This is a genomic window from Salinisphaera japonica YTM-1 (genome assembly GCF_003788585.1).
In the GTDB taxonomy this organism is placed as follows: domain Bacteria; phylum Pseudomonadota; class Gammaproteobacteria; order Nevskiales; family Salinisphaeraceae; genus Salinisphaera; species Salinisphaera japonica.
The window spans coordinates 1-57,671 of record NZ_AYKG01000008.1; the positions used below are offsets into that span (position 1 = coordinate 1).

45 protein-coding genes (1 of these 45 running past the window's edge) are annotated in these 57,671 nt (G+C 62.4%); 23 read left to right on the top strand and 22 right to left on the bottom strand.

Annotated features, from left to right (window positions below; genetic code table 11):
- On the top strand, positions 1-220 hold a 220-nt coding region (locus tag SAJA_RS15215), incomplete at its 5' end, for a hypothetical protein (protein WP_221180111.1).
- A gap of 67 nt (positions 221-287) precedes the next feature.
- The gene (gene mtnC, locus SAJA_RS03560; protein WP_123657287.1) at positions 288-1,007 is read left to right on the top strand and encodes an acireductone synthase; all 720 of its coding nucleotides are present in this window, start codon (positions 288-290) and stop codon (positions 1,005-1,007) included.
- 15 nt (positions 1,008-1,022) lie between these two features.
- Here mtnC and mtnA read toward each other — a convergent pair whose 3' ends face one another.
- The 4 genes from mtnA to SAJA_RS03580 form a co-directional block, all read right to left on the bottom strand.
- Positions 1,023-2,057, bottom strand: coding sequence for an S-methyl-5-thioribose-1-phosphate isomerase (gene mtnA, locus SAJA_RS03565; protein ID WP_123657288.1), 1,035 nt, complete (start codon positions 2,055-2,057; stop codon positions 1,023-1,025).
- The gene (locus tag SAJA_RS03570) at positions 2,057-3,415 is read right to left on the bottom strand and encodes a phosphohexomutase domain-containing protein (RefSeq protein WP_123657289.1); all 1,359 of its coding nucleotides are present in this window, start codon (positions 3,413-3,415) and stop codon (positions 2,057-2,059) included. The genes mtnA and SAJA_RS03570 overlap by 1 nt, the downstream gene beginning before the upstream one ends.
- Before the next feature lie 28 nt (positions 3,416-3,443).
- Positions 3,444-4,880: a mannose-1-phosphate guanylyltransferase/mannose-6-phosphate isomerase gene (locus SAJA_RS03575; protein ID WP_184999732.1), complete on the bottom strand. Its 1,437-nt coding sequence runs from the start codon at positions 4,878-4,880 to the stop codon at positions 3,444-3,446.
- Between the two features lie 107 nt (positions 4,881-4,987).
- Complete coding sequence (locus SAJA_RS03580; protein ID WP_184999727.1) at positions 4,988-5,641, bottom strand: thiol:disulfide interchange protein DsbA/DsbL; 654 nt, start codon at positions 5,639-5,641, stop codon at positions 4,988-4,990.
- Positions 5,642-5,789: 148 nt separating this feature from the next.
- On the opposite strand from SAJA_RS03580, the gene yihA reads away from it, so the two are divergent.
- Positions 5,790-6,413: a ribosome biogenesis GTP-binding protein YihA/YsxC gene (yihA, locus tag SAJA_RS03585; RefSeq protein WP_245963216.1), complete on the top strand. Its 624-nt coding sequence runs from the start codon at positions 5,790-5,792 to the stop codon at positions 6,411-6,413.
- A gap of 1,204 nt (positions 6,414-7,617) precedes the next feature.
- On the opposite strand, the gene polA is transcribed toward yihA, so the two are convergent.
- The 5 genes from polA to SAJA_RS03610 all read right to left on the bottom strand — a co-directional run bounded on the left by polA (position 7,618) and on the right by SAJA_RS03610 (position 14,674).
- Positions 7,618-10,317, bottom strand: a complete 2,700-nt coding sequence (gene polA, locus SAJA_RS03590; RefSeq protein WP_123657292.1) for a DNA polymerase I — start codon at positions 10,315-10,317, stop codon at positions 7,618-7,620.
- A gap of 811 nt (positions 10,318-11,128) precedes the next feature.
- A complete protein-coding gene (gene lysA, locus SAJA_RS03595; RefSeq protein ID WP_123657293.1) occupies positions 11,129-12,391 on the bottom strand; it encodes a diaminopimelate decarboxylase in 1,263 nt (420 codons plus the stop codon).
- Between the two features lie 6 nt (positions 12,392-12,397).
- Positions 12,398-12,655: an LPS translocon maturation chaperone LptM gene (lptM, locus tag SAJA_RS03600; RefSeq protein ID WP_123657294.1), complete on the bottom strand. Its 258-nt coding sequence runs from the start codon at positions 12,653-12,655 to the stop codon at positions 12,398-12,400.
- A gap of 47 nt (positions 12,656-12,702) precedes the next feature.
- Positions 12,703-13,551: an S-formylglutathione hydrolase gene (gene fghA, locus SAJA_RS03605; protein WP_123657295.1), complete on the bottom strand. Its 849-nt coding sequence runs from the start codon at positions 13,549-13,551 to the stop codon at positions 12,703-12,705.
- A gap of 13 nt (positions 13,552-13,564) precedes the next feature.
- Positions 13,565-14,674 (bottom strand): S-(hydroxymethyl)glutathione dehydrogenase/class III alcohol dehydrogenase, encoded by a 1,110-nt coding sequence (locus SAJA_RS03610; RefSeq protein ID WP_123657296.1) that lies wholly within the window; start codon positions 14,672-14,674, stop codon positions 13,565-13,567.
- A 170-nt stretch (positions 14,675-14,844) separates the two neighbouring features.
- Between SAJA_RS03610 and SAJA_RS03615 the strand changes: the two genes are divergently transcribed.
- The gene (locus SAJA_RS03615; protein ID WP_123657297.1) at positions 14,845-15,507 is read left to right on the top strand and encodes an alpha/beta hydrolase; all 663 of its coding nucleotides are present in this window, start codon (positions 14,845-14,847) and stop codon (positions 15,505-15,507) included.
- Between the two features lie 3 nt (positions 15,508-15,510).
- Positions 15,511-16,068: a DedA family protein gene (locus SAJA_RS03620; RefSeq protein ID WP_123657298.1), complete on the top strand. Its 558-nt coding sequence runs from the start codon at positions 15,511-15,513 to the stop codon at positions 16,066-16,068.
- A gap of 359 nt (positions 16,069-16,427) precedes the next feature.
- On the opposite strand, the gene SAJA_RS03625 is transcribed toward SAJA_RS03620, so the two are convergent.
- Together SAJA_RS03625 and SAJA_RS03630 are read right to left on the bottom strand one after the other, a co-directional pair.
- Positions 16,428-20,309 (bottom strand): translocation/assembly module TamB domain-containing protein, encoded by a 3,882-nt coding sequence (locus tag SAJA_RS03625; protein ID WP_123657299.1) that lies wholly within the window; start codon positions 20,307-20,309, stop codon positions 16,428-16,430.
- Positions 20,306-22,186: an autotransporter assembly complex protein TamA gene (locus SAJA_RS03630; RefSeq protein ID WP_123657300.1), complete on the bottom strand. Its 1,881-nt coding sequence runs from the start codon at positions 22,184-22,186 to the stop codon at positions 20,306-20,308. Before SAJA_RS03630 ends, SAJA_RS03625 begins: the two co-directional genes overlap by 4 nt.
- A 256-nt stretch (positions 22,187-22,442) precedes the next feature.
- On the opposite strand from SAJA_RS03630, the gene SAJA_RS03635 reads away from it, so the two are divergent.
- A complete protein-coding gene (locus tag SAJA_RS03635; protein ID WP_184999729.1) occupies positions 22,443-23,567 on the top strand; it encodes an FAD-dependent oxidoreductase in 1,125 nt (374 codons plus the stop codon).
- Here SAJA_RS03635 and SAJA_RS03640 read toward each other — a convergent pair.
- The 6 genes from SAJA_RS03640 to glnA form a co-directional block, all read right to left on the bottom strand.
- Positions 23,564-25,498 carry an alpha/beta hydrolase family protein gene (locus tag SAJA_RS03640; protein ID WP_123657302.1) on the bottom strand — a complete coding sequence of 645 codons (1,935 nt, stop codon included), beginning with the start codon at positions 25,496-25,498 and terminating at the stop codon, positions 23,564-23,566. The two genes, SAJA_RS03635 and SAJA_RS03640, sit on opposite strands and share 4 nt — an antisense overlap.
- A complete protein-coding gene (locus SAJA_RS03645; RefSeq protein WP_123657303.1) occupies positions 25,495-26,280 on the bottom strand; it encodes an NRDE family protein in 786 nt (261 codons plus the stop codon). Before SAJA_RS03645 ends, SAJA_RS03640 begins: the two co-directional genes overlap by 4 nt.
- 68 nt (positions 26,281-26,348) lie before the next feature.
- On the bottom strand, positions 26,349-27,824 hold the full coding sequence (gene ntrC / locus SAJA_RS03650; protein ID WP_123657304.1) for a nitrogen regulation protein NR(I): 1,476 nt from the start codon (positions 27,822-27,824) through the stop codon (positions 26,349-26,351).
- A gap of 37 nt (positions 27,825-27,861) precedes the next feature.
- Positions 27,862-28,938 carry a nitrogen regulation protein NR(II) gene (gene glnL / locus SAJA_RS03655; RefSeq protein ID WP_123657305.1) on the bottom strand — a complete coding sequence of 359 codons (1,077 nt, stop codon included), beginning with the start codon at positions 28,936-28,938 and terminating at the stop codon, positions 27,862-27,864.
- Positions 28,939-28,991: 53 nt separating this feature from the next.
- Positions 28,992-29,537: a DUF4124 domain-containing protein gene (locus SAJA_RS03660; RefSeq protein WP_184999730.1), complete on the bottom strand. Its 546-nt coding sequence runs from the start codon at positions 29,535-29,537 to the stop codon at positions 28,992-28,994.
- Positions 29,538-29,936: 399 nt separating this feature from the next.
- Complete coding sequence (glnA, locus tag SAJA_RS03665; RefSeq protein WP_123657307.1) at positions 29,937-31,343, bottom strand: glutamate--ammonia ligase; 1,407 nt, start codon at positions 31,341-31,343, stop codon at positions 29,937-29,939.
- Between the two features lie 264 nt (positions 31,344-31,607).
- On the opposite strand from glnA, the gene glyQ reads away from it, so the two are divergent.
- Genes glyQ through gmhB form a run of 3 tightly spaced genes read left to right on the top strand, consistent with a single transcriptional unit; the run spans position 31,608 to position 35,136 of the window.
- Positions 31,608-32,510: a glycine--tRNA ligase subunit alpha gene (gene glyQ / locus SAJA_RS03670; RefSeq protein ID WP_123657308.1), complete on the top strand. Its 903-nt coding sequence runs from the start codon at positions 31,608-31,610 to the stop codon at positions 32,508-32,510.
- A complete protein-coding gene (gene glyS, locus SAJA_RS03675) occupies positions 32,507-34,588 on the top strand; it encodes a glycine--tRNA ligase subunit beta (protein WP_123657309.1) in 2,082 nt (693 codons plus the stop codon). Before glyQ ends, glyS begins: the two co-directional genes overlap by 4 nt.
- The gene (gene gmhB / locus SAJA_RS03680; RefSeq protein ID WP_123657310.1) at positions 34,585-35,136 is read left to right on the top strand and encodes a D-glycero-beta-D-manno-heptose 1,7-bisphosphate 7-phosphatase; all 552 of its coding nucleotides are present in this window, start codon (positions 34,585-34,587) and stop codon (positions 35,134-35,136) included. The genes glyS and gmhB overlap by 4 nt, the downstream gene beginning before the upstream one ends.
- Before the next feature lie 797 nt (positions 35,137-35,933).
- Here the strand turns inward: gmhB and gyrB are convergent.
- The 4 genes from gyrB to dnaA all read right to left on the bottom strand — a co-directional run bounded on the left by gyrB (position 35,934) and on the right by dnaA (position 42,297).
- Entirely contained in the window at positions 35,934-38,354 is a 2,421-nt protein-coding gene (gene gyrB / locus SAJA_RS03685; protein WP_123657311.1) for a DNA topoisomerase (ATP-hydrolyzing) subunit B, read from the bottom strand.
- A gap of 151 nt (positions 38,355-38,505) precedes the next feature.
- Positions 38,506-39,579 carry a DNA replication/repair protein RecF gene (gene recF, locus SAJA_RS03690; protein ID WP_123657312.1) on the bottom strand — a complete coding sequence of 358 codons (1,074 nt, stop codon included), beginning with the start codon at positions 39,577-39,579 and terminating at the stop codon, positions 38,506-38,508.
- A 9-nt stretch (positions 39,580-39,588) separates the two neighbouring features.
- Positions 39,589-40,689 carry a DNA polymerase III subunit beta gene (gene dnaN, locus SAJA_RS03695; RefSeq protein WP_123657313.1) on the bottom strand — a complete coding sequence of 367 codons (1,101 nt, stop codon included), beginning with the start codon at positions 40,687-40,689 and terminating at the stop codon, positions 39,589-39,591.
- Positions 40,690-40,944: 255 nt separating this feature from the next.
- Positions 40,945-42,297, bottom strand: coding sequence for a chromosomal replication initiator protein DnaA (gene dnaA / locus SAJA_RS03700; protein ID WP_123657314.1), 1,353 nt, complete (start codon positions 42,295-42,297; stop codon positions 40,945-40,947).
- Between the two features lie 140 nt (positions 42,298-42,437).
- On the opposite strand from dnaA, the gene rpmH reads away from it, so the two are divergent.
- Genes rpmH through mnmE form a run of 4 tightly spaced genes read left to right on the top strand, consistent with a single transcriptional unit; the run spans position 42,438 to position 46,170 of the window.
- Complete coding sequence (gene rpmH / locus SAJA_RS03705; protein ID WP_123657315.1) at positions 42,438-42,572, top strand: 50S ribosomal protein L34; 135 nt, start codon at positions 42,438-42,440, stop codon at positions 42,570-42,572.
- A 14-nt stretch (positions 42,573-42,586) separates the two neighbouring features.
- Entirely contained in the window at positions 42,587-42,949 is a 363-nt protein-coding gene (gene rnpA, locus SAJA_RS03710) for a ribonuclease P protein component (RefSeq protein WP_123657316.1), read from the top strand.
- Between the two features lie 56 nt (positions 42,950-43,005).
- A complete protein-coding gene (gene yidC, locus SAJA_RS03715) occupies positions 43,006-44,784 on the top strand; it encodes a membrane protein insertase YidC (protein ID WP_123657317.1) in 1,779 nt (592 codons plus the stop codon).
- A 3-nt stretch (positions 44,785-44,787) separates the two neighbouring features.
- The gene (gene mnmE, locus SAJA_RS03720) at positions 44,788-46,170 is read left to right on the top strand and encodes a tRNA uridine-5-carboxymethylaminomethyl(34) synthesis GTPase MnmE (RefSeq protein WP_123657318.1); all 1,383 of its coding nucleotides are present in this window, start codon (positions 44,788-44,790) and stop codon (positions 46,168-46,170) included.
- Positions 46,171-46,184: 14 nt separating this feature from the next.
- Here mnmE and SAJA_RS03725 read toward each other — a convergent pair whose 3' ends face one another.
- Positions 46,185-46,952, bottom strand: coding sequence for a glutaminyl-peptide cyclotransferase (locus SAJA_RS03725; RefSeq protein ID WP_184999731.1), 768 nt, complete (start codon positions 46,950-46,952; stop codon positions 46,185-46,187).
- A 103-nt stretch (positions 46,953-47,055) separates the two neighbouring features.
- On the opposite strand from SAJA_RS03725, the gene SAJA_RS03730 reads away from it, so the two are divergent.
- The 10 genes from SAJA_RS03730 to SAJA_RS03775 all read left to right on the top strand — a co-directional run.
- Entirely contained in the window at positions 47,056-48,030 is a 975-nt protein-coding gene (locus SAJA_RS03730; RefSeq protein ID WP_123657320.1) for a formate/nitrite transporter family protein, read from the top strand.
- Positions 48,031-48,098: 68 nt separating this feature from the next.
- Complete coding sequence (locus tag SAJA_RS03735; protein ID WP_123657321.1) at positions 48,099-48,335, top strand: CsbD family protein; 237 nt, start codon at positions 48,099-48,101, stop codon at positions 48,333-48,335.
- A 327-nt stretch (positions 48,336-48,662) separates the two neighbouring features.
- Positions 48,663-51,353 (top strand): pyruvate dehydrogenase (acetyl-transferring), homodimeric type, encoded by a 2,691-nt coding sequence (gene aceE, locus SAJA_RS03740; RefSeq protein ID WP_123657322.1) that lies wholly within the window; start codon positions 48,663-48,665, stop codon positions 51,351-51,353.
- A 90-nt stretch (positions 51,354-51,443) separates the two neighbouring features.
- Positions 51,444-53,294 (top strand): dihydrolipoyllysine-residue acetyltransferase, encoded by a 1,851-nt coding sequence (locus SAJA_RS03745; protein ID WP_123657323.1) that lies wholly within the window; start codon positions 51,444-51,446, stop codon positions 53,292-53,294.
- A gap of 58 nt (positions 53,295-53,352) precedes the next feature.
- A complete protein-coding gene (locus SAJA_RS03750) occupies positions 53,353-53,607 on the top strand; it encodes an addiction module protein (protein WP_123657324.1) in 255 nt (84 codons plus the stop codon).
- Positions 53,597-53,887, top strand: a complete 291-nt coding sequence (locus SAJA_RS03755; protein WP_123657325.1) for a type II toxin-antitoxin system RelE/ParE family toxin — start codon at positions 53,597-53,599, stop codon at positions 53,885-53,887. The genes SAJA_RS03750 and SAJA_RS03755 overlap by 11 nt, the downstream gene beginning before the upstream one ends.
- A 91-nt stretch (positions 53,888-53,978) precedes the next feature.
- Positions 53,979-55,814: a dihydrolipoyl dehydrogenase gene (lpdA, locus tag SAJA_RS03760; protein ID WP_123657326.1), complete on the top strand. Its 1,836-nt coding sequence runs from the start codon at positions 53,979-53,981 to the stop codon at positions 55,812-55,814.
- A 112-nt stretch (positions 55,815-55,926) separates the two neighbouring features.
- The gene (locus tag SAJA_RS03765; protein WP_123657327.1) at positions 55,927-56,208 is read left to right on the top strand and encodes a type II toxin-antitoxin system RelE/ParE family toxin; all 282 of its coding nucleotides are present in this window, start codon (positions 55,927-55,929) and stop codon (positions 56,206-56,208) included.
- Between the two features lie 9 nt (positions 56,209-56,217).
- Positions 56,218-56,478 carry a HigA family addiction module antitoxin gene (locus tag SAJA_RS03770; RefSeq protein WP_123657328.1) on the top strand — a complete coding sequence of 87 codons (261 nt, stop codon included), beginning with the start codon at positions 56,218-56,220 and terminating at the stop codon, positions 56,476-56,478.
- A gap of 122 nt (positions 56,479-56,600) precedes the next feature.
- A protein-coding gene (locus tag SAJA_RS03775; protein WP_123657329.1) for a type I restriction endonuclease crosses the window boundary here: on the top strand, positions 56,601-57,671 show its 5' portion. Its footprint extends 15 nt past the window's final position; the window shows 1,071 of its 1,086 coding nt (coding positions 1-1,071); it begins with the start codon at positions 56,601-56,603; the stop codon falls past the right edge of the window.

Genomic DNA, 57,671 nt, shown 5'->3' on the forward strand with positions numbered 1-57,671 from the left:
GATTTCGAACACCCAGAAAAACCATCTAAATAGTCGGTCTCGCTGGCCTCGTAACGCTTTGTTTGGCCTCGCCGTTGCCGGCGTTTGTGGCCTCGCTGCGTTGCGAGAGATGTGTATTCTAGGGATTCAATCTCACGGGTCAACAGGTTTCTGTGAAAAAGTTGGCCGCGGCCGTCTCCAAGGCTTAAAACAAGCCGGCTTTTGGGCGATCGACGCGTGATGGCGCCCGGGCTTGTCACCTGGGCTAGCATGCATTGGTACCTCAACTGCCCTGCCCTGATAACGCTATGTATCTTGAAGGCTCTCTCTCCCCGGAAATCATTGCCATCGTTGTCGATATCGAGGGCACGCTCTCGGACGCGCGATTCACTGCCGATGTGCTGGTGCCCTACGCCGAGGCACACTTCGCGGAATGGCTGACACGCCATCGTCACACCCCGGAAGTCGCGGCAGCGGTGGATGTCTTCTGCCAGGCGGTGGATGAGCCAGACGCTGACGATGACCGTATCATCGAACTGGCCGAGGCCAGCCTGGCCCAGGGCGAGGCGGTTCCCTCGCTGGCCGAACTCGTGCGCCTGGTCTGGCTGGACGGCTATCGCAGTGGTGCACTTGAAGGCCATGTCTACCCGGACGCGGTCGTCAAGCTCCAGGGCTGGGCCGAAGATCATCGCGCCTTGTACACGTTCTCGGCGTCGGCGGCCTACGATCAGCGTCTATTGCTGGGTTACGGCGACCACGGCGATCTGACCGATCTGTTCTCCGGGTTTTTCGACCCCCGTACCGGCAAGAAGACCAACGCCGACAGCTATACCCGGATTGCCAGGACGCTGGGCGAAGTGCCGGCGGTGCTGTTGTTCGTCTCTGATCGCGCCGGCGAGTTGAATGCGGCCAAGCGTGCCGGATTTCAGACCTGTTGGATTGCGCGCGACGAGGCCACACAGGAAAAAGCGTATAACCAGCAGGATCACCCCGTGGTTGAAACCTTTGAAGGGATCGAGCTGGTATAACGCGAGGCGCCGGGGTCAGCCGAAGGCGCCCCCGCCGGCATCAAGCGCACCGCCGGCCACGTCGGTCCGGTCGAAGACATCGATATCCAGTATCCAGCTATCAATCAGCTCGGCCGGCGTGATGTCGAAGGCCGGGTTGTAGACCGGCGCATCGATCGGCGCCCAACGCAGAGCGCCGGCAGCCCCGGCCACACCCTGCACTTCGGCGGGGCTGCGTTGCTCGATCTCGATGGCTGAGCCGTCGTCGCATTCAGGATCAAGCGTGGTGTACGGCGCGGCCACTTCGAAACGCGCGCCGTGATATCGCGCGGCCACGGCTAAACCATAAGTGCCGATCTTGTTGGCGGTATCGCCATTGGCCGCAATACGATCAGCGCCGACAATCACCCGATCGATCCGGTGCGTGGCCATGACGGCCGCGGCCATGCTGTCGCTGATCAATGTGTAGGGAATGCCCAGCCGGCCCAGCTCCCAGGCCGTGAGCCGGCCGCCCTGCAGGAGCGGCCGGGTTTCGTTGACCCACACATGGATCGCCTTGTCCTGCTCGTGCGCGCGTCGGATCACGCCCAGTGCGGTACCGATCCCGGCAGTGGCCAGCGCCCCGGTATTGCAATGGGTCATGATCTGCTCGCCGTGGGCGATACGGGTCGCACCGTTATCGGCGATCGCCTCGCAGAGCATGGCATCCCGATCGGCCAGAGACTCAGCGGTTTCGATCAGCCCAGCCGGGCCATTGCGTTCGAGTGCCGCGGCCAGCCGGTCCATCGCGAACATGAGATTGACCGCCGTGGGACGGGCATCACGCAGCCGGGCCAGATCATCGGCCAGGCTGTCGGCACCCGCTCCGGCGCTGGCTTTCGTGGCCAGAAACAGCGCTGCGGCAATACCGATCATCGGCGCACCGCGTACTTTCAGGCCATGAATGGCCTCGATCATGGCCTGGGTATCGGCGATCGTCAGCCACTGTTCGGTGTGGGGCAGCTGGGTCTGGTCGATCAGCTGTAGCGTATCGTTGCTGATCTTCAGACCGATTCCGTCGCGGGCTTCCATCAGGCGGTGCCACCGATACGGGCCAACAACTCATCGGTCTTGTCCTCCATCAGCGCACGATCCCCGCGGGATTCCACGTTCAGGCGAATGACCGGCTCGGTGTTGGACTTGCGCAGATTGAATCGCCAGGCGCCGAAATCCATCGACAGGCCGTCGACATAATCCACTGTCTGGGCATCGGACTGATACGCGGCTTCCAGATCCGCGACGACCGCGTCGGCATCGCCGACCTTGCGATTGATCTCGCCCGAGGCCGGAAAGGCCGCGATGCGTTCTTCGACCAGCGTAGACAGGCGCTTGCCGGACTCCGAAACCAGCTGCGCCAGCACCAGCCAGGGCAGATGCCCGTTGTCGGCATAGGAAAACGCACGGAAATAATGATGCGCGCTCATTTCGCCGCCATAGAGCGCATCGTTGTCGCGCATGACCTGCTTCATGAATGAATGCCCGGATTTGGACTCGACAGCGCGCCCGCCAGCCGCAGCCACCTGATCCAGCGTATTCCAGGTCAGACGCGGGTCGTGGACGATCGCCTCGCCCGGGTTCATCTCCAACAGCTTGGCCGCGATCAGGCCCACGATGTAATAGCCCTCGATGAAGGCCCCGGTCTCGTCGAAGAAGAAACAGCGATCAAAATCCCCGTCCCAGGCCACACCGAAATCCGCGCCGCTTATGCGCACCTGCTCGGCGGTGGCCTCTCGGTTTTCCACCAGCAGCGGGTTGGGCACACCGTTGGGCAGCTCGCCGTCGGGCGTAAACTGCATGCGCACGATCTCGAACGGCAGGCGGGCGGCAAGCTTTTCAGCCACCAGGCCGGCACAGCCGTTGCCCGGATTGGCCACGATCTTGAGTGGCTTCATCTCGTCGGGCTTGATCTGGCCGAGCAGAAAATCGATGTAATCATCGCGCTGGTCCAACGGACGGCGCTGACCCGGCTCGGCAACGGTCACGACATCGCCGTCATGAACACGTCGCTCGATATCGCCCAGACCGGTATCGGCGGAGATCGGCTTGGCCGCCTCGCGCACGAACTTCAACCCGTTGTAATCCTTGGGGTTATGACTGGCCGTGACCATGATGCCGCCGTCGGCACCCTGCGAGAACACGCCGTAATAGACCTCTTCGGTGCCACACAGGCCGATATCCAATACGTCGGCGCCAGCGCTGTTCAGGCCCTCGATCAGCGCATCGGCCAGCTCGGGGCTGGATAGGCGCATATCCCGGCCCACCACCACCTGCTTGGCAGACAGCTCACTGGCGAAGGCCGCGCCGATGCGTCGCGCCAGATCGGCGTCCAGTTCGTCGGGCACCTTGGCGCGTACGTCGTAGGCCTTGAAGAAAGGATAGTACTGACCCATCGGCGGGCTCCTTGGAAACGAGGAAAACTTAAGTCGGTTCGGCGTCGTTGGTGTCGGCACGACCGTAGACATCGTCGTAGCGCACGATATCGTCCTCGCCGAGATAGCTGCCTGACTGCACCTCGATCAGATCGAGATCGACCTTGCCCGGGTTTTCCAGGCGATGCACGGCACCCAGCGGTAGATACGTGGACTGGTTCTCGGCCAACAGCATGACTTCGTCATCGCGCGTTACCCGTGCCGTACCGCGCACCACCACCCAGTGCTCGGCCCGATGATGATGCGACTGCAACGACAGCCGCCCGCCGGGCGTCACGCGGATGTGCTTGACCTGGTAGCGCGGCCCGGCCGCGATCTGCTGATAACTCCCCCAGGGGCGATACGCCTTGCGGTGTTCGGTGGCCTCGGCGCGGCCGGCCGCCTCCAGGCGTGCCACGAGCTGCTTGATGTCCTGCTCGCGCGAACGATCAGCCACCAGTACGGCGTCAGCCGTTTCCACCACAACCTGGTTATCGATGCCCAGCGTGACGACGAGCCGGCTCTCGCTGTAGGCCACGGTATCGCGGGTGGCCTCCAGCCAGCAGTCGCCGATCGTGGTATTGCCCTGTTCATCGTACCCGCGGGCACGGGCGACCGCGCTCCAGCTGCCCAGATCCGACCACGCCGTGGCCAGCTCGACCATCACCGCACGATCGGTACGCTCCATCACCGCGTAGTCGATCGAATCCGCGGCCAGCGCTTCGAACGGCTCGGCGGCCAGGCGCACGAAGTCGATATCCCGGGTCGAGCCGGCAAACGCCTGGGCCACGCCGGCATCGATGTCCGGCGCATAAGCGCCCAACAGCGTCAGGTAATCACGGGCACGAAAGACGAACATCCCGCTGTTCCAGAAATGATCGGGCGCGTTGGCCAGCGCCCGCGCCTGCTCGGCGCCGGGCTTTTCGACGAACGCATCCACATGGCGCAGGCCATCAGCCTGGCGTTCGCCGGCCCGGATATAGCCATACCCGGTCTCTGGCCGATCCGGGCTGACGCCGAATAGCGCCAGCTGCCCATGGCGCGTGGCATGACGGGCGCTGGCCAGCGCGGCCACGAACGCCTGGTTATCGGCCACGGCATGATCGGTGGGCAACAACAACAGCTCGGCGTCCTCGCCGTACTGCTCCAGCGCCAGCCGGGCGGCCGCGGCAGCCGCGGCGGCCGTACCGCGCGGCGCCGGCTCGAGGATGATCGGCCCGGTATGGCCGGCCTGCTGCATTTGCTCGGCGATCATGAACCGATGGGCTTCACTGCCCACCGCCATGACCGGGCCCAGCTCATCCAGGCTCGCCAGACGATCCAGGGTCTCCACGAGCAGTGATTTTTCTGTATCGATCAACGACAGAAACTGCTTCGGCCGGCTCGAGCGCGATGCCGGCCATAGCCGCGTGCCCAGGCCACCGGCCAACAACACCGGAATCAACATAGACAAAGACACCTGGACGTGATGAGTAGAGACACGTTCGACTGCTGGGCACTACCGATACAGCGCATCATACCGATCCGAGCAACACGGCCGATGACCGGTCGCCGTCAGGCGCCGTCCGGTTCGCCGCCGTCGCGCGTCTGCTCGATCAGATAATCCACGACGTCGAGCATGCGATCGTTATCGCCGGCCAGCCGCCCGCTGACCCAGTATTGCTCACCGACCGACAGGCTCGGCACCGCTGTCACCTGGAATCGTTTCATGCGCGCGGCCACGGATCGGATCTTGGCCTCGACCGCCTCGCTGTCGTAGGCCTTGTCGAACGCCTTGCCGTCCACGCCGTGCGCGATCATGAACTTGCGCTGTGCGGGCCGCGTTGCCAACGGCCGGCCTTGTTCGTGAATCGCGGTGAAGATCGCCTCGTGCAGGCGATCGGTTACGCCCAGTGCCTGCTCGGTGTAATACAGACGTGCATAAGCCGCCCCGCCCTGGCCGAACAGGACCGGTACGCGCTCGAACCGGATGTTCGGATGCGCCTTGACCCACTTGGCCAGCTCGGGATCGAAGTGATAGCAGTGCGGGCAGGTATACAAGAAAAACTCGGTCACCTGTACCGGCTCGTCGGCGTCACGCTGAGGGGCGCTCTCGACGACACGATAATCCTCACCGGGCACATAGCGGGTCACCAACGACTGGCCCATCGCCAGACTCGTCGTGCCCAAGAGGCCGATAAGACACACCACACTCAACCATCGCCGCATTACGCCTACTCCTGTCGGGGCTTGCTCGTTCAAGGCGCTACAATAGCAAGGCTTGCCCGCTCGAGCGGACAACAGCCACGGACCGCCGGCAATTGCTGCCCTGTGCGTGAGCAATCGCGCGACCCAATTCTTCTGTGAGCCCTGTTTCATGGCCGAACTCACCGTTCAAGATTTCAAGACCATGCGGTTTCTGCTCTCCGCGCCTCATCTATCCGCCCTGCCGAGCGACGGCGCGCCAGAGATCGCTTTTGCCGGGCGCTCAAACGCCGGCAAGTCGAGTGCGATCAACACCCTGTGTCAGCAGAAAGCGCTGGCCCGAACCAGCAAGACACCGGGCCGCACCCAGGCCATCAACTTCTTCGATAACGGGTATCTGCGTTTCGCTGACCTACCCGGCTACGGCTTTGCCCGGGTACCGCCCAAGGTCAAGGCACAATGGGGCGCGCTCATCGAGGGCTATCTCGCCAAGCGCGACGCGCTGGCCGGGATCGTTCTGATCATGGATGCGCGCCGGCCGCTGCTGGATTTCGACCAGCAGATGATCCATTGGGGCGGCGAGTATGGCCTGTCGTTTCATCTGCTGTTGACCAAGGCCGACAAGCTGTCGCGCAACCAACAGGTCAACACCCTGCGTGAGGCAGAAAAAGCGGTCGAGGGCGCCAGCGTGAGCCTGTTCTCGGCCACCAAGGGCCTTGGCGTGGATGACGCCCGGGCCGCCATCGGCGCCCTGCTGCCCGACACCTCGGACAGCGCAGCCGATACGCGTATCTGAGCCCGGCATCCGAGCGTGTCGACGCTCATCGACCCAAACCGACCTTTCGTCGGCTGATCAGGGGGTTGGCGTCGACGCCGGCATAAAGCTGTGCGATAAAGAGCTCAGCTAGAAACGCTCAGGGAACCGGTCGAAACGACCAAAAAAAGAAGCTCCGACGACGGGGGGAACGCCGCCGGAGCTGATTGTCCGGCTTGGGGGAGACCGAACCGTTACCGCTCAGGGAGAAAAGCGGGCAAGCGCGTTGCTTGCATAGGGTAAGACGTCTCACCGGGCGACAAGTTCCAGATTTTTTCAAAAAAAATCTGGATCCGGCCGATCAGCCGCTTGAACACAGGTGCGAACGCTCGTCGGGGGATGGGCTAATCGCAATATTCAAGGCTGATTCAGCGCCAGCGTCCTGCTCGAACGCCAGGTGGACGCCGGGGAACGAGCGGGCAAAAAAATGCCCCGACGATCGGGGGAAATCGTCAGGGCAGATCCGGTCAGGGAAAACCGGATTGACCGCTCAGGGAGAAAAGCGGGCAAGCACGTCGCCTGCATAGGGTGAGACGCCGGTTCGAACGACAAGTTCCAGATTTTTTCAAAAAAAATCCGGGAGCGGTCGGTGATGGCCTTAGACACAGGTGCGAACGCCCGTCGGGGGATGGGCCGATCGCAATACCCAGGGCCGACTTTAGGGCCGATTTCAGGGCCAGGCTAGGGCCAGCGTCTTGCTCGAACACCGGGCCAGCGCAACGAGCGGGCAAAAAAATGCCCCGACGATCGGGGGAAATCGTCGGGGCGGATCCGGTCGGGGAAACCGGATTGACCGCTCAGGGAGAAAAGCGGGCAGATCTCGCAACCTGCATAAGGTCAGACCGGGGGTTCGGCTTGAAGTTCCGCCGGTTGCGAAATTTTTTGAAAAAAATTTTCGTGCATCAATGGCAGAACGAAAATGCCTGCCGATACAACGGCCTATAAAAGAAAACCCCGGCGGTAGGGGGAAGTACCGTCGGGGCAAGTATCCGATTTCTTGGGGAAAACCGGATGGGGGTTACCGCTCAGGGAGAAAAGCGGGCAAGCAACCGAATGCTTACGAACTATCAGACCGAGCCGTTGGGCAGAGGTTCCGGCTTTTTCGTAATTTTTTTTAAAAGCCGTAACGCGTTGTTTTCCCGCGCTTCAACAGCCAGGGGCCACGGGCGGTAGCGCTTTAGCTCGATCAGTGGGCCTCTTGCCAGTTATCGGCCACACCGGCCTCGGCCAGCAGCGGCACATCCAGCGTGGCAACCGCGCCCATACGCTGGGCGATTTCCTGTCCCAGCGTCTCGGCCCGATCGGCCGGTACTTCAAAGACCAGTTCGTCGTGCACCTGCATGACCATGCGGATATCGGTTGCCGACTCGGCAAGCCAGGCATCGATGGCGATCATTGCCTTCTTGATTAGATCCGCGGCCGTGCCCTGAAGCGGGGCGTTGATGGCCGTACGCTCGGCGTACTGCCGGCGCGAGGCGTTCTTGGCGTTGATTTCCGGCAGATACAGCCGGCGCCCGAACAGGGTCTCGACATAGCCCTGGGCCTTGGCCGCCTTGCGAGTGTTGTCCATGAACTTGGCCACGCCGGCAAAGCGCTCGAAAAACTTATTGATATAGGCTCCGGCCTCTTCGCGTGACGTCTCCAGCTGCTTGGCCAGGCCGTATGAGGACATGCCATACATCAGCCCGAAGTTGATGGCCTTGGCGGCCCGCCGCTGATCGGCCGTGACGGCCGCCAGCGGCGTGTCGAAGACCTCGGCGGCCGTGGCCGAGTGGATATCGCGATCCTCGTTGAAGGCCGCCAACAGGCCCGGATCACCCGAGAGATGCGCCATGATGCGCAGCTCGATCTGGGAGTAGTCGACCGCCAGAATCTTTGTGCCCGGCGTGGCGATGAAGGCCTGACGGATCCGCCGGCCGGCCTCGGTGCGGATCGGGATGTTCTGCAGGTTGGGGTCCGACGAAGACAGCCGCCCCGTGGCGGCCACGGCCTGGTGATAGCTGGTATGAATCCGCCCGGTGGCCGGGTTGATCAACGTGGGCAGCTTTTCGGCATAGGTCGAGCGCAGCTTGGACAGCTCGCGCCAGGCCACGATGAGCGCGGGCAGCTCGTGTTGATCGGCCAGCTCGCGCAGCACGTCTTCGGCGGTCGAGGGCGCGCCCTTGGGTGTCTTGCGGATGACCGGCAGCTCGAGCTGATCGAACAGGATGGTCTTCAACTGCGTGGGCGAGCCCAGGTTGAACTCACTGCCCGCGGCGGTGAAGGCCTCGGCCTGAATCTCGTCCATGCGCGTGGCCATCTCGCCCGAGACACGAGCCAGCATATCGGCATCGACCAGCACGCCGTTGGCCTCCACGCGGGCCAGCACCGGCATCAACGGCATCTCGATCTCTTCATAGAGCGCGCGCAGTGAGCCAATCTCTGCCAGGCGGCCGTACAACAGCTCGTGGAGCTGGAGCGTGATATCGGCATCCTCGGCGGCATACGGCGTGGCTTCTTCCAGCGCCACCTGATTGAAGCCGACCTGCTTGGCGCCCTTGCCGGCCACCTCCTCGAACTTGGTGGTCGTACGATTCAGATATTTCTGGGCCAGCGAATCCATGTCGTGGCGCGTGGCCGTGGAATCCAGCACATAGGATTCCAGCATGGTGTCGTGATCGGCCCCGCGCACCTGGATGTCGTAACGCGCCAGTACGTTGATGTCGTACTTGATGTGCTGGCCCAGCTTGGCGATGGCCGGGTCTTCCAGCACCGGCTTGATACGTTCGAGCACGGTGGCCATGGGTAGTTGCTCGGGCGCGCCGATATAATCGTGGGCCACCGGCACATACCAGGCCTCGCCCGGTGTGACCGCGAACGACAGGCCGACGAGCCCGGCCTGCATGGCCGAGAGCGCATCGGTTTCGGTATCCACGCAGATCAATGAGGCCGTTTCCAGCCTGGCCATCATGGCCTCGAGCCCGGCTTCGTCCAGCACGCTCTGGTAGTTCGTCTCGATCGGGGCCGCGGCCACGTTATCGTCGGTCGCGGCCGGTTCGTCCATCTCGTCGAGCAGCTTGTAGAACTCGTAGCGTCGATAAAGTGCCACCAACGCGTCTTCGTCGACGGGCGTGCGGGTCAGTTTCTGGCCGGCCTCGCCCAGCTCCAGGGCCGTGCGGATCGTGACCAGATCCTGGTAGAGCGGCAGATCATCCAGGGCGGCCCGCAGGTTGTCGGCCACCTTGCCGCCGATATCGTCGGCGTGTGCGATCACGCCGGCCAGATCGCCGTATTTCTCGATCCATTTGGCTGCGGTCTTGGGCCCGACCTTGGGCACGCCGGGCACGTTGTCCGAGGTGTCGCCCACCAGGGCCAGATAATCGGTGATGCGCTCGGGGGGCACGCCGAACTTCTCGTTCACACGGGCCACGTCCGTGCGCTTGTCCTGCATGGTGTCCAGGAGCACCACACGATCATTGACCAGCTGGGCCATGTCCTTGTCGCCGGTGACAACGATCACCGGGCCGGGCTCGGCCACCGCCAGCGTGCCGATCACGTCATCGGCCTCGACGCCGTCGACCTGCAGGATCGGCAGGCCGAGTGCGGTGATCACATCCTGAATGCCCTGAAACTGATCGTTGAGATCCGGCGGCACCGGCGGACGATTGGCCTTGTAATCGGCAAACAGCTCGTTGCGAAACGTCGGGCCCCGCGGGTCGAAGACCACCACGATGCGATCCGAGTCGTAGTCGCGCAGAAACTTGCGCAGCATGTTGGTCATGCCATAGATCGCGCCGGTCGGCTCACCGTTACCGTTGGTGAGCGGGGGCAGCACGTGATACGCGCGATACAGCCAGGACGAGCCGTCGATGAGAATCAGCGGGCCGTGGGCGTTGGAATCAGGCATGACAAAGGCATCGTCGGCAAGCAATGCCCGCTACTGTAAGAGCGCGCCGGGTTCGGGTCTATCGCTGGAGCTTCGTTCTTTGGGGCTATCCGCAGATTTCGCAGATTGCACAGATGGGCGGTTGGGGCTGTGAGGCGTAGGCGGGTGCAGGGCGCCTTCTGCCTTATGCGCCCAACTTAGGCGCCTTGAAGACATTTATCCGCAGATGAACGCCGATATACGCAGACGGCAAACGGCGTCTGCCTCGTAGCGACGGCCGGGCGCCACGGCTTTTGGCGCTGTCGTTTCAAGGTGAACATGGGCGTTGGAAAGCAACGCCGGCCATTAGGCAGGCTTCGTTCTTCAAGGACTATCCGCAGATTTCACAGATTGCACAGATGGGCGGTTAAGCCTGTGAGGCGCCGATTGATGCGTGGCGCTTTCTGTCTTGTGCGCTCGGCTTAGGCGCCTTGAAGACATTTATCCGCAGATGGACGCCGATATACGCAGATGGCGGACGGCGTTTGCGTCGTAGAGACTGCCGGGCGCCACGGCTTTTTGCGCTATCGGTTCGGATTCGAAGTTTTTTCATCATTGCGGCTCAACCGAAGCGCACCTTTCGCCCAAAGCGCCCCGCGCCATCACCGCCCCACAGGATTAACCGCCCATCTGCGTTTATCGGCGTCCATCTGCGGATAAAAATGCTTTGAAAAGCCCGAGCAGAGCTTCGATGCGACGAGGCGCCCGGTGCTTTTTGCGCCTCGTGCCCAGACCGCCAATCTGTGCAATCTGCGAAATCTGCGGATAACCGTCTTAAAGAACACCCACCCAACTAGAACGAAGAAAGACGCCGCTCGCCGCGCATGAGGTCGGCCATGGTTTCGCGGGCACGGACTTCGTGCACGTCGCGGCCGGTCACGATGACTTCGGCCGCACGCGGGCGGGCGTTGTAGTTGGAGGCCATGGCAAAGCCGTAGGCGCCGGCGCTGCGCACGGCCAAGAGATCGCCCTGGGCGATGGCCAGTTCGCGGCCCTGGCCGAGAAAGTCGGCGGTTTCACAGACCGGGCCCACGATATCCCAGGCCCGTGGTGTGGCCGCAGGCTGTTCGTCGACGGTCACGATACGGTGCCAGCCGTCGTAAAGCGCGGGGCGGATGAGATCGTTCATCGCGCCGTCGACCACGGCGAAATGCTTGTCGGCGCTGTCCTGGCCGGGCTTCAAGTGCAGCACACGGGTGAGCAGCACCCCGGCGTTGGCCACCAGTACACGCCCGGGCTCGAAGATGAGTTTCAGATCGCGCCCGGCGACCAGCTCGCGGATGACTTCGGCATAGGCCGCCGGGCTCGGCGGGGTTTCGTCTTCGTAGGTGATGCCCAGGCCCCCGCCCACATCGATGTGTTCGAGCGTGATGCCGGCCTCGGCCAGGCGATCGATGAGCGCCAGGAGCCGTGTGACCGCATCCTTGAAAGGCGACAGATCGGTCAACTGCGAGCCGATATGACAATCCACGCCGATAACATTCAGCCCGGCGCGCGTCGCGGCCTCGCGATAGAGGGCCTCGGCCTCATCCACGGCGATCCCGAACTTGTTCTCTTTCAGGCCGGTCGAGATATAAGGATGCGTCTTGGCATCCACATCCGGGTTCACGCGCAGCGAGATCGGCGCGCGCGCGCCACGCGCCTGGGCGATGGCATCGATGCGATCCAGCTCCGAGGCCGACTCGACGTTGAAACAGGCGATGCCCACGTCCAATGCCCGCGCGATTTCATCGTCGCGCTTGCCCACGCCGGAGAACACGACCTTGGCCGGATCGCCGCCGGCGGTGATCACTCGCTCGAGCTCGCCCACGGAGACGATATCGAAGCCGCTGCCCAGATCGGCCAGCAGGCCGAGTACGCCGAGATTGCCGTTGGCCTTCACCGCATAGCAGATCTCGTGATCGATGCCGGCCAGGGCCTCGGTGAAAACCCGATAATGGCGCGTCAGCGTCGCCGCGCTATAGACATAGGTGGGCGTGCCGAAACGGGCCGCGATATCGGCCAGCGGCACGTCTTCGACGGCCAGCGCGCCTTGCTGATAATTGAAATGATCCATGCAGCCCTAGTTATCGTCGTCGGCAGCCGTATCGGCCGGCCCGTCGCTGGCGGACTCCCCGGACATATCCGAGGGCTCGTCCGTGGTCTTGGCTTCGACGGGAGACGCCAGCGGCGCATCCGCGTCGTCGTCGAGCAACGGGGTCGCCGGATTGGGGTTTTCGCCAGGCAGGAACAGCTCGCCCTTCTGGCCGCAGCCGACCAGAACCGTACCCGCGCCGGCAAGCGCGAGTACGACCCAAGCGGTCATCAATCGTTTCGTCATGGCCGGCTCATCGAGAATTGAAGGCCGCCAGTGTAACCACTTGCCTGCTACGCGCCCAGATGACGGGCCAGAAAACGCAGGTGATCCTCGATGAACGAGGCGATGAAGAAATAGCTGTGGTCATAGCCCTTGCGCCGATTGACCTCGAGCCGCGCACCGGTTTGCCTGGCGGCCGCTTCCAGCTGCTCCGGGGCCAGCTGTTCGTCGAGGAATCCGTCGGCCAGGCCCTGCTCCAGACGAATCGGCGGCAAGGCCTTCGGATTGTTCGCCGCGTGCATCAGTGCCGTGGCGTCATAGTCAAGCCAGGCCTGTTTGTCATCGCCCAGGTAGGTCGAGAACGCTTTCTCGCCCCAGGACACGGCACTCGGCGCGCAGATGGCCGAGAACGCCGAGATCGCGGCAAAACGATCCGGATTGCGCAGGCCGATGACCAGCGCACCGTGGCCGCCCATCGAATGCCCGGCGATCGCCTCACGCGCCAGATCCAGCTGATCAGCGAACCCCTCGGCCAGAACCTGCGGCAACTCGTGGGTGACGTAGTCGTACATCTGATAATGCCGGGACCACGGCGCGGCTGTGGCGTTGACGTAGAAGCCCGCGCCCTGGCCCAGATCATAGGCCGCGTCGTCGGCGATATCGTCACCGCGCGGGCTGGTATCGGGGGCCACGATGGCAATCCCCAGGTCAGCCGCGATTTCCTGGGCACCGGCCTTGTTGGGAAAGTTCTCGTCGGTACAGGTCAGCCCCGACAGCCAATAGACCACCGGCACGATCGCGGTCTCGGCCGCTGGCGGCAGATACAACGAAAACGTCATGTCACAGCCACAGACCTTGGAGGCATGAGTATGACGCTGCTGCCAGCCGCCGAATGATTTGTGCTCGTCGATCTTTTCCATTGTCTGTGCCCTGCTAGAAATGCAGCACCGAGCGGATCGCCTTGCCTTCATGCAACAGGTCGAAGGCTTCGTTGATCTGCTCGAACTTCAGGTCATGGGTGACGAAATCATCGATATTGATATCGCCGGACATATAGCGGCCCACATAATCAGGCAGCTCCGTGCGCCCTTTCACCCCGCCGAAGGCGGAACCACGCCACACGCGGCCGGTAACCAGCTGGAAAGGCCGGGTCTCAATGGTCTCACCGGCACCGGCCACGCCGATGATGGTCGACTCGCCCCAGCCCTTGTGACAGCACTCCAGCGCGCTGCGCATGACCTCGGTATTGCCGATGCACTCGAAGGAATGCTCGACCCCGCCATCGGTCATGTCGACGATGACCGCCTGAATCGGATCGTCATAGTCCTTGGGATTGACGCACTCGGTCGCGCCCAGCTGCTTGGCGAACTCGAACTTGGACGGGTTCAGATCGATACCGATGATGCGATTGGCTCCCGCCATCTTCGCGCCCTGGATCACCGACAGACCGATCGCGCCCAGGCCAAAGACCGCGACGTTGTCGCCCGGCTGGACCTTGGCCGTGTTGTAGACCGCGCCGATGCCGGTGGTGATGCCACAGCCCAGCAGGCAAACCTTATCCAGCGGTGCCTCGGGGCTGATCTTGGCCAGCGAGACCTCGGAAACCACCGTGTACTCGCTAAACGTCGACGTGCCCATGTAGTGATAGAGCATCTCGCCGTTCTTCGAGAACCGGCTGGTGCCGTCGGGCATGACACCCTGACCCTGGGTTTCGCGGACCGCGCCACACAGATTGGTCTTGCCGGACTTACAAAACTTGCACTCGCCACACTCGGCCGTATACAGCGGAATCACGTGATCACCCGGCTTGACCGACGTGACCCCGGGGCCCACGTCCTCGACCACGCCGCCGCCTTCGTGACCCAGAATACGCGGGAAAAAACCTTCCGGATCAGCCCCGGACAGCGTGTAGGCATCGGTATGACACACACCGGTGGCCACGATGCGCACCAAGACCTCGCCGGCCTTGGGCCCGGCGACCTCGATTTCTTCGACCGACAAGGGCTTGCCGGCCTCCCAGGCAATGGCAGCGCGTGATTTCATGACCTGACTCCTTGACTGTTGGGCCGCGCGATCCGTTGCCGGCCGCGCGCTCATGATGCGTCACACTGTACCATAGACACACTCGCATGCGTGCTTGACTAGGGCCTGTTGCAAGAGGCTGCGGTGCTGTCCAGACTTCGGCCCTCCTTTCCCTGCCCCGCGGTTCTTCAATGCTCGACTGTGTCGAAATCGACTCGCCCGCCACCGCCAATGCCTGTGTGATCTGGCTTCACGGCCTGGGCGCCGATGGCAACGACTTTGTGCCGATCGTGCCCGAGCTGGGCCTGGGCGAGGCGCACACGGTGCGTTTCGTTTTTCCCAACGCCCCCAGCCGGCCGGTGACCGTGAACAACGGCATGGCCATGCCGGCCTGGTATGACATCAAGGGCGTGGATATCGCCGACAAGCAGGACGCGGACGGCATCGCCGCCACTGCCAACCAGATCAACGAACTCATCGCGCGCGAGATCCAGGCCGGAATCAAGCCCGAGCGCATCGTGCTGGCCGGCTTTTCCCAGGGCGGGGCCATCGCCCTGCACGTGGGTCTACGCCAGCACGCGCGGCTGGCCGGGGTGATGGCGCTGTCGACCTACCTGCCGCTGCATGATCGTCTGGCCGACGAGGCCGCGGCCGAAAGCGCGGATGTGGCGATCTTCATGGCCCATGGCACGGAAGACCCCGTGGTGCCGATCACCCTGGGCCAGACCAGCCGGGATCAGCTCGAGACCGCCGGCTACCATGTGGCCTGGCACGAATACCCAATGGCGCACCAGGTCTGTCTGCCCGAGATCGCCACCATTGGCCGCTGGCTGCGTGAGCGTCTGGCTGTCTGATCGATGGTCGATAGCCTGTCGCAACTGATTGCCCAGTATGGCTATCTGGCGATCGCCGCCGGTTGTTTCTTCGAGGGCGAAACGGCGGTACTGCTGGGCATGGTGGCCGCACACAAGAGCATTTTGGTGCCCGTCCTGGTCTGGCTGGCCGCCACACTCGGCACGATCGCCGGCGACAATATCTGGTTTCATGTCGGCAAGCGCATGGGCCGCCCGGCACTTGCTCGACGCCCGCATTGGCATGCCAGGGCCACACGCGTGGAAGCGCTTCTGGAGCGTTACGGCGCGCTGATCATGATCGGCTTCCGGTTTCTGTATGCCATGCGCTCGGTTACGCCATTCGTGCTGGGTTCGCTGGGCGTATCGGCCTGGCGGTTCTTGTTTTACGACGTGATCGGCACGCTGATCTGGTCAACCACCGTCAGCCTCGTGGCCTGGCATCTGGCGCATGCCGTGGACAAGGCGATCGCTCATATCCATAACATCGAGCAGCTGGCACTGGTCGGGGTGATCATCGCGATCGCAATCGGTGGCCTGGTTTATTACCTGCGCCGACGCTAGGGCGTGTTGCCGTTTCATACGATTCTGCGCCAAGCGCTCCATGACATCGACTATGGGCGGCAAGACGAGGCATAGCCCATCTAGCGTGTCCTTCTGCGCAAGGGGCTAGAACGCAGGATTGCCAACACGTCTTTAATTTTCGGGCGCTTATCCCACAGGGTTGGGCCGCCCGTAAAATTGAAGATGGGCGCCGTGGCGCTGGCGAGTCTTGAACGTGGCACAGCCAGAGCCGCGAGTCGCGCCTTGCAGGACACGCCGCGGACTCTCGACGAAAGCGGCACTCGTATGAAACGGCAATAGGCCGTCGGACCGCACACATCGCCGGCCGAGCCCGCGATGTGTGCATCAGGGCCCGGTTCTTACCGATCGAACGTCCAGATGATATCGCCGCCGGTCGCCTGGCCGCTGGACGAGGTCTCCAGCGCCCAGTGTGAGGACAGGCTATAGCGCATCGACACAGTCGAGACCTGATCGAACAGGCCCAGCCCGTAGCTGACGTATAGCCGCGGTGACAGATAACGCCCCACGGTGAGTGCGGTCTCACTCGAGGACTCGCCGGCCCCGGCGCCCAGACCCACATCCACGCCCAGCTTGTCGCCGATGTTCTGCAGCACCTGGTTGCCCTTGGACGAGCCCAGCGCCAGAGCTGCCCGCGCCACCAGGCTGGATTGTTGGCCGCTGGTCTGGTCCAGCGCGCGCCCCAGCAGCAGCCAGGACAGCTGCTCGGACTGGGTCATGGTGGGGTCGGAAAACAAAGTCAGCTCGGGCGCGGTCAAGCTGCCGCGCACATGCACGCCCACGGTCACATCCGGGTCGGGATAACGCGCGGCACGGATATCCAGGCCCGGCTGGCTAACCGGCCCGCCGGCAAACAGAATCTTGCCGGACTGGATATCCAGGCTCTGGCCGTAGGCTCTGTACGAGCCGTCCACGATATTGATCGCCCCGGTGCCGGTCGGGTTGGCATCACCCGGGTTCTGTACCACACGCAGGTTGCCCTGCAGATTGGCTTTCAGGCCGAACGCCTCGATGCGCACGTCATCGCCCAGGATCACGTTCACGTTGGCTGCGATCGCCCGTGCCACGGCATCGGTGGTCTTGTTCTCATCGGTGACCATGACCTGATCGGACGACACGGTCGTCACCCCGCTTTCGGGCAGATCCTTGGGCGTGATCGCGGCCTCGGGAATCGTGACCGAGCCCGTGACAGACACCTTGTCCGGGGTGACCGATACGTTCAGATCGGGGCTGACATAAGCCGTGGCATCAGGAATATTGGCCACCTGGAACCGATCGCCGGTGATGGCCAGCTCGACCGTCTGCCCGCTTTCCTCCAGCCCGATCTGGCCGTCGGCCGACAGCGTGCCGCCACCGGAGGTCGCCCGTGCGGTGATGCCGATCGCGTTACCCCGGCCGTTGGCCGCCAGCGACACGTCGGTCAGCGTGAGGCCCGGGGTGACCAGTACGATCTTCGAGGCGTTCAGGCTGGCGTCCCCCAGCACGTTGGGCTTGGCCACGGTGCCGGAAAACGACAGATCGGCCGCCAGGCTGCCCTCGAAGCTATCCACCTCGGGCGACAGATCGGCCAGGATTCCCAGCGACTTGTTCAAGCGCAGGCTGCCATCCAGGCTGTGCTCGGTCAGCGGGGCCGCGCCCTCGGCGACCGAAACCCGGGCCTGCAGCCCGTCATCGCCGGCAAACGGCAGATCCACGCGGGCATCCACCCCGTTGTTGGCCATATTGGCCACGATGGACCCGGGCTGCATGACCAGCGCTTCGACCGTCTCGCCCGTGGGCGTGGTCACGGTCACGTTGCCGGCGGTTGTCGATAGATCCGCCTGAACGGTCGGCGCCCCGCCGGTCGGGATCCGAGCATCCACCGTACCCGAAATCGCACCGGTCACCGCCAGACCCTCAGGGAAATACGGCTTGGCATAGTCGTAGTTGAAGTTCGACAGATCGATCTTGGCGATACTGGTCTTGGCATCGTGGCTGCCGGTGATGCACAGCCGGGCATCGCCCGAGGTCAGACAGGCATCGTTGATCGACTGTGCCTCGGCCGATACCGCACCGCTGGCCGGGCCGGCCAGCGACCAGGGGGCCAGATCACCGTAGCCGGCGGTCAGCCGATTGAGCGTGAAACGCTCCTGGTAGGTCTTCTTGTTGAGCGAGCCGTTCAGGGCCAGATCGGCCGTGGCGATATCGCTGTCGAGATTCAACGACAGATCATGCCGCGCCGGCGTACCGTCGAGATTGAGCGTCACGCGACGGATATCCTGGCCGCCGGCGTTGATGCCATCGACGGCCAGATCCACGCGTGAGCGTGTGTTGCCCGACCAGTCGAGATCGGCATCCAGGCTGGCATGGGCCACCTTGTTGCCAAAGGCATCGATATCGTCGGCGGTGAGCGTGGCGTTGGCCACCGGGGCCTTCACACGGCCCTTGACCTGGCCTTCGGTATCCAGCCGGCCGGCCAGGCCCGGCATGATCGTGCCCAGATCGGTTGAGTGGATCGACCACTGGCCGTTGAGCGCGGCATCCGGTGTCCAGCCGAAGGTGCCCTTGACGTCGGCCGTGGCCGCGCCCGAGACCAGGTGCAGCGTTTCGACGTTGACGTGGTCGCCCAGATAGCGCGCGCGTGCGTTCAGATCCAGCGGCTGGCCACGCAGGGAGCCGTTGGCGGTGAGTTTGTTCACCGTGGCGGTCAAGGCCTCGCCCTCGGGCTGCTTGGCGCTCACGTCGGCCACGAGATTGAAATCACCCGGCACGTCGGCCACCACGGCGCCGGGGTTGATGTGCTGGCCTTCGACGTGGGCAGTGACGTCCAGGCTCGGCGCCCAACGCGCATCGGCGTTGGCCCGGATCGTGCCCGGCCCGCCGTCGACGGTCAGCTGGGCCAGCTTGAAGGCCTCGGTACTGCCCGAGCCTTGGGCGGCCAGCGTGCCCGCGGTCTGGCCGACCACCTGCCAATCCAGGCGCGTGTCCAGATCGTAATCCGACAGGGCGCCCTGGAGTGCCAGGCGGCCTTTCTTGGATTTGTACTGGGGCGTGGCCGACAGCGGCCAGCCCAAGTTCTTCCAGTCTACGGTCACGTCCATGGCGTTGCCTTCAGCCAAGGCGACGTCCCCGTTGGCCACGAGCTGGCCGTTAGTGGCCGGCACGCCGATCTTCAACGCCTGGATCGTGACCTGGCTGGGCGTATAGCGCACCCCGCCGTCCAGCGTGGCACGGCCGTAATCGGCGCTATCGACGTCGGCGTCCAGATTCACACCCAGATCGTCGATGGGGCCCTTGGCGCTGACGTCAGCGTTGGCGGTCAGCACCGGCAGGGAATCGGCGATCTTTTTCGTCTGTAGATCATCGACCTGAACACGGGCATCCACGGCCAGTGCCGTGAGTGCATTGGTCACGTGGCCGGTCACCGCCAGGTTATAGGGCGCGGCCACCCCGATATCCAGCGCCAGATCGTCCAGGCTGCCCTGGATATCGGCGCGTGCATCGATCGGCGCATAGTCCGGCAGGCGCAGCTTGGCGGTGGCGTGCAGATTGGTGGCATAGCCACCGCGCGGCGTGACCCCGGCCCGGGCGTCGATATCGAAAAGCGGCCCGTGGCCGGTCAGGGATTTGATCTGCCACTGGGCCTCGTCCAGACGCGCGCCTTCCAGTGCCACGCGATCAACCTTGAGCGGCTCGGCCTCGGGGGCCGTGATGGCCGTGACGTTGGCCACCGACAGCCGATCGACGATGACCGTCACCGGCAGGTCGATGGCATCCGGCAAGGAGAACGGCTCACCGGCCGGCTCTTCCGGCTTGGGCTCGCTTTCCTTGAGAACCTCGTAGTCCACCTGGTTCACGTCCAGATGTTTCACGTGGACCGTCCGGTGCCAGATGGCCGAGAAGTCCATATCGAAATCGATCGAGCCGACATGGGCGGTCATCGCATCCGTGGTGTAGTCCACACCGGCCACATGCAGCGGGCCGATGAGCTTACCCTCGAGGCGATCGATATGGATCATCTCCGGCAAGAACCGATTGGCCTGGTGCCAGGCGAACGCGGTGCCGCTGTTGGTGCCACCGATCCAGGCGATCAGCCCGATCAGCACGACCAGTAACACCAGCAGGACGATCAGCAGCCATTTGCAGAACCGACCGAAGCGGCCCAACCAGCGACGCGACGCGCTCTTCGGCTTGTCTGTCTTCTTGGCCGCCGGCTTGTTCGGCGTGTTGTCGGGCTGGCTCACAGATCCGGTCCCAGGCTGAAGTGAATCGCGAAATCGCCGCCGGCGTCATCCAGCGGATGGGCCACGTCCAGGCGAACCATGCCGACCGGCGAACCATAGCGAAAGCCCACGCCCACGCCTTTTTTCAACGCATAGTCGCTGACCGAGTTGACCACGTCGCCCGCGTCAAAGAAGGTCGCCACGCCAAACTTCTTGTAGAAGAACCAGTCGCCCTCGATATTGAAGGTCGCGACATAGCGCCCGCCGATATCCTCGTTGTCGTCGTTGGTCGGCGAAATCGACTGATAGCTGTAACCGCGCACGCTCTGTGCGCCGCCGGCAAAGAAACGCTGGCTGGGCGGCACATCCTCGAAATTGTCGGTGCCGATCGCGCCCAGGCGCCCGCGTGTGACCAGGCGCGTGCTGTCGGTGATCGGCAATACCGCGGCCCCGTTGAGCTCGGCCGAGATCATGTTGGTCGACGAGGCCAGCGCCTCGGCCGCACCGTGGACATCAGCCGAGGCACTCACGCCCTTGCGGGTAAACAGAAGATCGTCGGCCTTCTGCAGGGTTATGTTGTAGCCGGGGTAAAGCAGAATACTGTTGCGATTGCCATCGCCCAGGTCATAGAACTCTTGCTGGAAGCGCAGATAAGCGCGCTTGCGGCCCAGCTGCCAGCCGGTATCTCGCACCACGCCCACGCCGTAGTAGGTCGAGGTGATATCGCCGAACTGCTCGTTGTTGATCGTGCCCGTGAACGAGAGTTTGTCCTTGGCCACGTTTTCGATCGGAATATCGTAGGCGGCCTGCAACGAACGCTGGATCTGTGAGACACGGGTATCCAGGCGGAACTGATGCCCCTGACGGTTGAGATGACGAAACGTCACGCCGGCGCCCACGCGCGGGCCGGTGTCGGTCCCGTAGCCGGCGGAGAACTTGTAACTCTGGCCCTTGCTCGGCTGGGCCGTCACGGTCACCGGAATACGCAGCTGGCCGATGGATTCCAACGGATCGCTCGGCGGATAGATCAGATCATAGAACCAGGCGTTTTCGGACAGTTTGCGCTGGGCCCGGGCACGCTCGGCGTCGATCTCGATCTGGCTGTAGTAGTCGCTGTCGTTGAGAACCAGCTGTAGATCGATGAGCTCTTGTGCGCTGTAGGGCTGGCCCTGGCTGAACGGCACGAAGCGCTGCACGAAGTCATCAGCCAGCAGATCCTGCTTGAAGGTGACCGGGCCAAAGTAATACCGCTCGCCCGTATCCAGCACCAGATCGATCTCGGCGCGTTTTTCTTCCGGATCCACACGAATGGCCGAGGCGCTGAACTTGGCGTCCAGATAGCCGGCGTTATAGACCGCGTTGAACATCGCGCTCTTGGTGGCGGTATAACGCGACTGCACCAGCCGCTGTCCGGTGGCCAGCTCAGTGTCGCGCATCGCACTTTGCAGGGCCGACAGTTCGTCGCCGGGGCCACGGGCGGCGATATTCAGGGCCCGAATCTTCGTGGCCGGGCCTTTCTTGACCGTGAAGCGCGCCTGCCAGGTATCGGCATCGCCCGTGGGGGGCGTGAGTTCGGTGTCGATCTCGGGCGCGTAGTAACCGTAGGGGGCCAGTGCCTGCTTGATCTCCTTGGGCGCCAGACGATAAAGCGTCTGGATGCGCGCGCCGCTCCAGGTGTCCTCGTGTTTGGCAGCCACCGACAAAGATTTGCGCGCGTTGGTGCGCAACGGATTATCGATACCGGAAATCTCGACCGTTACCGTATCGGCCAGCACCGGGCCGGCCCAGGCGAGTGCGGCGACCAGCGAGCCCGTGGTCAATAATCCGGTGGCCCAGCACTTGCAGGCGCGCGTATGTTGCTTGTCCGTCAAACGATCGAAACCCGTGTCTGCTGGCATCTGGTCGAAATACGCTCGGCGACATCCCGCCGAGTCAACCACCCCAGCGTATCGCACAAGAGGTGGGTTGCCGTGCTACAGGCGCACTGGCATGTATTTTTGGTTCTGCATATCTCTTGTTTAACACGATTGCGGCCCGCGCCGAACACACATTTGTCTTGCCCATGTGTTTTCAATGGCCGCCGGGCGGCGTATGCCTCAACGCGCGATAATACGCGGCCCCGGCCGCTTCATTTTCATCCAGGGCAGAACAATCATGACGCATATCGTGTTGATCGGTGCCGGCCATACACATGTCGGCGTGCTACGGGCCTATGCCGCCAACGGCGCGCCTGATGCACGCATCACTCTCGTCTCACCGCATCCGCGGCTTTATTACTCGGGCATGCTCCCGGCCCACGTGGCCGGGCATTACAGCCGGGCCGAACTGGCGATCGAGGCCGGCGGCCTGCTGGCACAGCTGGGAGCCACGTTCATCAGCACGCACGTGACCGGTTTTGACGGCACCACGCTGACCCTGGCCGACGGGCAGCGGCTCGCCGGGGATATCGTCTCTTTTGATATCGGCACCGCCCCGGGCGCACTGGCTAAAGACCATCCTGAGCGGGTGATTCCGGTCAAACCGGTCGAGGCGCTGCTGGCCGGCCTGGCGCGTTTCGAGCACGGGCTGGATCAGGACGATCAGGCGCGTCGCCTGGCTGTTGTCGGCGGCGGCGCGGGCGGGGTGGAGCTGATGCTGTCGCTGGCTTATCGCTATGGCGGGCGCTCTGATCGCCCGGCGCTGGATCTGGTGGCACGCAGCGGCGTGATGGCCGGCGTGCCGGAGCGGGTGCGTCGCGCACTCTCGCATGCGCTGGATCGGGCCGGCGTCAACGTCATCACCGGGCGCGGCGTGGTGGATCTGGACGACACGGGCCTGATTCTGGACGACGACACCCACCAGCCGGCCGACTGCGTGATCGCGGCCACCGGGGCCCGGGCGCCGGCCTGGCTGGCGGACACGCCCCTGGCCCTGCACGACGATGGTTTCATCGCCTGTGACTGGCATCTGCGCTCGCGCTCACACCGCCATGTCTTTGCCGCCGGCGACGTCATCGCCCTGCCCGAGCCACGGCCGAAATCCGGTGTCTATGCCGTACGCCAGATCTCGGTGCTGGCCGATAACCTGGCGCGCGCGGCCTCGGCGCGTGCCCTTGTCGATTTCAAGGCGCCCCGGACCGCTCTGGCGCTCATCTCGCTGGGCGAGCGGCGTGCGCTTGCCCTGCGCGGACGCCTGAGCCTGCCGCCGTCGCGTCTGCTCTGGCAGATCAAGGACCGGATCGACCGTCGCTTCGTGGCCCGCCACGATCGGCCCGCGGGCGATGCGCCCGAGACCGGCTAACCGCCGCCGTCGAAGTTCTCGATGGTCAGGGGCTCCAGATCATCGACTTCTGCAATGCCCAGCACACGGGTATAGAACGTTCGCTCGGCCTCGATGGCAGTCATGATGTTGTCGGCATCGCGGAATCCGTGACGCTCGGACTCGAAGGCCACATAAGCCACGGCCACGCCGGATTCGCGTAGTGCCGCGACCATCGATTCGGCCTGGTCGGGCGGCACGACCTTGTCGCGCATGCCCTGTAGAAACAATACCGGGCAAGACAGCTGCTCGGCGTGATACAGCGGCGAGCGTGCCTCCAGCGTGGCTGTATCCGTACCGATCAGCCGGTCCAGATAGCGCGACTCGAACTTGTGGGTCGAGGCCAGCAGCCGTTTGAGATCGCCGATGCCATAGTAGCTGGCCCCGGCCGCCGCCAGATCGGTGAAGGTCAGTACCGAAAGTACGGTATAACCGCCGGCACTGGAGCCAGAGATCAATACCCGATCAATATCGATACGATCGGCTTCGGCCAGATGCGCCACGCCGTACTCACAGTCAGCCACGTCGGCGATGCCCCAGGCGCCGGCCAGGGCCTGGCGATACGCTCGGCCGTAGCCGGTCGACCCGCGATAGTTCACATCCAGCACGGCATACCCGCGCGAGGTCCAATACTGGATACGCGCATCGAGCGCGGTATTGGTGGCCCCGGTCGGCCCACCGTGGCATTTGAGGATCACCGGCGGGCGCTCGGTCTCCGGCGCACCGTAGCTTTCGCTGACCGGCGCATAGAACAGGCCGTGCGCCTGGCTGCCGTCGGCCGTTGCCCAGCTCACGGATTCCGGGCGTGAGAGTGCGACATCCGCCGGCAGGGAATCGGCCGCCTGCAGGATCTCGGTCGAGCCGTCGGCGTGGAACAGGCGCACATGCTTGGCCCGTGCCGGGTTGGCCGCGACCACGGCCACGGCTTCATCCAGAGCCACGATCTGCTCATAGAAATCGAAATCCTGGCGCAGCGTTCGGAACCTGCCTGTTTCGCGATCAACCTCGCCGAGCTCCCAGATACCATCGTGGGTGGCCAGCGCGAACAGCCGCCCGCTGGCGGTGAAGGCATAGGTCGACTGGCCGAACACCCACTGCGGCACAGCGAACTCCGCGGCCTCGTTGGTCAGCCGCGCAAAGCCGCCGTCGGCCTGCTCGACGTGGATATTCCACCAGTTGTCGACGTCGGCCACGATATGCAGCACGCCGTCGGGGTCGAACACCGGGCCGAACAACGACACATCGTCCGGCTGCCAGAGCGGGGCCGCCGCCCCGATGGTGCCGTCATCGGCGATATCAGCGGCCCATAGCTCGGTCACGTCCCAGGGCATGTGGGGATGATTCCAGGCCAGCCAGACCAGGCGCTGTGAACCCGGCGACAGCCGGGGGCTGGCATAGAAATCATGGCCCTCGGCCAGGGTCTCGACCCGGCCATCACGATGTACGGCCACGAGGCGGGCGACCGGCTCGTGGGTGGCCTCGTCGAGGGTCTCGGCGATCGCGATCAGGCGGCCAAAGCGCCGATCGTATTGCAGATCGGCAAACCGCAGATCGGCCTCGACGTCGGTGATCGCGGCCAGCTCGCCTTCCGGGTCGCGCTGCCAGATCGCCTGATCCGAGCCGTTGACGAACCAGACAAACCCGCCGTGGGCGGCAATGGCCCCGCCGCCGTATTCGTAGACGCTGCTGGCGACGGACATCGGCGCATCGATGAGCGAGACCGGCGCACCGTCATCGTTGCGCACGATCGTGCTGCGCCCGCCCTCTTCCGGGCGCGCCTCGACCCAGAGCAGCGTGCCGCCGTCGTCGCCGGCGGTATCAACCGTCAGATCGGCGAACTTGCGGCCGGCGGCCGCGACATGGGCTGCGGAAATGGATGAGGGCCAGCTGCCATAGGCACGGATGGGTTTCATGTGGAACGTGTCTCGATGAGCCAGTTGTGTTGCACACGGTGCACGGCTTGCCCGGCAGGATCAAAACCGCGCTCGGTGAAATCGATATGCCCGGCCCGGTCCCGCCGGATAACGCTGGCGGCACGGGTGCCGTAGGTCGGGCTCTTGATGAACATGGCCGACAGGAAATGCTCGGCGTCGCGATCGATGCCGGTATCCGGCAGCTCAGCCACCGGAGCTCGGTCGGTATCGGCCAGAAGCGTCAGAAGCGTGTCTGCAGCGATCGTGTCATCGGCCAGGGATTGTTGCATGCGCTGGCGGGCTTTTTCGGTCTTGGGCCAGTGATCGCCCCATAAACCGTTGCTGATCGCCAGGACGCCGGGGGCAACAGCGCGCGGCGCGCTCCGGCCACGATTGGCCACGTGATAGAGCGCGTTCTGATCCCCAACCAACAGATTGAACGGGCCATAAGCAGCGCTGTTGTCGGCCACGTGCGCGGCCCAGGCCTGGGCCGACCAGTCGTCGGCGAAATAATCACGCACCAGGTCACCGCGCGAGCGAGGCGCTGGGCCAGCCGCGCCCGCTTGAGGATCCCGGATATTGGTCACCGCGGCGAACCGTCCGCGCTGGTCCGCCCCACACCATGCGCCCCCGGCTTTTTCATCACGCCCGGCGACCAGGCCCGGCGGATCGGCCCACACGTGGGCGGCACGCGTTGGCCGGGCATGGAATTCATCACGATTGGCTGCCAACAGCAGATCATGCGTGGCATGCGCCTGCCAGGCGACGACGATCAGACACATACGCCATGACTCGAAAGTTCACCGGCCCTGACGGTAGAGCGCGGCACGGCCGTCGCGCAAGCCGGCGCTTATAAATCCAGTTCCTTGATCTTGCGGGTCAGCGTATTACGGCCCCAGCCCAGAAGACGCGCGGCATCCTGGCGATGGCCGTGGGTATGGGCCAGCGCGGCACGGATCATCACCCGCTCCAGGCGCGGCACGGCCTCGTCGAGCAGGTGCGCCTGGCCGGCCGCAAGCGCCTGATCGGCCCAGATCGCCAGCGCGTCATCCCAAACGTCGTTTGTCTGCGATGACTCGGGCGCGGGGGTATTGTCCGGCGACAACGCAGGCGTTGGCGCGACGGTGCGACTGGTTGGCCCGGTCGGTGCGTCCCGGCGCAGCTCGAGCGGCAGGTCTTCGAGCACCACCTCGCGCCCGGGCGCCATCACGGTCAGCCAACGACACAGATTCTCCAGCTCACGGACGTTGCCTGCCCAGTCCAGGTCGGTGAGAAAATCCCGCGCGGGCACGCCGAGCGTCTTGTGCTCCATGTCCAGCTCGTCGGCTGCCCGCGCCAGAAAGAAATCCAGCAAGAGAGGAACGTCCTCGCGGCGCTCACGAAGCGGCGGCACGCGCAGGCGGATGACGTTCAGGCGATGATAGAGATCCTCACGAAAGTGGCCGTGCTTGACCTGGTTTTCCAGATCCTGGTTGGTGGCCGCGATGATGCGCACATCCACGCTGACCGCCTGATGCCCGCCCACGCGATAGAACTGGCCGTCCTGAAGCACGCGCAACAGCCGGGTCTGTAGATCGGCCGGCATATCGCCGATTTCGTCGAGGAACAGCGTGCCGCCGTGGGCCTGCTCAAAACGCCCACGGCGCTGGGCGGCCGCCCCGGTGAACGCGCCCTTCTCATGGCCGAAGAACTCGGACTCCATCAGGTCCTTGGGAATGGCAGCGGTGTTGACGGCGATGAACGGCCGGGCCGCTCGGGGCGAGTTCTCGTGCAAGGCATGGGCAACCAATTCCTTGCCGGTGCCGGATTCCCCGGTGATCAACACCGTGATATTGGACGCCGACAAACGCCCGATGGCCCGAAAGACCTCCTGCATGGCCGGAGCTTCACCGATCAGCGACGTACCGGCAGCCTGACGCGCCGGGCGCTGAATATCGGCCTCGCGAGACAAACGCCCTGCCCGCGTGACCAGCTCCACGGCCTCATCCAGATCGAACGGCTTGGGCAGATATTCAAAGGCCCCGCTTTTATAAGAAGCCACCGCCGAATCGAGATCGGAATGAGCCGTCACGATGATGATCGGCAGACTGGCCACCACGGCATGGACGCGCTCGAGCAGATCCAGCCCGGAGATGCCCGGCATGCGAATATCGGTAAGCAGCACGTCGGGCGTGGCCTCGTCGAGGGCGTCCAACAGCTCGGCGCCACCGGGAAAACAGGTCACCTGCATGCCCGCGCCGCCCAGCGCGCGCTCCAGCACCCAGCGGATCGATTCGTCGTCGTCGACGACCCAGACAGTCAGCTCGCTTGCCGGTGACAGGTTCATACACGGCTCATCGGTTGGACAAACAATACGGGCGCGCTCATTCGCTGGCCTCGCCCATGGGGAGAAACACGCTGAACACGGTCTGGCCGGGCCGGCTTTCGCATTCGATCAGGCCGTCGTGCAGATGGATCAGATACTGGGCGATCGGCAGGCCCATGCCCGAGCCATCGGCGCGCGAGCTCACCATCGGGTGAAAGATGCGCGGCAATAGATCACGATCGATACCCGGCCCGTTATCGATGATATCCACGCGGGCGACCAGTCGGTGCTGAACCCCGCCGATGGTGAACAGCCGCTGCGTACGCGACCGAATCATCACCTGGCCGGCATTGTCGAGCGCATGCAGGGCGTTGCCGATCAGGTTGAAAAAGACCTGTATCAGCTGCTCGCGATCGGCGGCCAACGCCGGAATGCTGGGATCATAATCACGCACCAGCGAAACATCGGCCGCCATGTCGGCTGATACCAATGCGCGGACGTGCTCCAGCGGCTCGTGGATATTGATCGGCTGCTTGTTGGGCGGCCGACGCGGGCCCAGCATGCCGTCGACGAGATTCTGGAGCCGGTCGGCCTCACGGATGATCACGGTGGTGAACTCGACAAGCCCCGGATCATCGATCTCGCGCTCGAGCAGCTGGGCCGCGCCGCGCAAGCCGCCCAGCGGGTTCTTGATCTCGTGGGCCAGCCCGCGAATCATCTCGCGGTTGGCCAGATTCTGGATCCGCATCTGGTCATCGCGCGAGATCCGCAGCTGTCGATCCAGCGAGAGGAACTCCAACAGCAGTGCCGGCTGGCCATCGTCTTCGGTGAACGGGGTGACCGTGCAATCCACGATCAGCGGGTCACCCTCGCCGGCGGCCAGATGCAACTCACGCTCGGTGTAAGCCGCGCCTTCGGCCAGGGCCGCGGTCAAGCGCGGGCGATGATCGGCCAGATACGGCAATGCCCGATCAAAGACCTCGTGATGACAATGCCGGGCCGAGACGCCGAACAACATCTCACTGGCCGTATTCAGATAGCTCACGGTCAGCGAGGCATCGAGGCAGACGACGGCCGTACGCAGATTATCGAGAATATTGCCCGGCGGGATGCCGGGGCGGGTGGCTTTGTGCATGACGTCTGGCTTGCAAGGTTCGGGCCATGGCTGCATGACACAGCCGCTTCGTCTCAGCTGGGCGGACGTCCTGCGCGCTCGCCCGGTGCGGGTGTCGACGTCGGCCCGGCCGCGGAACCCGCGCCCAGCGCCATTTCAAACACCACGTGATCGGTGCGGCCGGTGGGTGTGTCGTGTGCCACGAGCTCGACATCCAGCTCGTGGCGGCCGGGGACCAGCCGGTCGACGGCCAGACGCGTGGCCCGCGGCGGGGCGTCCTCCAGCACACGGCCGTCCAGGCGATAGATCAAGCGCTCATCCGGGCCCAGACCGTCGGGGATCATCAGCGAAATCGTGGCCTCACCGCGGGGATCGACAATACGTGCCCCCGGGCCCGGGGTGGCAATCCTTGGCGTATGACTGGCCCCGGGCGGGGTGGCCGCCGACGTCGTGGCCGGGCTATCGGCGGGCTCGGCCAGCGCCCGTATCGATTGATCGGCGCGACGGGCGGCCGGGCTGGCCGCGCGGTCGCTGTAGTGGCGCACGCCGGCAGCATCCGTCCAGACATAGACCGGAGCCGCGAGTGCGCTCGCACCGACCGTGACAAGGACGGCAACCATCAGATAACAGTAAGCAGGCCGGATCATGGCCCGAGCGTGACGCAAAAACGAGGGTCGTGCAGGCATAAAAAAAGACGCACCCGCGAACGGATGCGTCCTGTCTTGCGACCCGGCGCTTAGGCAACGGGCCCTAGGGCGTGTCGTCATAAGATAAGCCGGCGCACCGGTAGCCAAGCCGCGGCAAGACAAGGCATCGCGAGTGCAGCGTGGTTATTCCACGTAAACGAACGATAACGCAGGATTGCCGCGGCTTGGCCACCGGCCCATTCGGGTTGCCCGCGCCGGACGCGCCATGCGGCGTTACGGACCTTGACCGTGGCTAGCCACGCTCGGCGGCCCGCGCCTTGCCTGACACGTCCGGTGCGGGCAATGCGACGGCATATCTTATGACGACGCGCCCTAGCAGCTGTAGTACAGGTCGAACTCGGCCGGGTGCGTGCTCATCTTCAGACGCAGCACTTCCTCGGACTTCAGCTCGATGTAGCCATCGATCAGGTCGTCGGTGAAGACATCGCCCTTCTTCAGGAACTCGCGATCGTCGGACAGCGCCTGCAGCGCTTCTTCCAGCGACTGGGCGACGGTCGGAATGGCTTTTTCCTCTTCCGGCGGCAAATCGTAGAGATCCTTGTCCATGGCTTCGCCCGGATGGATCTTGTTCTGGATACCGTCGAGGCCGGCCATCATCATCACGGCGAAGGCAAAGTACGGGTTAGCGGTCGGATCGGGGAAACGCACCTCGATACGACGGGCCTTGGGGCTGGAGACCCACGGAATACGGATCGAGGCCGAGCGGTTACGCGCCGAGTAGGCCAGCAGCACCGGGGCTTCAAAGCCCTTGACCAGACGCTTGTAGCTGTTGGTCGAGGCGTTGGCGAAGGCGTTGATGGCCTTGGCGTGCTTGATGATGCCGCCGATGTAATACAGCGCGGTGTCCGACAGGCCGCCGTACTCGTCGCCGGAGAAGATGTTCTTGCCGTCCTTGACCAGCGACTGGTGGACATGCATGCCCGAGCCGTTGTCGCCGACCAGCGGCTTGGGCATGAAGGTGGCTGTCTTGCCGAAGGCATGGGCGACCTGATGCACGCAGTACTTGTAGGTCAGCGTTTCATCAGCTTTCTTGACCAGCGTGTTGAACAACATGCCGATCTCGCCCTGGCCGGCGGTGCCCACTTCGTGGTGATGCACTTCCGTGGTCAGGCCCATTTCTTCCATGGCCAGGCACATGGCCGAGCGGATGTCGTGCTGGGAGTCGACCGGCGGGACCGGCACATAGCCGCCCTTCACGCCCGGGCGATGGCCCATGTTGCCCTCTGCGTAGGCACGGCCGGTGTTCCAGGCACCCTCTTCCGAGTCGATCTCGAAGCCGGCGCTCTGCATGTCGTTGTTCCAGCGCACGGAATCGAAGATGAAGAATTCGGCTTCCGGGCCGAACAGCGCGGTGTCGGCGATGCCGGTCGAGGCCAGATACGCCTCGGCGCGCTTGGCCACGGTGCGCGGGTCGCGCTCGTAGCCCATCATGGTGTTGGGTTCGAGCACGTCACAGCGAATGTTGACGGTCGGCTCTTCGAAGAACGGATCCAGCACCGCGGTGCTGTCGTCCGGCATCATCACCATGTCGGAATCGTTGATGCCTTTCCAGCCGTCGATCGACGAGCCGTCGAACATCTTGCCTTCTTCCATGAACTCGTCGTCGACGACGTGCGCCGGCATGGTCATGTGCTGTTCTTTGCCGCGGGCGTCGCAGAAACGAAAATCCACGAACTTGGCCTCGGTCTTCTTGATGAGTTCGAGCGCTTTACTCGCCATGATCACTCCTTGATGGATGGGTGCGCTGCTGTCTGCCGTATCCCGCAGCCAGTACAACGGGTGCACTATAAAGGCAGGTTCCGTGCCACGTCATCTATGGCGCAAAACCGGTCTGCTACCTGCTTTTGCCCTATTTTGGTGCCGTAAATTGCACTGTTTTAGACCTGTAGCTGACCACTGCATTAAAAAAGTGCAGATCCGCCGGGCCGTCGTCATTCGACGGGGTTCGTTACAATGCCCGCTGAATCGATAGAGCGCAGACCAATGGATTTTCAACAGCTCATCTTTACGCTGCAGCAGTTCTGGGCCGATCGTGGCTGTGTGGTGGTTCAACCGCTGGATATGGCCGTGGGGGCCGGCACCTTCCATACCGCGACCTTTCTGCGCTCGATCGGGCCAGAGCCTTGGCGTGCGGCCTACGTGCAGCCCTCGCGTCGCCCGACCGACGGCCGCTACGGTGAAAACCCCAATCGCCTGCAGCACTATTATCAGTTCCAGGTGCTGTTGAAACCCTCGCCCAAGGATATTCAGGCGCAATATCTGGCCTCGCTGGAAGCGCTGGGTCTGGATATGTCGATCCATGACGTGCGCTTTGTCGAGGACAATTGGGAGTCGCCCACGCTGGGCGCCTGGGGTCTGGGCTGGGAGATCTGGCTCAACGGCATGGAGATCACCCAGTTCACGTATTTCCAGCAGGTCGGCGGCATCGATTGTCGGCCGGTCTCGGGCGAGATCACGTACGGGCTGGAGCGCATCGCCATGTATATCCAGAACGTGGAGTCGGTCTATGATCTAGTGTGGTCGAAGTCGGCGTATGGCACGGTCTATTACGGCGATGTGTTCCACCAGAACGAGGTCGAGCAGTCGATCTACAACTTCGAGCACGCCCCGGTCGATGCCCTGTTCCGACGCTTTGACGAGCTTGAGACCGAATGTCTTGCCCTGGTGGATCATGGCCTGCCCTTGCCGGCCTATGAGCGCATGCTGGAGACCTCGCATGCCTTCAATCTGCTGGACGCACGCCATGCCATCTCGGTCACCGAGCGCCAGCGCTTCATCCTGCGTGTGCGCACGCTGGCGCGCGGCGTGGCCCGTGCCTATTACGATGCCCGCGAAGCGCTGGGCTTTCCCATGCTCACCCCGAATCAGGAAGACACCGCGGCATGACGGCCACGCTACTCATCGAAATCGGTCTCGAGGAACTGCCGCCGGCGGCCATGTGCCCGCTGGCCGAGACATTTGCCCGCCAACTGGCCGCCGAGCTGGATAGCGCCGGTATCGCCCGTGGTGAAACCACCGCCCTGGCCACGCCGCGTCGCCTGACCGCGATGATTGAGGCCGTGGCCGCCGAAAGCGCGGTCGAGGCCGTCGAGAAACAGGGCCCCACGTTGGCCATCGCTTATGACGAGAGCGGCCAGCCCACCAAGGCCGGTCAGGGGTTTGCCCGCTCGGTCGGCGTGGCCATGGAGGCTCTCGAGGTCGAGGACACCGACAAGGGCCAGCGGCTGCTCTATCGCGGAACCCGCGAGGGCCAGCCCTTGAACGCGCTCCTCCAGGGCGCGGTCGACAACGCCCTGAAGAACCTGCCGATCCCCAAGCGCATGCGCTGGGGCGACTCACAGGCTGCCTTCGTGCGCCCCGTACACTGGGTGGTTGCCCTGCATGGCACCGAGGTTCTGGATCTGTCGGTCTTTGATGTGGTCGCCGGGCGCCATACCAGCGGTCATCGCTTTCATCACCCGGGCGAGATCGAACTGGCCCAGGCTGAGGATTACATCGAACGCCTGCGCTCGCCGGGCTATGTGCTGGTCGATATGGATGCCCGACATACGCTGGTCGAGGCCGAGGTGCATCGCGCGGCCGACACGCTGGGCGGCCATGCGTTGGTCGACCCGGCCCTCGTTGAGGAGGTCATTGCCCTGGTGGAATGGCCGGTCGGCGTCGCCGGGCGTTTTGATACGCGTTATCTCGGTCTGCCGCGAGAAGTCCTGATCGCCACGCTCGAAGGGCACCAGCGCTATTTTCCGGTCGCCGACGATAGCGGTGCCTTGATGGCTGGTTTTGTCACCGTGGCCAATATCGAAAGCCGTGACCCGGCCCAGGTCGTGGCTGGCAATCAGCGTGTGGTCGACCCGCGCCTGGCCGATGCCCTGTTCTTCTGGGACGCCGACAAGCGCGCCGGCCAGGCCGCGCGGATTCCGGCTCTGGCAGCCGTGAGTTTCCAGCAATCGCTGGGCAGTATCGCCGACAAAAGCGCACGGGTTGCTGCCCTGGCGGCCACACTGGCCGCACCGGCCCAGGCTGATCCGGCGATCGTTGCGCGCGCCGCCGTGCTGGCCAAAACGGATCTCGTGACCGAAATGGTCGGGGAGTTTCCCGAGCTACAAGGTGTGATGGGCGGCTATTACGCCCGCGAGGAAAACGAGCCCACGGCCGTGGCCGATGCCATCGTCGAGCACTATGCCCCGGCCGCGGCCGGGGCGCCGATCGCGGCCTCACCGGCCGGGCGTGCGCTGGCGCTGGCCGACCGGCTGGACACCCTGGCGGGCATTTTCGCCATCAATAAGCGCCCCAGCGGCGACAAGGATCCGTTCGGGCTGCGCCGGGCCGCGCTGGGTGTGCTGCGCACCCTGATCGAATCCGGCATGCGACTGGATCTGGCCGCCCTCATCGAGCAGGCCATCGCCGCGCAGCCGGTCGACGCCGCCCCGGACACGAAAGCCGCACTCTGGCAGTTCCTGATGGAGCGGCTGCGTGGCTATTATCTGGACAAGAGCGCCACACCGGCCCAGTTCGCGGCCATGTCGGCGCAGAACGTGACTGATCCGGTCGATTTCGATGCCAGGCTGGCCGCGGTACAGGCCTTCGAGCGCCTGCCCGAGGCGGCGATCGTGTGCGGCGCCCACAAGCGTATTCGAAATATCCTGAAGCGTAACGACGAGGCAACGATTGCCGAAGCGATCGTTGTCGAACATCTGGTCGAGCCCGCCGAGCAGGCCCTGCACGCCCGTCTGGTCGAACAGACCGCAAGTATTGATACCGCCGCGGCCGAAGGCGCCTATACCGAGGCGCTGGCCGCCCTGGCACCGTTGGCCGAGCCGCTGGACGCGTTTTTCGAGGCCGTTATGGTCATGGCAGACGACGCCACCCTGCGCGCGAACCGCCTGGCCCTGCTCGTGGCCATTGATACCGAGTGTCGTAAAGTGGCCGATATCTCGTGTCTATCGGTGGAGAACGCGTCATGACACTGTCCACGGTCGTGCTTGATCGCGACGGCGTGATCAATCGCGACAGCCCGGCGTTCATCAAGTCGGCCGCCGAATGGCATGCCCTGCCCGGCGCCCTGGAGGCCATCGCCCGGCTCAAACACGCAGGTATGCGCGTGGTGGTTGCCAGCAACCAGTCGGGCCTGGGCCGTGGCTTGTTTGAATACGATGCGCTTCTGGCCATGCACGACAAGATGACCCGCCAGATCGGCGACCTCGGCGTGGCCTTGGACGGCATCTTCTTCTGCCCCCACACCGCCGAAGCCAACTGCGGCTGTCGAAAGCCGGCCACCGGTCTGCTCGACGACATCATGGGGCGCTGGCATCTTGGCCCCGCCGAATGCGTGATGATCGGCGATAGCCCGACCGATATCCAGGCAGCGCATGCTGCCGGCATCACCGCGATTGGCGTGCGCTCGGGTAAGACCATCGACGCCGACGATGAGCGTTGGGCGGACGTGCCCATCGTCGACGATCTTTCGGCCGCCGTGGATCGGCTGCTGCGGGGCGAACCTGATCCTTCGTGAAGCCATCCGCAGGTGACACCGACCGGATCGTGGCGAGCGTTCACAAGACATACGTCCGCGAATGAACGCCAATAAACGCGAATAAAAAGAAGACAATTCGCAGACAACGCAGACGCCCGGGAGAGGCATCGAGTACGGCGTCTTAGCAACTCAGCAGCCGGGGCGACGATCAGTTACTTTCCGAGGGGGATTTACAGAACCTGCTCAATCTTCGGATAACCGTCTGTATTCATTCGCGTTTATTGGCGTTCATTTGCGGACAGGGTTTTCGTTCGCGTAGCGATCGCTCAGTCTCGTGGGCCGGTGAGAACGCAAATAGAAAGAAGATCATGCGCAGATTACACAGATGACGCAGATTGCTTGGGCAGCACGTCGAGTAAAGCGTTGTAGCAGCTACAAGCTCAAGCTGACGATCATTTGCTTTCCAACTGAATCTGCGAAATCTGCGGATAGTCTTCATGAAAAAGCCGCGTCGAAACGCGGCTTGTTAGGGCCTATTGCCGTTTCATGCGAGCGCCGCGTTGGAGACCGCAAATCGTGTCCTGCAAGGCGCGAGTCGCCGCATCGTGGCGTGCCACGATCAAGGCTCGTAACGCTGCAGGGCGCCCATCTTCAATTTTTTATGGGCGGCCCAACCCTTTGGGACAAGCGCTGTTTTGCGGCAATACAGCGTTCTAGCCCTCTTACGCAGAATGACTGCGCGGCGGGGGCTACGCCTCGTCTTGCCGCAAAACAGCGCTTGGCGCGGGCCCGCATGAAACGGCAACAGGCCCTAGTTGCCTGCGATTCAGCGCCAATCAAACATCCAAATTCGACACCATCAGAGCGTTGCGCTCGATGAATTCGCGGCGCGGTTCAACGTGGTCACCCATGAGTGTGGTGAAGATCTGGTCGGCACCGACGGCGTCGTCGATCTTGACCTGCATGAGACGTCGGCTTTCCGGGTCCATGGTGGTTTCCCAGAGTTGCTCTGGGTTCATTTCGCCCAGGCCCTTGTAGCGTTGGACGTTCAGGCCGCGCTTGGCCTGTTCCAACAGCCAGCGATAGGCTTCGTCGAAGGTTTCGATCTCTTTCTCGCGCTCGCCGCGATTCACGCGCGCGCCCTCGCCGATCATGCCCGTCAGTTCCGCGCCCAGGCGAGACATGCGCTGGTATTCGCCGCTGGCGAAGAAATCTTCGTGCCATACAAAGATATGCGGAATACCGTGGCTATAGCGCGTGACCTGTAGATGCAACGGATGCTCGTCGTCTGCCGGCTTCACCTGCACTTCGTAGCGATGCCGCGGCTCTTTTCGGGCGTCCAGCCGTCCCTGCAAGGCCTCGGCCCATTCGCTCATCCAGGCAGCGTCTGTGAATGCCTCGGTCGTGACCGGTGTGAGATACGTCATCTCGGTCAACGTGGCCGGGTCGAACCGCCGTGCCATGCGATCGATATCCTCGAGCATGCCGGTATAGCGATGCGCCAGATCGGCCAGCGCGTCTTCAGCGATCGGCGGCGTGTCACCGGAGACCCGGAACTCGGCCTTGTTCAAGGCCAGGCGCAGCAGATAGTTCGACAACTCCTTGTCGTCCTTGACGTAATATTCCTGCTTGCCCGATTTGACCTTGTAGAGCGGCGGCTGGGCGATATAGATATAGCCGGCCTCGATCAGCTCGAACATCTGACGATAGAAGAACGTCAGCAGCAGCGTGCGGATATGCGAGCCGTCGACGTCAGCATCGGTCATGATGATGATGCGGTGATAACGCAGCTTCGCCGGGTTGAATTCATCGCGCCCGATACCACAGCCGAGTGCCGTGATCAGGGTGCCCACCTCGGCCGACGACAACATCTTGTCAAAGCGTGCTTTTTCCACGTTCAGGATCTTGCCCTTCAAGGGCAGAATCGCCTGATTGTGTCGATCACGGCCCTGCTTGGCCGAGCCGCCGGCCGAGTCACCCTCGACCAGGAAGAGTTCCGATTGCGCCGGATCTTTTTCCTGGCAGTCAGCCAGCTTGCCCGGCAGACCCGCGATATCCAGCGCCCCCTTGCGACGCGTCATGTCGCGGGCCCGACGCGCGGCGTCGCGTGCTCGTGCCGCGTCGATCACCTTACCGGCGATGACACGCGCGTCCTTCGGGTTTTCCAGCAGGAAGTCGGTGAGCTGCTCGGTCACCTGTGATTCAACGGCGGCTCGTACCTCGGAGGAGACGAGCTTTTCCTTGGTCTGCGAGGAAAACTTAGGATCCGGCACCTTGACGGAAATGACCGCGGTCAGCCCTTCGCGGGCATCGTCGCCGGACGGCGAGACCTTTTCTTTCTTGGCCAGGCCTTCGGACTCGATATAGCCGTTGAGGCCACGCGTCAGCGCGCCGCGGAATCCCGCCAAATGCGTGCCGCCATCCTTCTGCGGGATATTGTTGGTATAACAGAACACGCTTTCCTGATACGAGTCGTTCCACTGCATGGCGACCTCGACCACGATATCGTCGCGCTCGCCGGTGAAGTAGAAAACGTTCTCGTGCAGCTGTGTCTTGTTCTCGTTGAGCGCTTCTACAAAGGCTCGGATGCCGCCTTCGTACTCGAACACCACGTCACGCTCGGTGGCCTCTTCCTTTAGGCGGATGCGCACACCGGAGTTCAGAAACGACAACTCTCGCAGCCGCTTGGCCAGGATGTCGTAGTTGAAGTCGATATTGGTGAACACTTCATCGCTGGGATGAAAATGGATCGCGGTCCCGGTTCTATCGGTCGCATCCAGCTGTGCGAGCTCTTCGCTGGGCTCACCCATACTGTATCGCTGGCAATAGTGATAACCGTCGCGATGGATATCCAACTGCAGGAAGTCCGACAGCGCGTTGACTACCGATACACCCACGCCGTGGAGCCCGCCGGAGACCTTATAGGAGTTGTCGTCGAATTTACCGCCGGCATGCAGCACGGTCATGATGACCTCGGCAGCCGGCTTGCCTTCGCCTTCGTGCATATCCACGGGTATACCACGGCCATCATCCGACACGGTGATGCTCTGATCACGATGAATCGTGACCAGGATCTCGTGACAGTACCCGGCAAGCGCTTCATCGATCGCGTTATCCACGACCTCGAACACCATGTGATGCAGCCCGGTGCCGTCATCGGTGTCTCCGATATACATGCCGGGGCGCTTGCGTACGGCTTCGAGCCCTTTCAGCACTTTGATGCTGCTGGAATTGTAATCGCCGTTGGATTCCGCCATGCGCCGACCTCGGCTAGTGTTCGGGAAAGTTTGAATTTTAGCACGAAGTGCTTAACAAGCGGGCTTTCGCGTAACGCCCGGCTCGCGACTTATCCCCCGGGAGTACACAGACGACCATCAATTCGCCGACAGACTGCAGCTTTCGGAAATATCAGGCGGATATACGTCCGTGTTCCACGTGAAACACACGCTCATTGAGAAGTGCTTCGGGAATCAACCCATGATCGAGAAAAGTGACGAAACACTGGGCTTGGCAGCGAACAATCTCTTCGGCGAAGGTTTGTCTATATTTCTGGCCCAATTCCGCGGCCATGTCGTCGATTAAAAGTATCGGTCGAATGCCACGTATCTCATAGAGGATATGAGCCTGTGCCAGCAGTAGCGCGGCTGTCAGAATCTTCTGTTGTCCACGTGAAACCCAGTCACGAGCGCGTGTTGCGGCAATATTGATACGAATATCAGCACGGTGCGGACCGTTCCCAGTGAAACGTGCCTTGGCGTCCTGCTCAAGAGAAGCTGCCAAGGCTGCGCCATAGCCATCGTTCCCGCGCCAACCGGGCTGATATTCAAAGATCAGCTGATCTTCGCCAATGAGTGCTTTGGTGTTCTGCGGCAACTGCCTCTGAACATGCGAAAGATAGCGCCGGCGACAGGCGTCGACGATTTCACCCTGCTCTACCAACTCCGGATCCCAGGCGACGACCTCATGTTTTGGCCGTTGATGACGCAACGCCCGGTTGCGTTGTTTCAACGCTCGCCGATAACGTCGCCATGCCGGGAAAAAGGCATGTTCCACGTGGAACACGCCCCAATCGAGAAAATGACGACGGTGTTGCGGGCCTTCCTCAAGCAGCCGATGGACGTTGGGATCGATATGCTGGAGCGGTAATGCACTGATCAGATCGTAGCGACGCGTCGTGATCTGATCGTCGAGCTTGAATGCGACGTTGCGCCGAGCTACATGGCAGCCAATACGGTGTGATGTCGCCGCATCGTCGCCGGTGACACGGCTGCGAACCGTAAAAGCATCGGCGTCGTGATGGATCGCGTGAGACAGCTGATTCTGCCGAAACGATTGCCCTCGCCCCAATAGATAAATGGCCTCGAGCACACTCGTCTTGCCCGAAGCGTTATCACCTACGATGCAATTGATACCAGGTGACGCCTGGATGTCACATTCCCGAACACACCGAAAATGATCGATATAAAGCGAATCGATCCGCACAAGAGCGTGCTACAGCCGCATCGGCATGACGACGTAGCGGCTGCTCTCGTCGCCGACTGCTTGAAGCAGGCCACTGCTGTCCGCGCCTGACAGGGCCAGTAGAAACTCCTCCCCGTCCATGGCACCGAGGGCGTCGAGCAGATAAGTGACGTTGAAGCCGATCTCTAGCGGCTGGCCATCGTAGGAAACTTCGATCTCGTCTTCTGCTTCTTCTCGCTCGACGTTCTGGGCCTGCAGCTTGAGCGTGTGTTCGCCCAGAGTGAGCCGTACACCGCCAAACTTCTCATTCGACAGAATGGCCGTTCGCGACAGCGCCTGACGAATCGTATCGCGGTGCGCGGTCATTTCCTGCTCGGGCTGTGCTGGAATCACGCGTTCGTAATCAGGGAAACGACCGTCAATCAATTTCGTGGTGAAACTTAGACCCGGCAGTTCTAACCGCAGATGCTTGTTCGATAACATCAGCCGGATTTCAGCATCGCTGTTACCTAGCAGCCGGACAAGCTCGGTCACGCCTTTTCTCGGAATGATGGCCTGTATCGCTTCATCCACGTTGACGTCAATATTGGCATCCGATAACGCCAGCCGATGTCCGTCGGTAGCCACACATCGCACCCGATCACTTCGCAGTGACAACAGAAGACCGTTCAGGTAATAACGGACATCCTGCTGGGCCATGGCGAAGTGTGTGCGATCGAGCAGCCCTTTCAACGTGTTCTCGGGGATCGAGATCGTCTGCCCGCTCTCTACTTCATCCAGATGTGGCCAGTCGTCGGCAGACAGCACGGCAAGTGTGAATCGAGAACGATTGGACTGGATCTTAGTCTGGTTTCCTTCCTGACGACATTGAATTTCGGCGTCATCAGGGAGTCCACGACAGATATCAAGCAGCTTACGCGCCGGGATGGCGACTGCCCCCGGTGCTTCAATGACGGCCGGGCAGTGTGTGACGAGCTCGAGTTCTAGATCAGTTGCTGTGAGTGTGAGCTGGTTGTTCTCGCCCTGGATCAATACGTTCGACAGGATCGGCATAGTCTGGCGTCTTTCGACGACACCGATCACGGTCTGGAGGGCGGAGAGCATGTCTCGTCGCTGAACTGTGAACTGCATGGGCTTCGATCTCCGGGCGGTAATCGTCTTGCTGTCTTAATGGCTTAAAAGAAAAATAGTAGTAACAACAATAGCTGAAGGGCTATGCTGTTGATAACTCTATTTTTCTTTTGAATTCATATACTTGCTTACTTATTAACATTGTTTGTTAACAGCGTTACAAACTGTTTGGAACTTGTGTGCAGATTGTGGACGGTTTAGACCCAGGTGCGGCGACCTCTTTCCGCGCTGTGGTTATCCCTGACTTGTCCACAACTAACTGGTGAGTATGCGGCTCAAGTTGACATAATCTTCGTCGAATCGCGTATCGGTCTCTCGAAGTTCTTTGACCTTGCGACAGGCATGCAAAACTGTCGTGTGATCGCGACCGCCGAAACCCTGACCTATCTCGGGCAGGCTGTGGTTCGTCAGCTCTTTAGCCAGCGCCATTGCCATCTGCCGCGGCCTGGCGATTGTTCGAGTACGCTTCTTGCCAAGCAGGTCAGCCAGGCGGATCTTGAAATACTCGGCGACGGTCTTCTGGATGTTTTCGATCGTTACCAGGCGGTCATACACCGCGAGCATGTCGTAGAGCGCTTGCTTGGCGAACTCGACGGTGATGGTTGCGCCCGTGATCTGGGCTGAAGCCTTGAGGCGATGGAGCGCACCCTCGAGATCGCGCACGTTCGAGCGCACGCGCTTGCCGATGAAGAAGGCGACTTCCTGCGGCAGTTCTATGCCGTGAAACTCGGCCTTGGACAGCAGGATGGCGACCCGGGTCTCCAGCTCCGGAGGCTCCACCGCCACGGACAGGCCCCAGGAGAAGCGTGATTTCAACCGATCCTCAAGCCCGTCGACCTCTTTGGGAAAACGATCGCAGGTGATGATGATCCGTTGGTTGGCCTCGAGCAGCGAGTTGAACGTATGAAAGAACTCCTCCTGCGAGCGGTCCTTGCCGGCGAAGAACTGGATATCATCGATCAGCAGCGCATCGAGCGTTCGATAGTGTTCCTTGAAGCGCTCCATCCGATTATGTCTAATCGCGGTGATCATCTCGTTGACGAAATGCTCTGAACGCACGTAGGCAATACGAGCGCGAGGGTTATTGGTCAGCAGACGATGGCCCACGCTCTGCATGAGATGGGTCTTGCCCAGGCCCACACCGCCATAGATCAACAGCGGGTTGTAAGCCATGTTCTCCGGATCGGCGGCCTGCTCGGCGGCCGCGCGCGCAATCTGGTTGGACTTGCCCTGCACGAACGATTCGAACGTGTAGCGGGCATCCAGGTTGTGTCGCGCCGTATCGGTCAACGGCGGCGCATCGGCCTCGACCGGCTCGGCGACCTGCTTGCCACCGCCGACCAGCACACGAATACGTCGCGGCGCTTCTCCGAGCTCGGAGAGCGCGTTGGCGATCGGGGCGCGCAGTTCACGCTCAACCTGGTCGCGAACGACTTCGTTGGGCGCCATGAGATCCAACCCATCGTCGCCAAAACGTGCTTCAAGCGGCCGCAGCCACAGGTTCACGTCTTTTTCCGGAAGCCGGGTTTCGATATGGGTCAGACAGCGCTGCCAAAGCGTATTGGCCAAATCGTTCGCTCCGTGCCGGCAAGAAAGGGCGCTGCACATGGCGCGCGGCCGAACAAGTTAACGTACTTGTCACAGCTTATCCACAGCCTTATTCAAGGCTTGCGGATAAACGCCCACGCGCATAAAATCCGCGCTCTTTTACGTCAACATGTGCCTTGCAAAGGCGCAGGAGCCTTCTCATGAAGCGCACTTTTCAGCCCAGCAATCTGCGTCGTAAGCGCACCCACGGTTTCCGTGCCCGCATGGCCACCAAGAACGGTCGTCGTGTGATCGCCGCGCGTCGTGCGAAAGGCCGCAAGCGTCTGACGCCGTAAACCGAGCCGTATTCGTGCGAGCCGCGTTCCCTCGCGAAGCGCGTCTGCTCGCCCCGCCTCAGTTCCGGGCGGTGTTCGCCGACGGCGAGAAATTCGTCAGTCGGGGATTCGTGCTGATCGCTGCACGCTCGCCATCGGGCCGATCGCGGCTCGGGCTAGCGCTGGCAAAGCGTCGTATCCGGCGTTCGGTTGATCGCAACCGTGTCAAACGCGTGACACGCGAATCGTTTCGACAGCATCAGAACCTGTCATGTCCGGTCGATATCGTGGTGCTTGCACGCAGCCATACCAGCCACATGACCAACGCCGAGCTGTTTGATCAGCTGGCGGTGATCTGGTCCAAGATAGCGGCCTCGAAGACGCTGCGTCAGCCTTGAAAGACATCCGCTAAGTCGCCGCGGCGCCTCATCTCGCGAACCGGGAACTCCGACCGATGGACAATATTCGCTTTGCTCTGCTCTGTGCCGCCGCGGCGGTCTGCTTCTTCCTGTATCAGGCCTGGCAGACTGACTACGCGAATCAACCCACGGCACAGGTCGCCCAGCAGAGCGACCAGCCGGCTGACACGAGTGGGCCGGCCAATACGGGCGACGACGACGTGCCGAGTATCGGTGCACCGTCCAGTAAGGGATCGAGTACATCCAGCGATGGCACGGGGGGCAGCGCGCCGGCCGGCCGCATGGCCGAGGTGCCCGGCAACAACGCCTCGCCGGTGGCTCAGGGCGAAAAGATTCATGTCGTCACCGACAAGCTCGACGTCGTGATCGACACCACCGGCGGTAGTCTGTCGCGGGTGGCGCTGCGCGGGGTGCCGCTGTCGTCGGAAAAGCCGGACACGGATCTGCGCCTGATCAACGATTCCCTGCCCGATTTCTTCATCGAGCAGAACGGCCTGATCTCCAAGGACGGCGATGCGCCCACGCATACCGCCAGCTTCTCGGCCAGTAAGACCGATTACGAGATGACCGAGGGTCAGGACACGCTCGTCGTGCCCATGACCTGGACCGACAACGCCGGTCATACCGTGGTCAAGCGCTATACCTTCCACCGCGGCAGCTACAAGATCGGTCTCGATCAGCAGGCACAGAACCGGGCCGGTGCGCCGTGGGACCTGTCACAATACGTGCGCTACTGGCGTACGCCGCAGGCGGCAACGGGCGACGTGCCGTTCTCCTCGCCGTTCTTCGGCGCCGGCTGGTACCAGGCCAAGGGCGACGAAGAGTACGCCTACCAGACGCGCGATCGTGAAGACATCCTGAGCGATCCGTTGACCCTGAGCCAATCGGGCGGCTGGATCGCCATGATCCAGCACTACTTCATCGGCGCCGTCGTGCCGCCGGCCGATAGCGAGGTGCGGTTTTTCGCACGTGGCAAAGGCATCCAGGGCGCCAGCGGCGGTTATGCGACCGGTTTCGTCGGCGCTCAGAAAAGCGTTGCCCCGGGCAGCAGTGCCGATTTCAGCTCGACGCTGTTCATCGGCCCGAAATACCAGGATCAGCTTGACGGTGTCGCCCCGGGTCTGGGCCTGACGGTCGACTATGGCTGGTTCTCGGTGCTGGCGCGCCCGATCTTTGCGGTGCTGGAGTTCCTGCATTCGCTGGTGGGCAACTGGGGCCTGGCGATCATCCTGCTGACCTGTGTCATCAAGGCCCTGTTCTACAAGCTCTCGGAAATCCAGTTCCGTGGCATGGCCCGCATGCGCAAGTTCCAGCCGCGCATGGCCAAGCTCAAGGAGCAGTACGGCGACGACAAGCAGGAACTCCAGAAGCGCATGATGGCGCTGTACAAGGAAGAAGGCTTCAACCCGATGGCCGGCTGCTGGCCGCTGTTGGTGCAGATGCCGGTCTTCATCGCGCTGTACTGGGTACTGCGTGAGTCGGTCGAATTGCGCCATGCGCCGTTCATGCTGTGGATCAACGACCTGTCGGCGCCGGATCCCTACTTCGTGTTGCCGGTGATCTTCGGCCTGACCATGTTCCTGCAGCAGCGGCTGAACGTGAATGCGGCCATGGATCCGATGCAGCAACGCATCATGCAGATCATGCCCATCGGCATGGCCGTGTTCTTTGCCTTCTTCCCGGCCGGTCTGGTGCTCTACTGGTGTACTAACAACCTGTTGACCATCGCCCAGCAGTGGTACATCTACCGCAAGCTGGATAACGAAGAGGCCAACGGCGGGCCGAAGCCCAAGAAGGCGAAGGCTAAGAGTTAGCCGATGAGCACGGTCGGCCGGGGGCAGCCTTCGGGCGATACCATCGCCGCGCTGGCCAGCGGCGCCGGTCAGGCCGGCGTCGCGGTCATTCGTATCTCCGGCCCGGCCGTGCCGGAGATCGTGACCGACCTGATCGGGCGGCTGCCCAGGCCTCGCTATGCCGTGCTAGCGGCGTTTTTTGACGATCAAGAGCAGGCTATCGACAAGGGCCTGGTGCTCTATTTCCCTGCCCCGGCCTCGTTCACCGGTGAGCATGTCGCCGAGCTGCATGGCCACGGCTCGCCGATTCTCGTGGATCTGCTCCTCCAGCGACTGGTGGCGCTGGGCGCACGGCTGGCCGGCCCGGGCGAGTTCTCGCAGCGGGCGTTTCTCAACGACAAACTCAGCCTCGATCAGGCAGAGGCGATTGCCGACGCGATCGCGGCCAAGAGCGCGGTGACCGCCCGCGCGGCCGTGCGGGCAGTGGAAGGGGCCTTCGCCGATGAAATCGAGGCCCTGGTGGCCGAGCTGACGGCGCTGCGGGTCTATACCGAGGCCGCCATCGATTTCCCCGACGAGGAAGACGTCAATTTCCTGGGGGACGGCCAGATCCTGGGGCGCCTGGATGCCATTGCGACCGACCTGGCCGCACTGCGGCGCGCCGCCGGCCAGGGCGCCGGGTTTCGCGATGGCCTGCGGGTCGTGATCGTCGGCCGGCCCAACGTCGGCAAATCCAGCCTGCTCAATCGCCTGGCACGACGGGATTCGGCCATCGTGACCGATATCGCCGGCACCACGCGTGATGTGCTCACCGAGCAGCTGTCGATCGATGGTCTGCCGTTGACCCTGATCGACACCGCCGGCCTGCGTGACACCCTCGACCCGGTCGAGGCCGAGGGTGTGCGACGGGCGCGTGCCGAGATCGATACCGCGGATCGCGTGCTGCTCGTCATTGACGATACGGCCGGCCTCACACGGGACGACCAGGCGCTTATCGATGAGTTCGCCAACCTGGCCTCTGGCTCGGGCCTGACGCTGATCGCCAACAAGAGCGATCTATCGGGCCAGTGCCCCGGTGCCTGCGAGATCGGCGGGTTGCCCGGCGTGCGGGTATCGGCCCACAGCGGCGAGGGTTTCGAGGCTCTTGGCCAGCATCTCAAGCATCTGGCCGGCCTGGACGATCAGGCGGAGCCTGTCTTCGTGGCCCGGCGACGTCATCTCACCGCACTCGACGCCGCGGCCCGGCACCTGGTTGATGCACGCCAGGTGCTGACCGTGGATGCCGCGGGTGATCTCGTGGCCGAAGAACTGCGCCTGGCGCAGAACGCGCTGGGCGAAATCACCGGGCGGGTGACCAGCGATGATCTGTTGGGCGAGATCTTCTCCAGCTTCTGTATCGGCAAGTAGCCGGGGCCCGGCCATCATTCGGCCGGCATGCGGCAGCGCTGCGAGGTGCGTGCCGAGACCCCGATCCGGCTGGCCCCGGCATCCAGCGCATACACGTATGCCCATTGCTTGCCGGTGACATAGACACGATCCGCGGCCCGGTCATAGGCGATGCCGTTGAAGACATCGGCGCTGTCCGGCTGCTCGGCCGCCAGGCGAGTCGCATCGCGCACGGCCACGACATCGCCGCTTCCCGGATCGATGATCAACAAACGATTGGTGTGCCACTGATTGGCCCAGATCATGCCGTGGATGACTTCCAGCTCGTTGAGCTCGTCGACGGTCTGCCCGGCCCGGTGCACGGGTAAACGCTCCGTGATCTCGAAAGTGTTCGGATCGCGAAAGGTCAGCGTATCGCTGCCATCGCTCATCACCAGTGCATCGCCACAGCGGGCAAGCCCCCAGCCCTGGCCGGCGTAGGAGAAATCAGCGATGTGGCGCAATGTGTCGCGGTCATAAACGAACACGCGGCCCGCTTTCCACGTCAGCTGGTACAGCCGGTCATCAACAAGAGCCAAGCCTTCGCCGAAATATCGTGGTTTCAGCTCACGGCGCGTGATGGCTTGGCCGGTGCGCGGCTCGACGTGTCTGATCGTCGAATGCCCGTACAGGCCGGTGCTCTCATACCACTGCCCGGCCTCATCAATCAGAAACCCCTGGGTGAAAGCACTGGCGTCATGGGGCAGCCGCTGGCTGACATGCACCGGTTCGGCGACAACCTTGGCCGCCGCGATATTTGACATAACCAGGCCCAGTGCGAGCAGTGATATCGCCAGCCATCGGTTGGCAGAAAGCCGGCGGGCCGTAAGATAGGGCTTTGACATCGTCAACCCACGAGTGTGATCGATGAGCGAATCATCGCAGAACCAGGCCGCCGACAAGAACGGCCCGAACGATAAGAAAGACAACGGCAAGAAAGAAGAGAATCAGGAAGCCGATCTGAACCGCCACGAGCGTCGGGATGCGCGCCGCCGCGAGTTTCCCAGCGCGGCCGTGGTCTATGAAGCGATTCGCGCCGAGGCCGAATCCGAGCTTTCGCGCCCGCTGCCCGGTCTGGCCTGGTCCGCGCTGGCGGCCGGCCTGTCGATGGGGTTCTCTTTCGTGGCCCAGGCCTTGCTGCGGCATTACTCGCCCGAGGCGTCCTGGCAGACGATCATCTCGAGCTTCGGCTACTCCATGGGCTTTCTGTTCGTCATTCTAGGCCGGCAACAGCTGTTCACCGAGAACACCCTCACCCCGGTGCTGGAGGTGCTGCGCGTCAAACGCCTGGATACGCTGATCCAGACCGTCAATCTGTGGCTGGTCGTGCTGGCGGCCAATATCCTGGGCACGGCGATATTCGGCGCCACGCTCGTCTATGGTCACGTGCTGGATGATTCCATCGCCCCAGCGCTCAGCCAGATCGCGGCCAGCGAATACTCGGCGACCTTTCTGGAGACGATGATCCGTGCGGTGTTCGCCGGCTGGCTGGTCGCACTCATGCTCTGGCTGTTGCCGTTTGCCGAGACGGCTCGCGTGGGCGTGATCATCCTGGTGACGTTCTTGATCGGTCTGGCGCATCTGCCGCATATCATCGCGGGCTCCGTGGCCGCGCTCTACGCCGTGTTCGAGGGCAGCCACACCATCGGTCAGTACATCACCGATTTCTTCGTGCCCACGCTGATCGGCAACATGTTTGGCGGCATTCTGATGGTGGCGGTCGTCAACTATGCGCAGGTGGCTTATAGCGGCCAGGACAACGACAAGAACAGCGACAAGAACAGCGACAAGAACAACGACACGGACAGCGCCAAGAAGAAGAACAAGACAAAAGAAAACTGAAAACACCGCTTTTGCAAGCATCCCTTGGTCTGATATAGATAGACACAGACTTTTTTCAGGAGCAAAACATGGCAGAAAGCGACGACAAATGGTCCGGCCGTTTTGATCGTGCCAAAGGCAAGGCACGTGAGTACTTCGGCAAGCTGACCGACGACGACGTCGAGCAGGCCAAGGGCAAGCGCGAGAACATGCTGGGTAAGATCCAGGAAAAATACGGCGAGACGAAAGAGACCGCCGAGCAGTGGCTCGCCGAATTCGAGCACAAATATCTGAGTTCGGATGACGAGTCCGACAAGCCGCGCTAGACGCCAGCGGTAGTGCCAGACCGAGCCGATGGGTTTTCGACCCATCGGCTTTTTTATGCGCGGCCGCCGTGCCGCGCGCCTGCCTCGTCTTCTGGCCACACCGCGTATGTCACAGCACGATCGGCCGCTTTATGGCAATCTGTCCGATCGTCGTAGTCGACGCGTGGCCCGGCCATGCGCACTGCGCAACAACACGTTGGTCCGCCAACGTCTGCCGGCCGTCATCACGGCTTGAACGCTGCGGGCTTCAAGTTGTCGTGTATCGGTCGCGCGGCGTAATATCGGGCCCGATCACGATCCCATAATGCTTTGTCGAAGGAGCATCTCATGGCTCAAGCGAGCGCCCATCCCGAGCACGTAGACGACATCCCTGACGTCGACGCCCAGGAATCTGCCGAATGGCGCGACGCGCTTGACGCAGTCATCGAACGCGAAGGCCCGGAACGGGCTCATTTCCTGCTGGAGATGCTCATCGATCGGTCGCGCCGTACCGGCGCCCAGATCCCCTACTCCCTGAACACGGCGTATGTGAACACCATTCCGCCGCACATGGAGGCCAAGAGCCCCGGTGATCCGGCCATCGAGTGGCGTATCCGCTCGATCATCCGCTGGAACGCCATGGCCATGGTGGTACAGGCCAACCGTCATCACGAAGGCGTGGGCGGGCATATCGCCAGCTTCGCCTCGGCGGCCACGCTGTATGAAGTCGGCTTCAACCATTTCTTCCATGCCCCCAGCGAAGAGCACGGCGGGGATCTGGTCTATTTCCAGGGCCATTCGGCGCCGGGCATGTATGCCCGCAGCTATCTGGAAGGCCGTTTCACCGAGGATGATCTCTACAACTTCCGCGCCGAGTCCACGGGCAAGGGCCTGTCGAGCTATCCCCACGCCTGGCTGATGCCGGATTACTGGCAGTTCGCCACCGTGTCCATGGGTATCGGTCCCATCAACGCGATCTACCAGGCGCGCTTCATGCGTTATATGGAGAATCGCGGGGTTAAGGAAACCAAGGGCCGCCACGTCTGGTGCTACTGCGGCGACGGCGAGATGGACGAGCCCGAGTCCAAGGGCGCGATCGGCATGGCCGCGCGCGAGAACCTCGATAACCTGATCTTCGTGGTCAACTGCAACTTGCAGCGCCTGGACGGCCCGGTGCGCGGTGACTCCAAGATCGTCGACGAGCTGGAAGGCATCTTCCGCGGCGCCGGCTGGAACGTCATCAAGGTGCTTTGGGGCTCCATGTGGGACGGCCTGCTGGCCCAGGACCACGACGGCAAGCTTGTCGAACTGATGAACGAAACCGTCGACGGCGAATACCAGGCCTACAAGGCCCGCGGCGGCAAGTACACGCGCGACGAGTTCTTCGGCAAGTACGAACAGACCAAGAAGATGGTCGCCTCGATGTCGGACGAGGATATTTCACGCCTGAACCGCGGCGGGCATGACCCGCACAAGGTCTATGCCGCCTATCATCAGGCCGTGAATCAGGACAACGGCAAGCCGACGGTCATCCTGGCCAAGACGGTCAAGGGCTATGGCATGGGCGAGGCTGGCGAAGGCCAGAACATCACCCACCAGCAGAAGAAGATGGCCGAGGAGGCGCTCAAGGAATTCCGCGATCGCTTCGAGATCCCGATCGCCGACGACAAGATCGCCGACGCACCCTTCTACAAGCCCGAAGAAGACTCCGAGGAGATGCAGTATCTCCACGCGCGTCGCAAGGAGCTGGGCGGTTATCTGCCCCAGCGCCGCACCGAGGGCGACAAGCTTGAAATCCCCGAGCTGTCGGCCTTCGACAAGCTGCTTCAGGGCTCGGGCGATCGTGAAATGGCCACCACCATGGTCTTCACACGCATCCTGCAGATCCTGACGCGCGACAAGAACATCAAGGACCGTATCGTCCCGATCATCCCGGACGAGGCGCGTACCTTCGGCATGGAAGGCATGTTCCGCTCGCTTGGCATCTACTCGCCGGTGGGCCAGCTCTTCGTGCCCGAAGACTCCGATCAGCTGGCCTTCTACAAGGAAGCCAAGGACGGCCAGATTCTGGAAGAAGGCATCACCGAAGCCGGTGCCATCTCCTCGTTCATCGCCGCGGCCACGTCGTACTCGAACCACGCCACGACGATGATCCCGTTTTATGCCTTCTACAGCATGTTCGGCTTCCAGCGTGTGGGTGATTTCTGCTGGGCCGCCGGCGACATGCGTGCCCGTGGCTTCATGCTGGGCGGCACCGCCGGGCGCACGACCATCAACGGCGAGGGCCTGCAGCACCAGGACGGCCACAGCCATGTGATGTTCGACTGCGTGCCCAACTGCAAGGCCTATGACCCGACCTTCTCCTACGAGATGGCCGTGATCATCCATCGCGGCCTGGTGGAGATGTATCAGGAACAGCGTGATGTCTATTACTACATCACGATGATGAACGAGAACTACAACCACCCGCCGATGCCCGAAGGCGTCGAAGACGACATCATCGCCGGCCTGTATCAGTACTCGGCCTCGGGTGACGACAAGGACAACCAGGTCAACCTGCTGGGCTCGGGCACGATCATGCGCGAGGTCATCGCGGCCGCCAAGATGCTCGAGGACGAGTACGACGTCGGTGCCACGGTCTGGTCCGCCCCAAGCTTCACCGAGCTGAAGCGCGACGGCCTCACCGCCGAGCGCTGGAACATGCTCCACCCGGATCAAGAGCAGAAAATCAGCCACGTCGGCGAGAAATTCGCCGAGGCCCGCGGCCCGGCCATCGCCGCCACGGACTATGTGCGTGCCCTGCCCGAAATGATTCGCCCCTACATGCCGGTGGCTTATCACACGCTGGGCACCGACGGCTTCGGCCGTTCGGACACGCGCGAAGCCCTGCGTGAGTTCTTCGAGGTCGATCGACGCTGGATCACCGTCTGTGCGCTGAAAGCCCTGGCCGATGAGGGCAAGATCGAGCGTAAAGTCGTGGGTGAGGCCATCCGCAAGTACGGCATCGATCCGGACAAGCCGGAACCGCTCTACGCCTGATCGGGTGCGAGTGACAACGCTTTAACCGAGACAAGACAGCGGCGGGCAGACAACAATGGCCCGCCGCCGTCCTAGCCAAGGAAACGTTTTATGGCGGCGCAGGAAATCAAGGTCCCGGACATTGGCGACTTCGACGCGGTCGAAGTCATTGAAGTGCTGGTGGCCGAAGGCGACACGGTCGAAAAAGAGCAGGCGCTCATCACGCTGGAATCCGACAAGGCGACACTTGAAGTGCCGTCCACGGTGGCCGGCAAGATCACCGAGCTCAAGATCAGCGAAGGCGATAACGTCTCCGAGGGCGATGTGATCGCCATGGTCGAAGCCGAGGACGACTCGGGCTCGGACGATGCTGACGACGACGACGGCGACGACGATCAGGCAGAAGGCTCGGACAACGAATCGGCCGAGGAATCCGAGGCTTCCGGTGACGACACGCCGGACGGCGACGACGACCCCGAAGACAAGGAAGACGCCGGCGAAGAACAGGCCAAGGCCGACGACGCTGGCGACGGCGAAACCGTAGAAGTGAAAGTGCCGGACATCGGTGATTTCGACGCGGTCGAGGTTATCGAAGTGCTGGTCGCCGAAGGCGATACGGTCGAGAAGGAACAGGCGCTCATCACGCTGGAATCCGACAAGGCCACGCTGGAAGTGCCCTCCTCGGCCGCCGGTACACTCACCGAGTTGAAAATCGCCGAAGGCGACAACGTCTCCGAAGGCGACGTGATCGCCATGGTGCAGACCGCCGGCGGCGGCTCTGGCGCGGCCGAATCCAAGTCGGGCGACAAGGCCGAAAAAGACACGTCAAGCAAGGACAAGTCGGACAAGAAATCGCCCGGCGGCAGCGCCCAGGCCGATGACGCCAAGGCCACGCCGGACGAGGGCAAGAAGAAACAGCCCGACTCCGGCACCGCCTCGCAGGACGATAAGCCCGCGCCACGGGCCGATGCCGGCAAGCCCTCGGAAGGTCTCGATAAGTCGAAGATCCAATCCGTGGACGAAGACCGCTTCGGCAAGGCCCATGCCTCGCCCAGCGTGCGCAAGTTCGCCCGCGAGCTGGGCGCTGATCTCGGCAAGATCGAAGGCTCGGGCCGCAAGGGCCGCATCACCGAAGAAGACGTGCAGTCCTACGTCAAAGGCGCGCTGGAACAGGTCCAGAGCGGCAAGAGCAAGGCCGGCGCTGCGGCCCCGGCCGGCGGTGGCGGCGGCGTGCCCACGCAGCCGGATATCGACTTCAGCCAGTTCGGCGAGGTCGAAATCACCGAGCTGGCTCGTATCCGCAAGATCTCGGCCAAGGCCGTGCACAAGAACTGGCTGCTCATCCCGCACGTCACCCAGTTCGACACCGCTGACATCACCGAGATGGAAGCCTTCCGCCAGGCCAACAAGGAAAAAGCCAAGGCCGACGGCGTCAAGCTCACGCCGCTGGCCTTCCTGCTGAAAGCCTCGGCCGCGGCCCTCAAGGCCTTCCCGGACTTGAACAGCTCGTTGACCGCCGACGGCGCGTCCCTGGTGCACAAGAAATACGTCAACATCGCGGTGGCGGTCGACACCCCCGGCGGCCTGCTCATGCCGGTCATCAAGGACGTCGACAAGAAAGGCATCTACGAGATCGCCCGCGATCTGGACGATGTCTCGGCCCGTGCCCGCGACGGCAAGATCAAGGGCAGCGACATGCAAGGCGCGTGTTTCTCGATCTCGAGCCTCGGCGGCGTTGGCGGCACGGCGTTCACGCCGATCGTCAACTCGCCCGAAGTCGGCATCCTGGGCGTGTCCAAGCACACCATGCAGCCCGTCTGGAACGGCTCTGAGTTCGAGCCACGCCTGATCCTGCCGCTAAGCTTCTCTTATGATCACCGCGTGATCGACGGCGCCAAGGCCGCCCGTATCACCGGCTTCATCAGCGAGAAACTGTCGGATCTGCGCACGCTGTTGTTGTAACGGAAAGGCCCTGCGTGATGTCGTAAATTGAACGAGGAATTCGGCACAGGAGGTTGTTATGGCACGGTCCGTGGAGCAGATAGAGCACGATATCGAAAGCCTGAGCGCCGCTGATAAACAGCGGGTGTTCAAACATCTTCTGGCCGAGCTCGATCTACGCGATGAACCCGAGGCGCCCAGAGACGAAATCGAAGCGGCATGGATAGCAGAAGCTGAACGCCGCGCCCAAGAGCTTGAAAACGGTACGGTCGAAACCGTGCCGCTGGAAGATGTCATGCGCCGTGCGCGTGAGCGCTTGAACCGTGACCGTTGAGTTTCATCCCGAAGCAGACGATGAATTCATCGCGCAGATTGGCTTCTATGAATCGCAGCGGTCCGGCCTCGGCGATGCCTTCGTCAACGCGGTGTATCAAACACTAGAGCGCTTGTTGGCGTTTCCAGAGCTTGGCAAGCCGGCCGGTCAACGAACACGGCGTTTGCTCGTGCAACGGTTTCCGCACTCGGTAATCTATCAGTACAAAAACGATCGGCTATTCGTACTGGCAATTGCACATGACAAGCGTCAAAGCGGCTACTGGCGGGATCGCACGTGAAAGCGCGCATCCGGCCGCGTCCAGGCTTTGAACGTTTGAAATATTGAAATTGGACGCCGTCGATCGGGCGGCTTAAAGGTAGACAAGTCCTATGGCACAGGAAATCAAAGTCCCCGACATTGGCGATTTCGACGCGGTCGAGATCATCGAAGTGCTCGTCGCCGAGGGCGACACGGTCGAAAAAGAACAGGCGCTCATCACGCTGGAATCGGACAAGGCCACCCTCGAAGTGCCCGCCCCCGTTGCCGGCAAGATCACCGAGCTGAAAGTCGCCGAGGGCGATAGCGTCTCCGAGGGCGACGTCATCGCCATGGTCGAGGCAGCCGAGGCCGAAGAAGAATCCGAGGCCGAGGCCGACAAGCCCGACCCCAAGGCCGACGACGAAAAAGACAACGACAAGGCCAAGTCGGAAGACAAGCCCGACAAAAAGGCCGACGAAAAACGCGGTGCCGACCGCCCCGCCGCCAATACCGACGACTCGACCGTCGAGCCCAAGGCCAGCACCCCGGCCAGCGACGACCACGACTACGATTGTGACGTCCTCGTGCTGGGCTCCGGCCCCGGCGGCTACACCGCGGCTTTCCGTGCCGCGGACATGGGCCTGAACGTCACCCTGGTCGAGCGTCACAGCGTGCTGGGCGGCGTGTGCCTCAACGTCGGCTGTATCCCGTCCAAGGCCCTGCTCCACTCAGCCAAGGTCATCGAAGACGCGGCCAACATGGCCAGCCACGGTGTCACCTTCGGCAAACCCGAGATCGATCTCGCCAAGCTGCTGGACTACAAGCAGTCCGTCATCGACCAGCTCACCGGCGGCCTGAAATCCATGGCCTCCAAGCGTCAGGTCAACGTCGTAACGGGTACCGGCACCTTCAGCGACGACCACACGCTGGCGCTGGAAGGCAACGACGACACGGATCAGATCACCTTCAACAAGGCCATTATCTGTGTCGGCTCCGAGCCCGTCATGCTGCCCGGCTGGCCCGAAGACGAGCGCATCTGGACCTCGGCCGAAGCCCTGTCCCCAGACGAGCTGCCCGAATCGCTGCTCGTCGTCGGCGGCGGCATCATTGGCTGTGAAATCGCCAACGTCTATGCCGCCCACGGTACCGACGTCGATGTGGTCGAAATGACCGACGCCCTGATCCCCGGTGCCGACAAGGACCTCATCAAGCCGCTCACCAAGCGCATGAAAGCCCGCTGCGGCAATATCTGGGTCAACACCAAGGTCACCGGCCTCGAAGCCGGCGACAAGCTCACCGCCAGCTTCGAGGGCAAGGACGCCCCCGAATCCAAGCAATACGACCGTGTGCTGGTCGCCGTGGGCCGCAAGCCCAACGGCGCCAAGATCGGGGCCGATGCAGCCGGTGTCGAAGTCAACGAACGCGGCTTCATCCCCGTCGACAAACAGTGCCGCACCAACGTCGAGCACATCTTCGCCATCGGCGACGTCTCCGGCGAGCCACAACTGGCCCACCGCGCCACGCACCAGGGCAAGGTCGCCGCCGAATGCTGCGCCGGCGAAAAAGCAGCGTTTGACGCCAAGGTCATCCCCTCCGTCGTCTATACCGACCCCGAAGTCGCCTGGACCGGCGTGACTGAAAACCAGGCCAAGGCAGAGGGCATCGAATACACCAAGAGCGCCTTCCCCTGGGCCGCCAACGGCCGCGCCATCGGCCTCGACGCCACCGACGGCAACACCAAACTCATCTTCGGCACCGACGGCCGCATCATCGGCGCGGGTGCCGTCGGCCCCGGCGCCGGCGACCTAATCGCCGAAACCTGCCTGGCGATCGAAATGGGCGCCGACGCCCACGACATCGGCCTGACCATCCACCCGCACCCGACGCTGGCGGAAACGGTGGGTATGGCAGCCGAGGCCGAGGCCGGAACGCTTACGGATCTGTATATCCCGAAGAAGAAAAAGTAGCGCAGCCGCTTTTTCGAGAACGAATCAAGGCCGGCTTTTCGCCGGCCTTTTTGGTGGACAGAGAAAAACTATAACGCGTTGCGTCGCATAACGCGACGCGTTATATCTGGCCATGATTCGTAGCTTCAAAAGTCGCGAGGCCGAACGCATATGGCGCGGTGAGGCATCAAAGAAGCTGCCCGCTGATATCCAACATGTGGTGCGCCGGAAGCTTCGAATGCTAGATAACGCATCGACCTTGGATGATCTGCGTACCCCATCCGCTAATCGTCTGGCAACGCTCAAAGGAAAACGCGCCGGACAGCACAGCATTCGAATCAATCAGCAATGGCGGCTGTGTTTCATCTGGAACGAAGGTAAGATCGATAGCGTCGAGATCGTGGACTATCACTAAGGTGACGTCATGACAGAACTAGCGAATGTTCATCCCGGCGAAGTGTTGCTAGAAGAATTTCTCAAGCCGATGGCTCTCAGCCAGACGAAACTTGCCAACGCCATCAGCGTTCCGCCCCGCCGGATCAATGAAATCGTTCTTGGTAAACGGGCCGTATCTGCCGATACCGCGATTCGTCTGGCTGGTTATTTTGGTACCAGCGAGAAATTTTGGATGGGTCTTCAAGCGGATTATGACTTGGAAGAAATCCATCGGGCGAGGGTTGCCTAAACTGCGCGCCATATCTCACCAGCCCGCGGCTCTTCCACTATTGACGTAGAACTCGCTGCAAATTTTGTATTCCGTCTTGCCAGATTCCGTTGTACGGTTGAGCTAGGGGCAAAGGGGATACCATGGATTTAATCGATCGATTACGCGATTTATCGAATCGCGTCGAACGCCAGTCAAGCAACGTTGGCAGTGAAGAGGCTACAAAAACGGCATTCGTGCTGCCGTTTCTTCAGGCGCTCGGTTACGACGTTTTTAACCCTGAAGAGATCATTCCCGAATTCACCGCCGATCACGGCGTGAAGAAAGGGGAAAAAGTCGATTACGCCATCAAGCTCGATGGGCAGATTATGGTGTTGATCGAGTGCAAACCGCTCGGCGCCGTACTCGATGCGAAATATGCCGGCCAGCTCTTCCGTTATTTCGGCGTCACAGATGCACGATTCGCCATCCTGAGCGACGGCGCTCGCTATCTTTTCTACAGCGATCTTGACCGTGCCAACCGCATGGACGATCGATCATTCTTCGAATTTAACCTACGCGATTTTAACGAAGCGCGGGTGGAAGAACTTAAGCAGTTCACCAAGTCGGCATTCGATCTCGACAACATTTTAAGCACCGCAAGCAATCTCAAATATCGTCGTGCTTTGAAAGCCGAGATCGCTAGTGAGTTTAAGGAACCAAGTCAAGAGTTCGTAAAAATGATCGCCGGCCGGGTGTACTCGGGCCGACTGACCAGCAGCGTCAAAGAAGAGTTTACCGAACTTACCAGGGCTGCCTGTACCGAATTCATTCGCGACCGCGTGAATGATCGGATCCAAAGCGCTTTCGAGAAAGATGGTACGTCACTACCCGAACCGGCGCCGGCAGAAGATCCTAATGCAAAACCCGACGATTCTAGCTCAGCCAAAGACGGGATCGTGACAACGCCCGAGGAATGGCGGGCCTACCGCATTGTCCAAGCAATCGGTGCGCAAATCACCGACCCCGAGCGTATCTATATGCGGGATGCCAAGAGCTATTGCGCCATTCTCTTTGACGACAATAACCGACGGACGATTTGTCGGTTTCATTTTGGGGCGCGAAAGAACGCCATTTCGGTATTTACGCCCGACGAAGAGCAGCGATTCGAGCTTGAGCGCGTTACGGATATTTACAAGTACTCTGATGCGATTAGCAGTGCCGTCTCGCAGTAC

Coding starts and splice junctions, on each gene's coding strand:
- mtnC (WP_123657287.1), top strand. CDS start 288: ATGTATCTTGAAGGCTCTCTCTCCCCGGAAATCATTGCCATCGTTGTC.
- mtnA (WP_123657288.1), bottom strand. CDS start 2,057: ATGGAAGCCCGCGACGGAATCGGTCTGAAGATCAGCAACGATACGCTA.
- SAJA_RS03570 (WP_123657289.1), bottom strand. CDS start 3,415: ATGGGTCAGTACTATCCTTTCTTCAAGGCCTACGACGTACGCGCCAAG.
- SAJA_RS03575 (WP_184999732.1), bottom strand. CDS start 4,880: ATGTTGATTCCGGTGTTGTTGGCCGGTGGCCTGGGCACGCGGCTATGG.
- SAJA_RS03580 (WP_184999727.1), bottom strand. CDS start 5,641: ATGCGGCGATGGTTGAGTGTGGTGTGTCTTATCGGCCTCTTGGGCACG.
- yihA (WP_245963216.1), top strand. CDS start 5,790: ATGGCCGAACTCACCGTTCAAGATTTCAAGACCATGCGGTTTCTGCTC.
- polA (WP_123657292.1), bottom strand. CDS start 10,317: ATGCCTGATTCCAACGCCCACGGCCCGCTGATTCTCATCGACGGCTCG.
- lysA (WP_123657293.1), bottom strand. CDS start 12,391: ATGGATCATTTCAATTATCAGCAAGGCGCGCTGGCCGTCGAAGACGTG.
- lptM (WP_123657294.1), bottom strand. CDS start 12,655: ATGACGAAACGATTGATGACCGCTTGGGTCGTACTCGCGCTTGCCGGC.
- fghA (WP_123657295.1), bottom strand. CDS start 13,551: ATGGAAAAGATCGACGAGCACAAATCATTCGGCGGCTGGCAGCAGCGT.
- SAJA_RS03610 (WP_123657296.1), bottom strand. CDS start 14,674: ATGAAATCACGCGCTGCCATTGCCTGGGAGGCCGGCAAGCCCTTGTCG.
- SAJA_RS03615 (WP_123657297.1), top strand. CDS start 14,845: ATGCTCGACTGTGTCGAAATCGACTCGCCCGCCACCGCCAATGCCTGT.
- SAJA_RS03620 (WP_123657298.1), top strand. CDS start 15,511: ATGGTCGATAGCCTGTCGCAACTGATTGCCCAGTATGGCTATCTGGCG.
- SAJA_RS03630 (WP_123657300.1), bottom strand. CDS start 22,186: ATGCCAGCAGACACGGGTTTCGATCGTTTGACGGACAAGCAACATACG.
- SAJA_RS03635 (WP_184999729.1), top strand. CDS start 22,443: ATGACGCATATCGTGTTGATCGGTGCCGGCCATACACATGTCGGCGTG.
- SAJA_RS03640 (WP_123657302.1), bottom strand. CDS start 25,498: ATGAAACCCATCCGTGCCTATGGCAGCTGGCCCTCATCCATTTCCGCA.
- SAJA_RS03645 (WP_123657303.1), bottom strand. CDS start 26,280: ATGTGTCTGATCGTCGTCGCCTGGCAGGCGCATGCCACGCATGATCTG.
- ntrC (WP_123657304.1), bottom strand. CDS start 27,824: ATGAACCTGTCACCGGCAAGCGAGCTGACTGTCTGGGTCGTCGACGAC.
- glnL (WP_123657305.1), bottom strand. CDS start 28,938: ATGCACAAAGCCACCCGCCCCGGCATCCCGCCGGGCAATATTCTCGAT.
- SAJA_RS03660 (WP_184999730.1), bottom strand. CDS start 29,537: ATGGTTGCCGTCCTTGTCACGGTCGGTGCGAGCGCACTCGCGGCTCCG.
- glnA (WP_123657307.1), bottom strand. CDS start 31,343: ATGGCGAGTAAAGCGCTCGAACTCATCAAGAAGACCGAGGCCAAGTTC.
- glyQ (WP_123657308.1), top strand. CDS start 31,608: ATGGATTTTCAACAGCTCATCTTTACGCTGCAGCAGTTCTGGGCCGAT.
- glyS (WP_123657309.1), top strand. CDS start 32,507: ATGACGGCCACGCTACTCATCGAAATCGGTCTCGAGGAACTGCCGCCG.
- gmhB (WP_123657310.1), top strand. CDS start 34,585: ATGACACTGTCCACGGTCGTGCTTGATCGCGACGGCGTGATCAATCGC.
- gyrB (WP_123657311.1), bottom strand. CDS start 38,354: ATGGCGGAATCCAACGGCGATTACAATTCCAGCAGCATCAAAGTGCTG.
- dnaN (WP_123657313.1), bottom strand. CDS start 40,689: ATGCAGTTCACAGTTCAGCGACGAGACATGCTCTCCGCCCTCCAGACC.
- dnaA (WP_123657314.1), bottom strand. CDS start 42,297: ATGTGCAGCGCCCTTTCTTGCCGGCACGGAGCGAACGATTTGGCCAAT.
- rpmH (WP_123657315.1), top strand. CDS start 42,438: ATGAAGCGCACTTTTCAGCCCAGCAATCTGCGTCGTAAGCGCACCCAC.
- yidC (WP_123657317.1), top strand. CDS start 43,006: ATGGACAATATTCGCTTTGCTCTGCTCTGTGCCGCCGCGGCGGTCTGC.
- mnmE (WP_123657318.1), top strand. CDS start 44,788: ATGAGCACGGTCGGCCGGGGGCAGCCTTCGGGCGATACCATCGCCGCG.
- SAJA_RS03725 (WP_184999731.1), bottom strand. CDS start 46,952: ATGTCAAATATCGCGGCGGCCAAGGTTGTCGCCGAACCGGTGCATGTC.
- SAJA_RS03730 (WP_123657320.1), top strand. CDS start 47,056: ATGAGCGAATCATCGCAGAACCAGGCCGCCGACAAGAACGGCCCGAAC.
- SAJA_RS03735 (WP_123657321.1), top strand. CDS start 48,099: ATGGCAGAAAGCGACGACAAATGGTCCGGCCGTTTTGATCGTGCCAAA.
- aceE (WP_123657322.1), top strand. CDS start 48,663: ATGGCTCAAGCGAGCGCCCATCCCGAGCACGTAGACGACATCCCTGAC.
- SAJA_RS03745 (WP_123657323.1), top strand. CDS start 51,444: ATGGCGGCGCAGGAAATCAAGGTCCCGGACATTGGCGACTTCGACGCG.
- SAJA_RS03750 (WP_123657324.1), top strand. CDS start 53,353: ATGGCACGGTCCGTGGAGCAGATAGAGCACGATATCGAAAGCCTGAGC.
- lpdA (WP_123657326.1), top strand. CDS start 53,979: ATGGCACAGGAAATCAAAGTCCCCGACATTGGCGATTTCGACGCGGTC.
- SAJA_RS03765 (WP_123657327.1), top strand. CDS start 55,927: ATGATTCGTAGCTTCAAAAGTCGCGAGGCCGAACGCATATGGCGCGGT.
- SAJA_RS03770 (WP_123657328.1), top strand. CDS start 56,218: ATGACAGAACTAGCGAATGTTCATCCCGGCGAAGTGTTGCTAGAAGAA.